This is a genomic window from Pseudomonas baetica (genome assembly GCF_051216495.1).
Classification (GTDB): Bacteria; Pseudomonadota; Gammaproteobacteria; order Pseudomonadales; family Pseudomonadaceae; genus Aquipseudomonas; species Aquipseudomonas baetica_B.
Genome location: NZ_JBPKAM010000041.1, coordinates 1 through 54,804 on the forward strand (window position 1 = coordinate 1; position 54,804 = coordinate 54,804).

Consider the following 54,804-nt stretch of genomic DNA (forward strand, 5'->3'; position numbering starts at 1 on the left):
AATTTTTTGTGCTGGCCAAAATCATCGAAGAGCATGAAACCCCACGCACCTGGTTGACCGCCACCCCCCCCCACCACCCCCCCCCCCCCCCCCCCCCCCCCCCCCCCCCCACCCCCCTCCCCCCCCCCCCCCCCCCCCCCCCCCCCCCCCCCAAAGGCGCCGGAATTAACGGCGAAAACCCCTTGGTCAGTCGTTGATCAACTTACCCACTCGAATCGGCTCACGCCCCGCCACCTTGGCCTGCCATGTCCCCGGCTGCGTGTAACGTCCGCGATCGATGGCAAACAGCACGCCACTGGTCCCGGCACGCACGGTGGTGACCTTATCGTTCAACGGATCGACCACTTCAAACAGCGCATCGCCTTTCTCCACCCACTCACCGGCCTCGCGCAGGAAACTGACGACGCCGTGATGCGGTGCGAACAGGTATTGGGTGCCTTCGAACGGCATGCCTTCGCAGCATTCGTCCGGCGCCGCCGGCCAGCTGCCTTTGATGAACCCCTGCTCGGCGAGAAAGCCCAGAATGGCCTCGCAATTGGCTTGCGCCTGATCAACCCGGGTGTCGCCCATGCTGCCCAGCTCCAGGGTTGTCGCCAGGTTGGCCGGTGGAATCGCGGCGTCGGGGAACGCCCTGGCCAAGCGCAGCCACGGCGAGGAACAGGACTCGTCGAACGAGCTGCCACCGGAGTCTTCACACAGCAACGCCACGCCAGCTTTTAAACGCGCCGCCAGGGATTGCCACTGCGGCCAGTGTTGCGGCAAGGCATAAATGTGGATTGCCGCTTCGAAATCGCAATGCAGATCGAGGGTGATATCAGCGTCGCAGGCGTGGCGCAGCAACAAGCGATGCATCGCCTCCAGCTGTGACGCCGCAGCCGGCAAGCCGTCGAGTACCTGACCCATGGTCTGTCGGATCAACGCGATGTTGGCGTCGGCATCGGTCCCCAGACGATCACCGATCAACTGCGCCACCGGAGCGCTGAGTTCGACGAACGCGCGGTTGAAGTTCTTGCCGCTGCCCAATTCGAAACGACCCATGTGGCTGCTTTGCAAGTGCTGATCGAGCCCGATGGGGTTGGCCACCGGCACCAGCTCGATTACGCCTTGCAGGTGTCCCTGGTTCTCCAGCTCGGTGAGTCGCTGCTTCAGTTCCCAGGCAGTGCGCATGCCCGGCAGCTCATCGGCATGCAGGCTGGCCTGGATATAGACCTTGCGAGTGCCTGTGCCATAGCGGAATACGCTTAGGGTGCGCTCGGTCCCGAGGTGGCTCCAGGGCAATGGATGGTCGATGCGTTGCATGGGGAAACTCCTGATATCTGAACGGCGAGATCACCTGTGGGAGCGAGCAGGCTCGCTCCCACAGGGTTCTCTCATGTAATAGAGAGCATAAAAAAAGTGGCAGCCGCGTCAACGGCTGCCACTTTTTATCGGTGCGATTATTGCTCGCCGTAAACGTCAAACTTGAAGTACTTGTCCTGCACTTGCTTGTACTTGCCGTTGGCGCGAATTTCGGTGATGGCCTTGTTGAATTGCTCGGCCAGGGCGGTATCGCCCTTGCGCACGGCAATACCGGCACCACCGCCGAAGTATTTCGGATCGTTGTACTCAGGGCCTACGAAAGCGAAACCTTTACCGGCGTCGGTCTTCAGGAAACCGTCATCCAGGTTGACCGAGTCGGCCAGCAGCGCATCGACACGACCGGAGACCATGTCCAGGTTGGCTTCCTGCTGGGAGCCGTAACGCACCAGCTCGATCCCGGCCGGCACCAGCACTTCGGTGGCGAAACGGTCGTGGGTACTGGCGCGCAGCACACCGACTTTCTTGCCCTTGAGTTCGGTCAGCGGGTCCTTGATGTCGGTGCCAGCCTTCATCACGAAGCGCGCCGGCGTGTGGTAGTACTTGATGGTGAAATCGACATTCTTCTTGCGGTCGTCGGTGATGGTCATGGACGACAGGATGGCGTCGATTTTCTTGACCTTCAGCGCCGGGATCAGGCCGTCGAATTCTTGCTCGACCCAGGTGCACTTCGCTTTCATCTGCTCGCACAGTGCGTCGCCGATATCGACGTCGAAACCGGTGAGCTTGCCGTCCGGGGTTTTCATCGAGAATGGTGGGTAACCAGCCTCGATACCGATGCGGATCGGCTTGGCGTCTTCGGCCACGGCGGTCAGGGACAACATCGACAGTGCCAGGGCACCGAACATCACTAGCTTCTTCATTTATTACTCCTGTGTGCGGAGGCTTTTATTGGCAGCTTTCGGTCGTTTGCTTGTGGCAGATAGGGACCGAAGTGGCCGGCAGTCTAGAATGGGTTCGTGCTGGCGACCAGCCCTTTTTTGCGGCACATTGACTGCCAATCTGCCCACTCAAGAGAAGCCCGATGCCTGAGTTGAACCTGATCCAGCACCACCCCGCCGAGGGACCTGGCGCCATTGCCCTGTGGGCGGCTTCCCGTGGGGTGACGCTGAATGTGTTCCGCGCCGACTTGGGTCACTTGCCTGCGGCAAGCGCCGCGCCGGCGATCCTGCTGGGCGGACCTTATGAGTCCAACGCCGGGCCTGCATGGCTGGAGGCTGAGCGCCAATGGTTGGCGGGCAGTCTGGATCAAGGTGCGGCGGTGTTTGCCATCTGTCTCGGTGCGCAATTGCTGGCGTTGAGCCTGGGCGGCAATGTGCGACGCATGGACCGAACTGAAACCGGATGGACCGACGTGACATTCACAGATGGTCAAGTGCTGAAGGTACTGGAGTGGCACGAAGACGCCATTGACCTGCCGCCACAAGCCCGGTTGCTGGCCAGCAGCGAGCAGTGCAAACAGCAGATGTACCGCGTCGGACCGACGCGGGTGGGAGTGCAGTTTCATCCGGAGTGGGACGCTGAAACGGTGGCAGTGCTCAATCAGCATTTTGCCGAAGAGTCGCCGTTGCCTCGGGGGCCGCAGGACAGTGCCGCCTATGCCGCCGTATTTGACTGGCTACAGGCGACACTGGATCAGTGGTTGGCCGGCTCCTACAATGATGATTTCAGCATTCGCAACCGACCGCCGCGCTAACCGGCCGCTGCACCACCCCACTCAACTCAAACCCTTCATCCAGCCACCCGGTCACACCGCCGATCATCTCCTTGACCGGGTAGCCCAGCGCCGCCAGTTTCACCGCGGCCTTGTTCGCGCCGTTGCAGTGCGGGCCGGCGCAATAGACCACGAACAAGCTGGTTTTCGGGTAACCCGCCAGCGTTTCGGCATTGAGCAGTCGCCCCGGAATATTGATCGCACCGGGTACATGCCCGCGCTCGAACGCCAGCGGGCCACGCACGTCCACCAAGACAAAATCGATTTCGCCAGCCTGTTGGCTGCCGTAGACATCGGAACAATCGGTTTCGAAAGTCAGACGATTGCTGAAGTGCATCAGGGCGATGGCCGATGGGGCGGCGGGAATGTCGCGGACCAGACTGGTCATGGGCAGTGCTCCAGGGTGTCAGTGGGTGTGAACAGACTTTATCCAACGGCCACTTGCCGCTACAGTGGCGCACAAGACACTCACCGGGAACTTTCCGCCAAATGCAGCCTACCCCTGGATTGGTCGCGATTCTGGCCTACGACGGCCTCTGTACTTTCGAATTCGGTATCGCCGTGGAGATCTTCGGCCTCGCGCGACCGGAGTTCGATTTCCCGTGGTACGAACACCGGATCGTCGCCGTCGACCAAGGGCCGATGCGCGCCATGGGTGGCATCCAGGTATTGGCCGATGGCGGGCTGGAACTGCTCGAACAGGCGCGGACGATCATTATTCCCGGCTGGCGCGACCGCAATGCCGCGGTGCCCGAGGCACTTCTCGGAGCCCTGCGCCGGGCTCATGCCCGAGGCACGCGGTTGTTGTCGATCTGCTCGGGCGTGTTCGTGCTGGCCGCCACCGGGCTGCTCAATGGTCACGGCGCCACCACACACTGGCGTTACACCACGGAGCTGGCCGAACGCTTTCCCGAGATACTGGTGGCCCCGGATGTGTTGTATGTCGACTCAGGCCAGTTGATCACTTCGGCCGGCAGTGCCGCCGGCATCGATGCCTGCCTGCATCTGGTGGCACGGGATTTCGGCACGCAAGTGGCCAATTCGGTGGCGCGTCGGCTGGTGATGTCGCCGCAGCGCACCGGTGGCCAGGCTCAGTTCATTCCAACCCCGGTCAGCCCTACGCCACGCAGCGATCTTTCCCGCGTTATGCAGTGGGCACGCGAGCGTCTGCACCAGCCCCTGGAAGTCCGCGATCTGGCCAGCGAAGCGGCCATGAGCGAGCGCACTTTCCTGCGGCGTTTCAGCGAAGCCAGCGGCCTATCGCCCAAGACCTGGCTGCAACACGAACGCTTGGGCCGCGCCCGCGAACTGCTGGAAAGCACGCATCAAAACACCGAGCAGATTGCCGGGCAGTGCGGTTATCGGTCGGTGGAAAGTTTTCGGGTGGCGTTTCGAACGGTGGTCGGGGTGCCGCCGTCGGTGTATCGGGAGCGGTTTGGGCGTGGGGTCAAAACCATTTCTTGAATTGCCCCTGAAGTCCCCTTCGCGAGCAGGCTCGCTCCCACAGGGAAATGCATTTCAAATGTGAGAGCGAACCTGCTCGCGAAGGCGGCGGACCAGACGCCCCCATGTCTCAAGACCTGCGCAACAGATAGGTATCCATGACCCAGCCATTGGCCAACCGCGCCGCCTTGCGCACCCGCTCGATCTCGTCCGCCACATCCCCGAGCTTGCCGCTGATCAGGACTTCATCCGGCGTCCCCAGATAAGCCCCCCAGTAAATCTCGATGTCCCGGTCCGCCACCTGCTGGTAGGCATCCCGCGCATCGAGCATCACTACCAGACTGTCGGCATCACTCACCTGCCCCGCCGCCAGGCGTCGGCCGGTGGTGATCTCGACCGAGCGACCAATCTGATTGAGAGGCACCTTGTGCTGCGCCGCCAGTGCCTGGACGCTGGTGATACCGGGAATCACCTCGAACTCGAAAGCACAGGCACCTGACGCAAGAATCGCGTGCAGGATGCGCAGGGTGCTGTCGTATAACACCGGGTCGCCCCACACCAGGAACCCACCGCACTGATCGTCGGACAATTGCTCGTTGATCAGCCGCTCGAAGGTACGCTGCTTGGCCCGGTTCAAATCCTCGACACTGACGGTGTAGTCCACATCGCCACGCTCGCGCTCCGGACTTTGCGCCTCGACAAAGCGGTAGTCACGGTCGGTAATGTAGCGCTCGCAGATTTCCCGGCGCAGATCGATCAGTTTGTCCTTGCCCTGCCCCTTGTCCATGAGGAAAAACACGTCGACCCGATTCAACGCCTTCACCGCCTGCATCGTGATGAAGTCTGGGTTACCGGCGCCGATACCGATGATCAGAAGTTTTTTCATCAAGGCACTCCTTCGGGTTCGATGCCCGGCAAGCGCAGCCGCCAGCAACCATTGAACCTCAGTTCGAGGGTCGACAACGGCTCGACATCAATCAGGTTGAACGCCCGACTTTGCAGCACGCTCGTCAGGACGGCGCGGATGATAAACGGATGGGTCACGGCTACGACGTGCCCGGGTGCCGCCTCCAATGTCGCCAGCCACGCAGCCACCCGCTCAACGACTTGCGACACTGATTCACCACCGTGGGGCGCCGAAGCCGGATCGGCGAGCCAGTTGTCGAGCCTTTCGGGTTCGGTTTTTTGCAGGTCGTTTATGCGTGCCCCGCGCCAACGACCGAAATCGCAATCCCGGAGTGCCTCCACGACCTCCACGGAGCTGCCGAACAGTTCCGCGGTTTGCCGGGTCCGCAGTTCCGGAGCGCACATCAGCCTGGGTGAACCCTTGAATTGCGCACTGCGCGAACCCCTCGCCGATTGCCAATCCATTTCCAATGGCTCATTCGTAGGAAAACGCGCCAATTTCTGTGCGACGGTTCGAGCGTGGCAGATCAGAGTCAAACGGGTTGCCTGCACGAAAAATCTCTCTGTTGATAGACAGGAAAAACGGCGTCTCGCCGCCGAATACGACTTAATTGTGCCGTAAGTCGACTGATCGGGGGGGGCCGTATGAGCCTATGATACGGACGTGCTCAGGTGTTTCATCGGGCTATAGAGGCCATTTCCGACATCTCTATAGGCCATGCCCTACAAGGTCAATCGACATCGACGTAGCCTTCGACGCCAGCGCAATCACCCGCTGGCCGAGCACCCGGAACGCCGCGAAAATTAACTAGACATGTCATGCGCGTTAACTAAATACTGGTTTCAACGGATTACCAACACTTCATCCAGCAGGAGCCCGGATGCCCTCATTCAAAGACCCGATTTTCGATCCTGATCCGGACCCTGCACCGTCCGAACGCAAAGCCATACGCACCTCGAATACCTTGCGCCAATTGCACGGCCGGGGCCGGGTATCACGTGTGGTCATTTAACAATAACGACTGAAAATAAAGAGCGGAGCCTGACTAGGCCGCCGCCGCTTCAACGCGTGGAAACCGACAGTGATAGTCAGATCCGTTGCCAGCCACCGGACCGTTGATACAGGAGTGCATCCCATGCTGGTCTTGCGTCCAGTGCAGTTATCAGACCTCCCTCAATTGCAGCGACTCGCCCGCGAAAGCATGGTGGGCGTGACGTCCTTACCGGACGACAGCGAACGCCTGCGCGACAAAATTCTCGATTCCTGCACCTCGTTCGAGCAAAACGTGCAAAGCCCCGGCCCGGAGAACTACTTCTTCGTGCTGGAGGACCTGGCGACCCAACGCCTGGCGGGATGCTCGGAAATCCTCGCCACCGCCGGTTTCAGCGAACCCTTCTACAGCCTGCGCAACCGCCATTTCAACAGTGCTTCGCGGGAGCTGAACATCGAGCACGACGTGCCGGCACTGTCGGTGTGCCAGGACCTCAGCGGCCACACCTTGCTGCGGGGGTTTCACATCGACGCCGCGCTGGAACGCACAGCATTCTCGGAATTGCTGTCACGGGCACGGCTGCTATTCATTGCCGCCCATGCCCGGCGCTTTTCCGATGCGGTGATCACCGAGATCGTCGGTTACAGCAGCGAAGAGGGCCAATCGCCGTTCTGGGATGCGGTGGGTAAACACTTCTTCGACCTGCCCTATGCCGAGGCTGAACGGCTTTGCGGCCTGGAAAGCCGGACCTTTCTCGCCGAATTGATGCCGCAATATCCGATCTATGTGCCGATGCTGCCCCAGGTCGCTCAAGATTGCATCGGCCGTATCCACCCCGATGGCCAGGAAGCCTTCGATATCCTTGAACGCGAGGGATTCGAAACCAACAGCTATGTCGACCTGTTCGATGGCGGCCCGACGCTGTTTGCCCGCACGGGCGCCATCCGTTCAATTACCCAAAGCCAAAGCGCCTTGGCCAGACCAGGTTCATCCATCGACGCCCGCGGCCGCTACCTCGTGAGCAATGACTCGCTGGAAAATTATCGCGCCATCGTCGCCGATCTGGACTACATCGCCGGGCAACCGGTGACCCTGGACGCCGGCATGTGCGCAGCATTGAAGGTGAACGATGGCTGCCCCATCCGGATCATTGCCTTGTGAGCATCAAAAAGCCCAGTGCCCAACGACCACGCGCGAGCTGGCGCGTTAAGGGAGCAGCAGCATGATTGTCCGTCCGGTTCAGGTTACCGACCTGCCCGCCCTGCTCGCTCTGGCCCGGCTGGCGGGCCGTGGATTGACCAACCTGCCAGCCAACGAAGAGCGCCTGACCCACCGTCTGCGCTGGGCACAGCGGACGTTTGCCGAACAGGTCGAGCGTGCCGATGCCGACTACCTGTTCGTGCTCGAAGACGATGATCAGCAAGTGATCGGCGTCTGTGGCCTGACCGGGGCCGTCGGCCTGCGCGAGCCCTGGTACAACTACCGGCTCGGGCTGACGGTCAGCGCATCGGCGGATCTGGGCATCCGGCGGCACATCCCGACCTTGTTCCTGAACAATGAAATGACCGGTCAATCGGAACTCTGTTCGTTGTTTCTGCGCCCCGATCAACGCCAGACAGGGCACGGTCGTTTACTGTCCCTGAGTCGCCTGTTGTTTGTCGCAGAGTTCCCGCACCTGTTCGGCGACAAGCTTATCGCCGAACTGCGCGGCAGCGCCGATGAGCAAGGCTGTTCGCCCTTCTGGGACAGTGTGGGCCGACACTTTTTCAAAATGGATTTCAGCCACGCCGATCACTTGTCCTGGCTGGGCAACAAAGCGTTCATCGCCGAACTGATGCCAAGGCAGCCGTTGTATACCTGCCTGCTCACTGAACAGGCCCAAGCCGTGATCGGCAAGCCTCACACCAACAGCAAACCGGCGCTGAAAATCCTCACCTCCGAGGGTTTTGCCCATCAGGGTTATATCGACATCTTCGACGCCGGCCCGGTCATCGAAGCGCCGGTGCCGAGCATCCGTACCGTACGCGACAGTCAGTTGCTGGAGCTGGCGATCGGCACCCCGGACGATCAAGCGCCGATGTGGCTGATCCACAACCGTCGCCTGGAAAACTGCCGCATTACTACCGCCCCTGCACGACAGGTGGGTCATTGCCTGATGATCGACCGGCTCACCGCCAAACGCCTGCAACTGCAACCGGGTGATTCAGTGCGTTGCGTGCGGTTGCTTCATCAACAGCACCAGGCCGTGGCGGCTTGATCGTCGGGAGCGTTCTGCGCCCAGGCACCGCTGCGATGAGCGATCACTCGAACCCAATGGCAGCAATCACGCTAAATTCGTCATCATTTCCCACCTGTACCCGTGATAGCCTCTAACACTTTCGGCGTTGACACTTTTGCTCAAGCCCTTCCATTCCATTGGTGGAACTCATATGTCCAGGCTGTCTCATCAAGATTTGCGCCGCAATTTCCGTCAACTGCTCGCGTCCAATACCTGCTTTCACACGGCATCGGTCTTTGACCCGATGTCGGCCCGCATCGCTGCCGACCTGGGGTTTGAAGTGGGGATTCTCGGCGGCTCGGTGGCTTCGCTGCAGGTATTGGCGGCCCCTGACTTTGCCTTGATCACCCTCAGTGAGTTCGCCGAACAGGCCACCCGCATCGGCCGTGTCGCCCAGTTGCCGGTGATTGCCGACGCCGACCATGGCTACGGCAACGCGCTGAACGTCATGCGCACCATTGTCGAACTCGAGCGCGCCGGCGTGGCGGCCCTGACCATCGAAGACACCCTGCTGCCGGCACAATTCGGCCGCAAATCCACCGACCTGATCACCGTCGCCGAAGGCGTCGGCAAAATCCGCGCGGCACTGGAAGCCCGGTGCGACTCGGAAATGGCGATCATCGCCCGCACCCACGCGGGCATTCTGCCGGTCCAGGAAATCATCAGCCGCACCCGCCAATATCAAGCCGCCGGCGCGGACGGCATCTGCATGGTGGGGGTGAAGGATTTCGATCATCTGGAACAGATCGCCGAGCACCTGACCGTACCGCTGATGCTGGTAACCTACGGCAACCCGCTATTGCGCGACGACAAACGCCTGGCCGAACTGGGCGTACGCATCGTGATCGACGGCCACGGCGCCTACTTCGCCGCGATCAAGGCGACCTACGACAGCCTGCGCGAACAACGGCAGATCTTCACCCAGGCCTCGGACCTGAGTGCCACCGAACTGACGCATACCTACACCCAACCGGAGGAGTACATCCGTTGGGCGGAGGAGTTCATGAGCGTGAAGGAGTGATGGGCAGCCGGGATGACTTCGTCGCCTGAAATATTGCCTTCGCGAGCAGGCTCGCTCCCACATTGATTTGCGGTGAACACATTATTTGTATTCATCATCGATCAAATGTGGGAGCGAGCCTGCTCGCGAAAGTGTCAGATCAAGCACCGCTAAACCGAAGCCTTGAACCCCTCCTCCCGCGGCAACGCCCTCGCCTGAATCACATCCAGCACCGCACAGCCTTCGCCCTGATGAAAAATCAGAGCGAATTCCAACCAAATCTAAGGCTGCAGGATTTACCTGCAACATAGAATCTCCCACAAGGGATTGAGTACATCCGCAAAAGCATCCGAGAAACGGCTATACATGAAGGTAGGTCGGATCAATAACCCACAGGAACCCCATGCAAACCTTCCAAGTGCTGATCATCGGCAGCGGCTTTGGCGGTCAGTGTGCCGCGGTCAACTTGCTCAAGGCCGGCATCACCGATTTTCGTCTGCTGGAGCGGCGGGATTTCTTGGGTGGCACCTGGTGCCAGAACACCTATCCCGGTGCGGCCGTCGACGTGCCCTCGCCGCTCTACTCCCTGTCCTTCGCCCCTTACCGCTGGACACAGATGTTCGCCGAACAAGCCGAACTGCATCGCTACACCCGCTACGTGGTGGAGCACTTTGGCCTGCGTGACCGGGTGGAACTGCAGGCCAATGTCGTGCGTGTGGAATGGGACGATGCCGGCAAACGCTGGGCCGTGCACACCGCCAAGGACACGTTTTATGCGCAGTTCCTGATCAATGCCACCGGCCCCTTGAGTCAACCCGTGGTGCCGCACTTCAACGGCCAGGAACGCTTTCAGGGCAAGACCTTTCACACCAACAACTGGGATCATTCCTACGACTACCGGCAAAAACGCGTGGCCATTGTCGGCAGCGGTGCCAGCGCGGCCCAGGTGATTCCGGCGATTGCCCCGGATGTCGCGCACCTGCATGTGTTCCAGCGCACCCCGCATTGGGTCCTGCCCCGGGCGGATCGTACATTCGGTCGCTTCCAGCGTTGGCTGCTCGGGTTCAAGCCGGCCTACAAACTGCTGCGCTGGATGATCTACTGGCAATTTGAAACCCGGGTGATTGCATTCAAGTACTCGAAGCCGGCGGTGCGCATGGTCCAGCATCAGGCCCTGCGCTTTCTCAAGCGCCAGGTACCGGACGATGAACTACGGCGAAAACTGACGCCGGACTACACCATCGGCTGCAAACGGGTGATTCTGTCCAGCACCCTCTATCCGGCACTGGCCCGAAACAACGTGACCCTGCACAGCCGCGAACAAGGCATTGCCGAGATCGACGAAACCGGCATCCGGATGCAGGACGGCCAGCACATCGACCTGGACCTGATTGTCTGGTCCACCGGCTATGACGCCACCGACGGGGTGATTTCCTACCCGGTCGCAGGAAGAAATGGCACGGAACTGCGAAACGTCTGGGCCGAGTATCCCCGCGCCTACCTCGGCACCAGCCTGCCGGACTTTCCCAATCTGTTCATCGTTACAGGTCCGAACACCGGCATCGGCCACACGTCGGCGCTGTTCATCATCGAATCGCAGATGAACTACATCCTCGACTGCATTCGCACGCTAAAAGCACAGGGTTTGCGCAGCATTGAAGTTCGCCATGAGGCAGAACGTACCTACACTGAAATGATCCATAGAGAAATGGAACGCACGGTGTGGAAGTCTGGAGGCTGCCACAGTTGGTACCAAAGCAAGAGCGGTCATGTGATTGCCATGTTTCCGGGGTTCAGTTTCAGTTTTCACCGTTTGACCCGAGCCCTGAAACCCGCCGATCACATATTGTCCTGAATCGTTGGAAGGAAGACGCCTGATGCTCTTACTGGTTGTCGCTATCGCGGTTTTCGTGGCCTGGAGCTGGTTGAGCTACCCGGCCATCGGGTACTGGCTGTACGACTTGAGCGTGGCCGCCGAGGCCAGGTTGTACAAGCTGCACAAGATTGTGGTGCCCATCAGCGAAATGACCGTCTCGACCTGGCAAGGCGGGCCGTACGAAGCATCGAGCAATGTATTGATGCTTCACGGCTTCAGCGCCGACAAAAATATCTGGCTGCGCTTTGCCCGGTACTTTGTCGGTAATTACCGGGTGATCATCCCCGACATCGCCGGCCATGGTGAAACCGGCTTCAAGGCCGGTGGCGGTTATGACATCGCGCTGCAAGCCAAGCGCACGATCCAGTTGCTGGATGTCTGCGGGGTCGAGAAAGTCCATGTAATCGGTAACTCGATGGGCGGCTACATCGCGGCGTGGTTGGCGGCCCACTACCCGGAACGCATCGCCTCGGTCGCCCTGATTGACCCGGCGGGCGTGGCGTCCCCCGAGCCCAGCGATCTGGAACGTCATTTGTCCCACGGCCACAACCCGTTCCTGATCGACACGCGGGAAGAGTTCAAGCACTTCTACGCCATGACCATGGCCGATCCGCCGTGGGTACCGAGGGTGGTGCTGGATGCCATTGCCCATCGCTACATACAGTCGCGCGACGAACTCGAGGAAATCTTCCGCGATTTTCGCGCCAGCCCGCCGATGGAGCCGAAACTCCCGTCCATCAAGTCTCCGGCGCTGCTGTTGTGGGGGCGCAAGGATCGCTTGATCGATGTCAGCAGCGTCGCCATCTGGAGCAAGGGCATTGCCGATCTGCGGGTGGAGATCTGGGAAGGCATCGGCCACATGCCCATGGTCGAAGCGCCTGCGGGCTCGGCACGCCTGTATCGGGAGTTTTTGGCATCGCTGCGCTCGGAAAGCCCTCAGGATCAAAGGCTGCACTAAAAACTGTAGGAGCTGTCGAGCGCAGCGAGGCTGCGATCGACGGCAAAGCCGTCGTGAAATCAGTTAATGCGGTGTGTCAGGAAAAAAATGCATACCGGGTTTACGACTGCTACGCAGCCGATCGCAGCCTCGTTTCACTCGACAGTGCCTACAGGGATCCCAGGCTCGACAGTTCCTACAAGATGCAGTCCTTTGCAGAATGAAGTTCGTCAGAAACTTCGTTTGCCGGCGCCGCTGAAGGCTGCGATCTTTTCTCCCATCCTTCACGTCACCGCGCCAGGAACCCCGTTCATGACTCACCCGAACTTCGTCAGCCCCGACCTGATCCGTCAACGCTTCTCCAAAGCGATGTCCGACATGTACCGCGAAGAGGTGCCGCTGTACGGCGCGCTGATGGAGTTGGTGGAACAGACCAACCGCCACGTGCTCGACAGCGATCCGCAGGTGGCCCGGCAGTTGACCAGCACCGGCGAAATCGAACGCCTGGACCTGGAGCGCCATGGCGCGATCCGGGTTGGCACGGCCGCTGAACTGGCGACCCTCGCCCGTTTGTTCGCGGTGATGGGCATGCAGCCGGTGGGTTACTACGACCTGACCCCAGCCGGTGTGCCAGTGCATTCCACGGCGTTTCGGGCGGTACATGAAGCCTCGTTGCAGGTCAGCCCGTTCCGCGTGTTCACCTCGCTGTTGCGCCTGGAACTGATCGAAGACCAGGAACTGCGGGCGTTTGCCCAGTCGGTGCTGGACCAGCGTTCGATTTTCACCCCGACGGCGCTGACCCTCATCGATCGCGCCGAAACCCAGGGCGGTCTCACCGAGCAAGAGGCTGCAGAGTTCGTCAAACAGGCGCTGGAAACCTTCCGCTGGCACCACAGCGCCACCGTCACCGCCGAGCAATATCAAAAACTCAGTGCCCAACACCGTTTGATTGCCGACGTGGTGGCATTCAAAGGCCCGCACATCAATCACCTGACGCCTCGCACCCTGGACATCGACATCGTCCAGGCGCAAATGCCAGTGCATGGCATCACCCCTAAAGCCGTGATCGAAGGCCCGCCTCGCCGCCAGTGCCCGATCCTGCTGCGCCAGACCAGCTTCAAGGCGCTCGACGAACCGGTTGCGTTCACCGATCAAGCCGACGCCCGTGGCAGCCACAGCGCCCGTTTTGGCGAGATCGAACAACGCGGCGCCGCCCTCACCCCCAAAGGCCGGGCACTGTACGACCGCCTGCTCAATGCCGCCAGGGACGAACTCAAGGACTTCCCCAACGAAGCCAACGCTGCCCGTTACAACACGTTGATGGCGCAGCACTTCAGCGAATTTCCCGACACCTACGAAGGCATGCGCCAGCAGGAACTGGCGTACTTTCGCTACTTCGTGACGGAAAAAGGCCGGGCGGCGGCCGAGCTGAAAACCCTGCCCCTGGAAGAATTGGTCAGCGGCGGCTATCTGCGGGTCGAACCCTTGGTGTACGAAGATTTCCTGCCCGTCAGCGCGGCGGGGATTTTCCAGTCAAACCTGGGGGACGCAGCGCAAACCCACTATGGCGTGCACTCCAATCAGCAGGCGTTCGAAAAGGCGTTGGGGCGTTCGACCATTGATGAACTGGCGTTGTATGCCGAGACGCAGCGGCGTTCGATCGAGCAGTGTTTTACTGCATTGGCCAACTAACATGCGTTTCGTTAGAGGGGTTGAACGTTGCTTGCGCCCTGCTCGATAGTCACCCGTTGTGCCGGTGTTTCGGGCGTTACAGCCATGACGAAGTGACGCCGAAAGTGTCGCGCAGTTGTTGGGCTGTGACTGTTCGATGCTTCACATCGAAAGCCAGCGCTGATCGCAAGGCTGGCCAGTAGCGTTTCGGCAAGAGCCTGGGCGCGTGCAGCTCGCGCTCCAGCCGACTGTCACGAGCCTGGGTGGAGGACAAGTGGCGAAACGGGTGTTTGCCGTCCGCCAACTCATAGATCACGCAAGCCACCCCGAATACATCGGCGCTGGCGGACAAGGCCTGGCCTTCCAGCAGTTCCGGTGCGGCGTAGCCAGGGGTCCAGGCGTTGAAGCGGTTGCGGCTCAGGTGTGGCAGACCGGCCATTACGCCCCCCTGTGCCTGACCGAGGCCAAAGTCGAACAACCGTACGCCCTCTTCGCTGACCATCACGTTGCTGGGCTTCATGTCGCCATGCAGCACGCCGCGAGCGTGGCTGTAGGCCAATGCGTCGAGCAGCGGCAGTGCGATATCGCGCAACTCTTTCCACGGCATGCCCAGGGGCCGCTCACAGAGCAGCCTGTCCAGGGTCAGCCCACGCATGAGTTCCATGGTGATGAAGGCGCGCTGGCAATCGGTGTCCACTTCGAAGGTGTGCAACCGCACCACATTGTCGTGGCGCAGTCGCCGGGTCAGGGCGAACTCACTGTAAAGCAGGACACCGGCGTCCGGGGATTCGGCAAATTCTTCGCTGAGGATTTTCAGCGCGATGTAAGGATCGGGTTCGCCGAATTGTTCGCCCAGCAAATCCCTTGCCCGGTATACCCTGCCCATGCCGCCCGCACCGAGCAGGCGCTCGATACGGTAACGGCCTGCCAGCACGTCCGGCATTGCGCCAAAACTGACCTTGTTTGGTGCCAGCGCGGGAGCTGCGCCATGGGATTTGGCGAATGCAAAGTAGGTCAGATTGCCGGTCTGTGCCTCACTCGCCAGCAGGTCGTCAAACGGTGGCATGAGTTTACTCATTGGCGGATCACCACGGCAGTCAGGTTGTCCTGCGCCGCACCGCGGAGCGCGCCGTCGAACAAGCGCTCCAGCACCGCATGCGGCGCGCTCAGGCTGAGTGCATTGCCGAGGGCATCGCTGCTCAATCCTTGGTACAAGCCATCGCTGCACAACAAAAATGCATCGCCCGGATACACTTCGAGCTCCAATACCTCCAGGGTCAGTTGCTCGGCAGCCCCGACCGCACGGGTCAGGGCATGCGCGGCCGGGTGGGCCTTGGCCTGTTCGACGCTCATCCGTTGCTCGTCGATTAATTGTTGTTGCAGCGAATGATCCCTGGATAGCTGGTACAACCGCTGGCCGCGCCACAAGTAACAGCGGCTGTCGCCGGCCCAGACACAGGCCGCGCGATTGCCCTCCAGCAACAGTGCCACCACGGTGCTGCCGATGATGCCATCATGGTGTCCGGCGGTGACGGTCAACTCCTGACCCAAGCGGCGGTTGAGCCAGTGAAGGCACCGGTGGATGTCCTTGAGGCGTTCGTCGAAATCCTCTTTCGCCGGCAATTCGGCCAGGCTGGCAACGATCAACTGGCTGGCGATATCTCCCCCGTGGTGACCGCCCATCCCGTCCGCAACCACCCAAAATCCGTTTTGAGGGCGATCGAGGAACGCATCTTCGTTGCGCACCCGAACCTTGCCGGTATCGGTGCGCCCAGCACTGCGCCAGGGGCTTGCTACCCACATCAGAGCTGCAACGGCATGCGGAAGGCACGCAATACGCTAACATCGAACGGGTTTGGCGCGCGTTGGCTGGTCAGCAGGTAGTTGGCGCGCAGGCCGCCCACGTCAGCCTTCAGCACCAGCACATCGCGGCCGGTCAGGTATTCGGTCTGCATCAAATCGAACAGACGGAACAGTGACCAAGGACCTGTGTTCTTCTCAATCCCGACCGGACGTCCAACCATTTTGTCGACGACCAGGCTGGTGCGACCGTCGCCCACATCGGTTGGCCATTTGAATGACACCGGCACAATCGGTCCATGACGATACTCAAGGGTCCTGTCGCCAAACTTGAATTCGGAACGGCTCACCGCTGGGTCAAGGGTGTAAGGTTCCAGCTTGAACTGCACCTGCGGCTGTGCCGGGTTGTCGGCAAAAAAGCTCTGCCGGATGACCTGCACGGTGCTCATTTGATCAAGGTAGACCTTGGACACCGGTAGCCTGAGGCCGTCGACACTGCGCAAACGGTAGCTGCCCGGATCGCCACTGACGAACGCACGCAAGTAGCTGTCGAAGAAGCGATCAGCGATGCCCTGTGCCTTGAAAAACTCGCGGAAGTCACTGATTGCCACGTCGCTGGGGCTGTGGGCGTAGAACGGATAACGCTTGTTGATCGCCTTGCCGTAGAAATCGTAAAGCTCGGCCTGGTAGCGATGGTTCAGGTATTGGTAAGCATCGCCAAGCACCAGGCGCCAGGTGTCCTCTGCCAGTACGCTGAACCATGCGCTCATCGGACGCGGCAAGCGGGCAGACGCATTGCGCAAATGACTCAGCGCATCGCGCTGGCCGCCCATACGGGCCTTGGCCGTTTCAAAGGCGGCCTGTTCCGGTGCGCTGGCTCGAGCCAGGCTGGACACTTGCAGTTGCAGGTCGTTGAGCGCAATCAGGGCCGGCGTCAGTTCAGCGGACGGACCAGTATTCTCTACGAGCAAGCGATGCAGCGGTTCAAACCGTCGTTGCAGGGATTTTTTAGCCGTGTCCGGCAGTTTTTTCGCCAGTGCCGCAGTGGCTTGGTCCGCCGCCAGAGTCGCCAGTTTGCCGAGCTTGCCGCCCTTCTCCGCCTGTTCCCCTGCGACATCGGCAACGTCGTCGGTACTGTCGGCGCCCCCGGCAAAGCGGGTGTTCTCACGTACTTCAACCAGCAATTGCAGGACCGGTGAGTGGGCTGACGTCAGGCCCGCGAGTTGCTCGGCCCCCTCAGAGAAGTCGCTGATTGCCGACAGCGCAACCTGCCCCACCGCTTCGCTCCAGTGGTTGGCGTAGTCGCGAAAGTACAGTTGCTCCAGTTCCACCAGCAGGCGGCGCAAGTCCATGCCACTGATGCCCAAGCCCTCACCCAATACCCAGTTGTCCTTCAGGATTTCGGTGACCAGCATGGAGCCCTGGACCGAAAAATACTGCTGATAACCCTTTTGAGTGTAGAACCCCGGAATCACGTAATCGGTGCCGACAAACAGCGCCCCCTGCGGGCCAAGGTGTTGGCTCAGGCGGTATTCCGGCAGAGTCCGGGCCTGCTCACGCAGCATCCGGTAAACCACATTGGTCAGGGATTCACTGCGTAAAACCTGACGTGCCTGAGCGACCAACTGATCGTTCAGTGGGTAGCTGAATGGCTGTTTGAGCAAACGCTCGAAGTGACCATTCAAGCCATTCTGCACCGCCGTGTTGCCGGTGTAGCGCTGGGACCACTCGGTGGCTACCCAGTCCTTGAGCCAGGGTGTGTCGAGATGCCCTTTCATATTCAGCATCAGGTAGGCACGCAAGCTATTAAGCAGACGCTCGCGATCCTTCATGCCCGCTCGGACCTGTCCTTCGAGCAGGGTCGCCACCCTCGGCAGCAGCTGTTCCTCCAGGTCACGCTCATAGGCGGCGTTGACCACCGGATTGACGTCTTCGCCCTGGTACAGGCCACCGCGTTCGCGATAACCCACGTCGCCCTTTTTCGGGAACGCCTGAGTCGCCACATAACGGGTGTCGAGGCTTTTGAGCAGCGCCATGGCATCATCACGTGGCGACAGGACAGAGCGCTGTTGCGTCCATTCCTGCGCCAGATTGCGCAGGTTTTCCAGGCGCTGGTAGTTGGCCGAGTAACCGCCGGCCCATAACAGACCGAACAATACCAGCGCTGCAAGTGCACCGATGTACATCGCGCGCTGCCCCCAATGAATACGGCGCCGCTCACGCTTGTCCAGAACGGCTAGATCGGCCTCGGGGAAAATCACCCGGCTGAGCATGTGGTGGATGAACCGCGACCGGCCACTGCGCAGGGTCGGCAGTACGCCGGAGTCGATGCCCAGATTGGCGCCGATATTGGCGGTGGTCGAATCCAGTTCCCGGGTCAGATGCGGAGCGCTGATCAGGTAAAAGCCACGCAACACGCTGGCCTTCTCGTAGCGGTTGCCTGTGAAGGCCAGTTCGACGAACAGGCACAGGCGATGTCCGACCTGCCCCAGCTGATGCGGAAAATCGAGGATGCGGCCACGGCGCTGAGTGTCTCGCTCCTGATGCATGCGTGTGATCACCTGACTATTGAGGCGAAGCAGCAATGACTCGAATTCGGCGCGAACCATCATCGCATCCGCGCCGACCTGATCCTCGCGGAACGTGGTGCCCAGCACCTGATCGCTTTCCTCACGGGTCAGTTGATCGAAGAACTCGTCGAAGCCGAGAAGCTTGTCGGCCTTGCTCAGCACCAGATACACCGGCACATCAACGTGCAATTTCTGATACACCTCTTGCAGACGCGCGCGCACCTGTTCGGCCAGGAGTTCGACGTCCTCCTCACTGCCATCGGTCAGGCTCTCCACCGCTATGGCTACCAGCACACCGTTCAACGGGCGGCCGCGACGACGCTTGCGCAGCAATTCGAGCAAGGTGCTCCAGGCACTGCCGTCGACATGCGCATCCGGCTGAGTCAGGTAGCGTCCAGCGGTATCGATCAGTACGCCGTGATCGGCGAAGTACCAGTCACAATGACGAGTACCCCGGGTATTGCGGGTCAGTTTGCGGCCGAGCTTGTTGATCGGGAACTCCAGACCGGAGAAATCCAGCAGGCTGGTCTTGCCGCTGGCCTGCGGACCGATCAGCAAGTACCACGGCAAATCGTCGCGCCAATGTTCGCTACGTCCGCGATACAGGCTTGAGGTCTTCAGCGTTTTCAATGCGTCCTTGAAGCGCGTCGTCAACTCCTTCTGCTCTTCGTCGATCTGCGCTTCGCGGCGGATGCGGTCCTGGCTGGCTTCGGATGCTTCGACGGCTTTCTTTTTCATACCGGCGCGCCAGTTCACGAAGACCATGGTCAATCCCCACATCAGAAACAGCACGCTGATGGTCAGGAGCCGGGAGGTGGAACGCTCCCAGAACTTGTAATCATCCACTGCCAGCAACGGCCCGACGAACCACACAAGCAGTGCCACGAACAGCACCAGCAACAGGCTCCAGACCCAGGTCCGGCGCAGGAAGGCGCCGATCTCCTTGAGAAACTTTTTCATCACGCGTCCCTGTTTACGGCTGCGACTGCGGTTGGACCGCCGTCGGATCAAGCGGCTGATATGGTTGCAGAACTGTGCCTCGCTGCTCTCCCAAGACCCAGGCGAAACAGGTATACATCACCACCAGGCATACGCTGGTGAACAGCATCACCATCCACGCCGGCACGATGCGTACAAGGCTGTCGCGCTGGTCGTTCAAACCCTCCCAGTGCGGCGACAACTCACGCGGTACATCGCCACGCGACTGGCGAATCTGCCGATACAAGGCGTCGCGGATACCTTCAAGCTCCAGCATGCCACGTGCCTGCACCCGGTACTTGCCCTCGAAACCGAGAGACAGGCACAGGTACATCAGCTCCAGCATGGGCAGGTGCCTGATCGGGTTTTTCGACAGTTGATCCAGCAGATGGAAGAACTTCTCACCGCCAAAGGTTTCGTTGTGCATGCTGCTGAGCAGACTCATTTTCGACCACTCGCTTTCGCTACCCCAAGTCGTGGTCACGACCGCTTCGTCCATCACGGTGCAAAGCAAATAACGCGCAGTCATCACCTCACTGCTCTCGATGCCGTTGTGTGAGGCCTGCGCCTCAAACTGCTTGAGCGCTTCGGTCAGACGCACATTGAGCGCGTGAAGGTCCTCGCGGGTTTCGCTGCGCTTGAGGCGTACCACTTCCGACAGTAGTCCGGACGAAGCGGCCACCAGCGAATTGAGACTGATGTTGAATGCCTTTGCCGGGTGCAGATGCGCGGCGTAGATCATCCGCTCCTCCAGCTGTTCGAAACGCGGTGGAGCCGCGAAATCGGTCAGCGGGCCCGACACCGGGCCATGGCCCTGACGGTCCAGCAAGACGGTCTTGTCATCCTGGTTGTATTCCATGTCCTTGGTCATATCGGTCAGTTCCTGATGGCCCAGAACTTCAGTTCGAGTTCGGCGAATTCACCGGACACATGGAATGCGAAGCCACCGGAGCGTTCGAGTTGCGCCAGGTCTTCTGAACTGAGTTCAAGAATGAAATAGGTTTTGTTGGAGTGAAAAGCGATCTGCCGCGGAGCCACTGGCAATGGTTTGACCTTGATCCCCGGCAGGTGCAGGTTGACTAGTTGGCGGATGTGTTCCACAGGGCCAACCTTGAGATGCGCCGGCAGACGATGACGCAGCTCTTCGGGATCGCAATTGGCGCTGGCCGCCAGCACGAATGACGCCGAGCCGAGCAGTTTGTGATCCTGCAACGGCGACACGATGATGCCGTACTGTCGCGTTTGCAGGGCCAGCTCGATGGCATGCTGTTCCAGCACCATCGACAGCACCTGCCGGATCGACTCCATCAGTTTGCGAAAGCTTGCGCCTTGGTCGCTGTGTTGGTAGCGGCTGTCCAGCTGCGGACGTTTGCTATCGCTGGAGAAGGTCGCCAGGTCGCCGAGCATGGTCAGCAATGTGCGGTACAACTCTTCCGGGTGCACTTGGTCCAGACCCAGGTAGTGCCGTAGCAGAAGTTCGGTGCGGTTGATCAGTTGCAGCATCATGAAGTCGCCGACTTCGGCGCCACCGACCTTGCCGTTGGAACGGATGCGTTCGGCGATGGTGTCGCCCCGGTGGCCCAGCATGCTAATGACTTCTTTCAGGCACGACAGCAGGTAGCTGGAGGCATGCACTTGAATGTAAGTCGGTACGAAGTCAGGGGCGAGGCTGATAACTCCATCCGGGGTAGTGCTGAGCACTTCGCAGACCTTTAGCTTCACGTGGGCCTGGTCGCTCTGCTGCTCGCCGAGCAACAGTTTGAAGTCCGGGCGACCGCAACTGACCTGGCTGGCAGAATTGTCGCCGGCGTTTGAGTCGGCCACTTCGGTGTCGTACACGGTGTAACGCGCCAGCACGTCGGACTGCTCCGGGCGGCGAGCTTCGATGTGGTTGCCCGTCACCAGCGGCAGCGCCAGGTAGATCGGCGTATTACCGGTGTTCGGTGGCACATCCAGCGCCAGCAGCTGGGTGTTTCCTCCCAGTTTGAACAGGCTTCCATCCGGAAGTATCCCAGAGGCCTGGCTGATCACTAACTGCCCCATGTTGAGGAACTGCAAGTCAATGTCCAGGTTGAGGAAACCCCAGGCGTAACTGCCAAGCAACTGCGTGCGGGTCTTCAACTGGTGCTCGTAGTAACGATCGTTGTGCTGGAAGTGCTGTGGTCGCAGCAGCATACCTTCCTGCCAAATCACTTTATGGATATTCATGGTCAATCATCCACGTTGGCGAGCACTACCTGGGTTTTTCGAATACCCGTCTGATCGAGGGTCAGATCGATTTCGGTGACTTCCCGCGCAGTGATCTGGATCGTGTGGCGCCACTGGGTTTTCGGCAGGTCGCGGTAGGCAGCGAGGATGCCGACGTAGCGGCTACCCTCCTCTACCCTGAGCTTCATTTCCACGATTTCGCCCGGCCGCAGTTCAAGCTCTTCGCTGGTCAACAGATCCGGAGCCAGGGACTCCCTGGCGCGCTCGTAAAGACTGAAAAAATCCGCGTTTTCGAAGGTCACCGGATGTTTGAGCTCGAACAACCGCACCACGATCGGCGACGGTCGACCATTGAGATCCGGGTTCAGTTGATCGCTGCCGGTCAGTTTCAGGTTGAGCTTGGTCACGGAGGAGTACGGTGACAGGGACGAACAACCGGCCAGCAGCACCAGCGTGACGCAAGCCGTCAGCGTTTTGATAAAAGCGATCGAGTGACGGGGCATGCGCATCATCCTTGGTGGTCGGTGTTAAAGGTGGAGATCAGGCGGATCTGTTCTTCGTAGGCCTGAGCGAAGTCACGGGCCAACAAGCGCTCGCTCCAGTCGTCGTCCTGACGCAGTGCCCGGTGGTAACGGCCAAAGGCTTTCCAGCGACTGCTGGCGGTGGCGAGCAACGGCTTGTTGTCACGCTCGAAACGCAGGATCAGCTGCTCTGGCGAAAAATGCTCCAGGGTGCCGCGCACCGTTGCGCGGCTGGCGGCCAACAACGCCACCTGATGCGCCTGCAAATCACGGAACGCAAGGGCCACGACTCGCTCGGCCGGCAGGTTCCCCGACTTGTGCGGCTGCAACAGCATCTCCAGCGCTTCACCGGCATCCGCAGTGAACTTCAGTGTTTTTTTGTGGGTGTCTTGCACAAGGGTTTGGGCCAAACGCAGTTCACGCTTCAACTCCGATCGGGTCCGCAGGCTTTGTTGCAAACCGCCAATGCTTTGCTTGAGCAGGCGCGCTGCGTTCAGCGCCAGGCCTTCCCGGGCATCCTGGTCAAGACCCTTTAGATCCACGCCCAGCGCAGCGCCGAACTGTTCCCAGAAATCTTCACCTTGACGCTCGATCGTTTTCGATGCCGGAATCGGCTCGGGTTCAACCGAAGCGGCAATCAGTTCCGGCACCAACAGGCTTTCCAAATCGATACGCGCGTAGTCGGCACGCTGATGGGGCACCTCGGCTTTGTTATTTGGCGCAAGCAGTTCGTCGAAAACCGAGTGACCGCGCTCTTGCTGCTCGAGAGCCTTCAAGGGATCAAGATCGAGAAACGCATCGTCCGGTATCACGCTGCCGGCGGCGCAGGGACGGCCGACTTCACCGTCGAAGATCGCCGGGTCACGCACCAACCGTGCGCGGATCTCGAACTCACCGAGCACGAAAACACTTCCGTGCTCGATGCGCACCGGCTCGCCCTTGTGCAGCCGCGCGCCGCTCTGCCCATGCCGAATCCCGTTGCTGCTGGTGTCGGTCAAAAAGAAAGCGCCCTCGCGATAGCTGACAATGGCATGGTGGTTGGACAGGTGCCGCTTGTTGTCCTGAATGATCCAGTCGCAATCCTCACCTCGCCCGATAGCGCCGCCGGCCTGTTTGAAAGTCTTCTGGCACTGCCCGGTCGGCAGGAACTGCTTGGTGCTCAGAATTTCGAAAACCAGTTCCATGGTGATACTCCTTACGGTCACTTGCCGCGATTGACCGCCTGCGGATCACCCAAGGGGCGATAGGAAGTGTCGTTGAATTTGTAATTGCCACTGCAACCACCAAGGCCGCTTAGAACGACGAGGGTCAGCAGGACGGTTTGCCAGTGACGAACAGGCATCAGAGGGTCTCCAGGGGCCAGCACAAAGCGCCGCCACTTTCAGCTGGCGCGGTTAAAAAGGGAGGCGGTAAAATCAGCATCTCTGGCCTACCCATCGACATTTCCCACATTGATGTTCAGGCGCCCGAGACGGCAAAGAAACGTGGGTTGTGGCAGGCCGACGACATACACCAACAGCGCTTCGGCATAGAGCAGTGGCTGCGACAATTGAGTGAACATTGCTCCCACCTCAGGCAAACGCACAGGTAACGCTAGCGCTGCCTGTGAGCGTGGCGTGAACGTGCGTGAGATGTTCACCATTGGCCATGGCGTCAAGCAATCGATCGGCCACCAGGGGCAGAACGTGCCGATCAAGCAAATGGTCAATCAGGCGAGCGCCGCTCTCGTTCTGGGTGCAACGCTCGTACAGGTGATCGACAAGGTGTTGGCACCAGGTGAAACCCAGCTGACGACGATTCAGGCGCTCGCCAAAATGCCCGAGCTTGATCTCGATCAGCTCGCGCAGTACCGGGCCGCTGACAGGGTAGTACGGCACCACGCGCATACGCGCCAGCAGCGCCGGTTTGAAATGCTTGCTTAGCACCGGACGGATGATTTCTTCCAGCACTTCTGCCGACGGTCGTGCGCCGTTTGCGCAGAGGTCGCTGATACGATCGCTGCCCAGGTTCGACGTCATCAGGATCAGCGTATTGCGAAAATCGATCTCGCGCCCTTCGCCGTCGTTGGCCACGCCCTTGTCGAAGATCTGGTAGAACAGGTTAAGCACGTCCGGGTCGGCCTTCTCGACTTCATCGAGCAGCACGACGGAGTACGGTTTCTGTCGCACCGCCTCGGTGAGCATGCCGCCCTCGCCATAACCGACGTAACCTGGTGGCGAGCCGATCAGACGCGACACGGTATGCTTCTCCTGGAACTCGGACATGTTGAGGGTGGTGATGAAACGATCACCGCCATACAACAAGTCAGTGAGTGCCAGGGCGGTTTCGGTTTTGCCGACACCGCTCGGGCCGACCAGCAGGAATACACCCACCGGTGCGTCAGGTTTGTTCAGGCCGGCGGCGGTAGCGCGCATCGAACAGGCCAGCGCGTATACGGCCTGTTCCTGACCACAAATGCGCGCACGCAAATCGGTGGCGATGCTGGCAACCTTGGCGTTGTGCTCACGGGCCAGTTGCGTCAGTGGTACGCCGGTCCAGGCACTGATGACTTCGGAGACCAGGCGCGGACAGACTTCGAAGCTGACCAGGCGCTCTTTGGCCTGGGCGGCGATCAGGGCATTGTGAGTCTGGTTGAGATCAGCTTCCAGCGCCGCGACACGTGGCACTTTATCAACCTCATCGGCGAGGGTTTCGATCAACGCCCCCTCGACCTCTTCTTCAACGCTGATGATCGACTTGACCGCGCTGGTTGCACGGGCCTTGGCCAACTGTTGACGTAGCTCCAGCAGGCGCTCGGCCAGTAACTTCTGCTCCTTCCAGAGCATCTCCAGCGCCATTCTTTCGTCTTCGGCTACGTCCAGACGCGCTTCCAGGGCCTCCAACGCTTCGTGATCAATCGCCAATCCGGCTTCGGCATCACGGCGCAGAGCATCGCGCTGTCGACCACCTTCAGCCAATTCACCGCGCAGGCTTTCCATCTTTTCCGGGGCAGCAGCGAGGCTGATACGTACCCGGGCACAGGCGGTATCCAGCACATCGACGGCTTTGTCCGGCAACTGGCGCCCCGCCAAGTATCGAGCCGATAACTCGGCGGCAGCGACCACTGCGTCATCGCGCAAATAGATACCGTGGCTCTTTTCATAGACCTGCGCCAGACCACGGAGGATGGTCACTGCCTCGCTGACCGTCGGCTCGTGCAGTTGCACTGGCTGGAAGCGACGGGCCAGGGCCGGGTCTTTTTCGAAGTACTTCTTGTATTCCGCCCATGTAGTGGCGGCGATGGTACGTAACTCACCACGGGCCAGTGCCGGTTTGAGCAAGTTGGCGGCATCCGGACCGCCGGCATTTCCCCCAGCACCGATCAGCGTGTGAGCTTCGTCGATGAACAGGATGACCGGTTTCGGCGAGGCCTTGACCTCGTCAATCACACCCTTGAGACGGCGCTCGAATTCCCCTTTAACGCTGGCACCTGCCTGCAGCAGACCCATGTCCAGGGACAGCAATTCGACGCCTTTCAATACTTGCGGCACCTCACCGGCGGCCATGCGCGACGCCAGGCCCTCGACGACGGCAGTCTTGCCGACCCCGGCCTCCCCCACCACTATCGGATTGTTCTTGCGGCGCCGGGCAAGGATGTCGACCATCTGCCGGATCGCGCCGTCGCGGCACAACACCGGATCAAGTTTGCCGTCCCGGGCTTGTTGGGTCATGTTGTGAGTGAAGCGTTCCAGCAAGGACTCGCCCGGTACGGCCGGTTTGCCATTAGCAGGACTCTCCAGTTGTGACAGGGCGAATGCCTTGAGGCGATCGATGTTCAATCTGGCCAGCAATGGCAGATAGCGACTACCGGCGTAACGCATCGGGTTGCGCAACAGCGCGAGGATCAGCGCGGCCTGTTCGACCTGGGTCTGCCCCAGATCAAGGTTGGCCACCAGTAACGCGTCTTGTAGCCACTGCACCAGCTCCGGGGCGAATACCGGGTTGCGCGAAGCACTGTGCTCAACCCTCGACTGCAACGCGGCGCTCAATTCACCCGCGTCCACTTCGGCATCTTGCAACGCTCGGGCGAGCAAGCCTTGTGGACGCTCCAGTAAGCCCAGAAGCAAGTCCTCAACTAAGATCTTGCTGCCGCCACGGGTGACACAACGCTCAGCCGAACGCTCCAGGTCGCGACGGGTTCCGGCGTCCAGCGCCTGGATCAGTTGTTGCAGGTCTACGTTGCTCATGAGTCTCACGTCCTTAATGAATTTTGCTGCCCAGGGTGACTACACCGTCCGCTCTCTCGCGACCGAGCCAACTGGTCCAGCCGAGGCGGCAGGCGTTCTGCTCACCGATGCGCAGTTCGCGGATTTCTTCCTGGCGCAGCACCAGGCGAATGTCGTAGTCGAGCGGGTCACGCAGAGTGAACCGCACCAGCGCGCATAGCGGCTGGTAGCCGAATCCGATGGGCAAAAACTCGTGAAAACGCTGCCAGTCCAGCTCTCGGATATGGATACGGAACTTGCCACTTCGGTCGCGCACGCTCTCCCCCAACACCGCGTTGTCACCGAGCGAGGTGTTGGCACGCCCCAGGCAATTGCGTTGTTCGCCAAGGATTTCCACGCGACGCTCAATACACTGCTCGATGGTCAGCTCAGCGTGCTTGAAGTAGTAACGCAGCACCGCTTCGATCAACGCTGCCGAATGCGCACGTAAGCTGAGCAGACCGAGGTATGGCAGCAGTCGTTTCCAGTTCAACTCCCGAGCACGGCGGATCTCTTCGCCGCCAAGGCCGATCAGGGCAAAAAGCTGCGAAGAGAACGGATCGATGGCGCCGCTCTCGAAGCTTGCGCGGTAGCGGTATTTTTTCCAGATCGGCAGCAACAATCGCTGCAAGCGATGATGGAACAGGTCAAGGAAGCGGCGAGTCGCGTTACCGTCCTCGCCGTCGCCCAAAGCCTGTTCGCCATAGAACGCTGGCAGAGGCGAGCCGGAACCCACCAGACCGATCAGGTTGAAACGCAATCGTGCGCGCATCTGACCGTGCTCGTGGAAAAACTCGACGCGATCGACATCACTGCCAGGGAAACCCAGACTGGGGTTGGCCTGAAACTCCAGCTGGTCATAAAGCTCGTCATGACTCAGGTGCGGGTGGGCTTGGCGCAACCGGTCAACTACCAGCAGCACGGCCTGAAACAGCGAATATTCGCGTATGCCTCGGGTCAGCCGGTTTAAAGAAGCGGCTGAAGACCCATACGTGGCGTCCATTGATACACCCCCCCCTGTGTGCTGATGACCCGCAGTTCGTGATACGAATTAAGGCTGGCGTAAAGTGCGAAAAACTCGTTGAGAACCGAAGCGAAGACAAACAGATCGCCTTCACCGATATACCCTTGCGGGTCGATGGTCAGTTCGGTGCGCAAGCCGCGTACCGGCAGCCCTCGATGCAGTTGATCGACATGCTGATGCTTGATCGATTTGAGTCCGTCCAACAGGCACTTACTGACTTTCTCTGCCTGCTTGTCGTAAAAGCGCGGCAAGTCGTAGGTCTCGAGGATGACCTTCAGCGCATTGACGTCGGCCAGGGACAGATAGTTGAGCGACATGTTGCTGATCAACTTCCACAGGAAGTCTTGAGTCAGTGGTGGCGCGAAACTCGACGTAACCGGTGTGATATTGCGAAAGCTCAAGAACGCCGGCGTCTTTTCGCTGGCTTTGCAGATTTGTCCCAACTTGAGCTTGCGTGGCAAGTTCTGGTTGGTACATGTCAGCTCGATAGATAAGGTCTCATTGGCTTCGGTCTGACGGATGCCAAAGCTCAGGTACGTGTCTAGCCCCTCATGCAGCGTTGAGGATCGCTGGCGGATGCTGTAGTGAGGCCGGCTGGTCGATACGTCGAAACTCGGGTCATGCTCGAAGGATTCGAAAGGCACGTACTCCTGGTAACCGACACCTCCGGGTTTCCAGCCAACGACGTTATCCACGGAAAATACGCCGCAGTTTTCCAGGTTGTACTGGTCGGGTAGCAGCAGGTATTCGTCCTCTTTGCCATCAAGGCGGATCGGCAGCGCGTCGTGCTTGAACAGGTTGACGATGGGCGTGCAGTGCAGCTTCACGTTATCCAGGGTCGGTCGCATATGCAGTGTGCCGCTGTTGCGAATATCGAAACGCAACTCCAGTCCGCGCACCTGCTTGACGGTGTCTTCCGGCAAAGTCTTGAGCACGTCCAGCCCGTTGACATCAATGAACAGGAACTTGTCCTGGAAGGCGAAGTATTCCTGCAGGTAGCGATAGCCACGGAAAGTGTTCAGCGGATATGGAATCAACGCTTCGTCTTCGGCAAAGCCCACCGGCTTGACCCGATCGCCCGGCATCTTGAATGTCATCGGCTGGCCGCTGTCGCCATAGACCGGTTTGCCCTCAACGTCGAGCGGTATCAACTCGATACCTTCGAGGTTGCGTAACAGGCTCAGGTACAGCATTTGGCTGATGTAGCGCTCGCCGGTGAAATGCAGGCGCAGACGACTCAGCTGCAACTCACCCAAATGGCCTTCAGCACTCATTTCCAGACGTAGACTGAGCAGCGAGCAGTCGCCCTTTACCGAGAAATTCAGCGCCATCAAGCTCAGCGGCAGGACTTCGGTCGGATAGCAGGTGCGGAAACGACAACACACGTTATCAATCGGCTCACTTTCTATCGGTGTGTCGCGCTCGACCTTCAACGCCGGTCCAGACTGCTGGAGCGGATCGAACTGCAAAATGCTGAACGCAGGCAGCGGCCGCATGTAGTTGGGCCACAGCAGATGCATAAGGGAATGGCTGAGCTCCGGTAGCTCGTCATCGAGCTTCTGTCGCAACCGACCGGTCAGGAACGCAAAACCCTCCAGCAACCGCTCCACATCCGGATCCCGCCCGGTTTGCCCCAAAAAAGGCGCCAACGCCGGGTTGCGCTCGGCGAAGCGACGGCCTAGCTTGCGCAATGCGCTGAGTTCACTTTGGTAGTAGTGGTTAAAGGACATGAAGAGTTACCTGTTTTCGGATTCACAAAAGCTGCTCGCCGCTGGGTGCTCAAACTGCTGTGTTTTTTTGCTGGTCGATGAGCCAGGCCTTCATCGTTAATTGACCTTCACTTGACCGCTGCCATCCAGACACGCGGCGAAACTGACCTGGCGCTTGAAACCATCCACTTCCAGCAGACCTTCGATGCTGAAGGACAGGCGAAGCTGATCGTTGTCACGCGGCAGGGAAATGACACGCACTTTGCTCAGGCGGGGTTCGTAGGCTTCGATGAAGCGTTCAATGGCCTTGCGCGCCTGACTCAGAGAGTCGTGCAGGCTCAAGCGCATATCATTGAGATCGGGCAACCCGTAGTCGGGCAGCGTTTGCACGCTGCCCGCACGGGTGCTGAGCATCTTGGCCAGATGGGCAGCCACCGATGCCATGGCGGAGTCCTCGCGGCTCCAGCCGACGCGTTTGTCAGCGTCGCCGTTCAGGCGCTCGAAAAGGCTGCCGTATCCGTCCACGGGTCCCTGTTACTCCTTGTCCAGCTTGCCAACCAGCGACAGGGTGAAATCGGCCCCCATGTACTTGAAGTGCGGGCGCACGTTCAGGCTGACGCGGTACCAACCTGGCTCGCCCTCAACATCGCTGACGATGATTTGTGCAGCGCGCAGCGGACGACGACCACGGACTTCGGCGTTCGGGTTTTCCTGGTCGGCAACGTACTGACGGATCCACTTGTTCAATTCCAGTTCGAGGTCGGTACGTTCTTTCCACGAACCGAGTTGCTCGCGCTGCAACACTTTCAGGTAGTGAGCCAAGCGATTGACGATCATCATGTATGGCAGTTGGGTACCGAGCTTGTAGTTCAGCTCTGCTGCCCTGCCCTCTGAGCTGATGCCGAAGAACTTCGCCTTCTGCACTGAACTGGCGGAGAAGAACGCGGCGTTATCGCTGCCCTTGCGCATGGTCAGGGAGATGAAGCCTTCATCGGCCAGTTCGTATTCACGACGGTCGCTTATCAGGACTTCGGTAGGAATCTTGGTTTCGATTTCGCCCATGCTTTCAAAATGGTGCAACGGCAGGTCTTCGACCGCGCCACCGCTTTGCGGGCCGATGATATTCGGGCACCAGCGGAATTTGGCGAAGCTGTCAGTCAACCTGGAGCCGAACGCGTAGGCGGTATTGCCCCACAGGTAGTGTTCGTGGCTGTTGGCAACAGTTTCCTTGTACACGAAGGACTTCACCGGATTTTCTTCCGGGTCGTACGGGTTGCGCAGCAAAAAACGCGGTACGGTCAGGCCAACATATCGGGCGTCTTCCGACTGGCGGAAACTTTGCCATTTGGTGAATTGCGGACCTTCGAAATGATCTTTCAGATCCTTGAGATCCGGCAGACCGGTGAAGCTTTCCAATCCGAAGAATTTCGGACCGGCAGCCGCGATGAACGGCGCGTGGGACATGCAGGCGACACTGGAGACGTACTGCATCAATTTCACGTCCGGAGAGCTCGGAGACATGAAGTAGTTGGCAATGATAGCGCCCACCGGCTCGCCACCAAATTGGCCGTATTCAGCGGTGTAGACGTGCTTGTACAGGCCAGCCTGCATCACTTCCGGTGAATCTTCGAAATCGTCCAGCAGGTCTTCCTTGGAGACGTTGAGGATTTCGATCTTGATGTTTTCCCGGAAGTTCGTGCGGTCGACGAGCAACTGCAGGCCGCGCCACGAGGACTCCATCGACTGAAAGTGAGGATGATGAAGGATCTCGTCCACCTGACGGCTGAGCTTGGCATCGATCTCGGCGATCATGCGGTCGACCATGGCTTTCTTGACCGGCTCACCATTGTTCTGCGGCTTTAGCAGTTCTTCTATGAAAGCCGATACGCCGCGCTTGGCGATGTCGTAGGCTTCGTCATCCGGCGTCAGGCGGGTTTCGGCGATGATACTGTCGAGAATACTGAACTCGCTGCTCTCGGCGCTCTTTTGCTGTGCTGCACTCGTGCTCATGGTTCTGGCTTCCTTGGCTGATAGGGACTCAAACGTCGCGGGCTGCGGCGTTCAAGCCCAGCTCACCCAGTACACGACCACGGGATTCGTCGTCGGCAAGAACACCTTCGATGGCGTTGCGGAACGCAGGTGCGTTACCCAGAGGACCTTTAAGGGCCACCAGTGCATCGCGTAACTCCATCAGTTTTTTTAACTCTGGCACTTGCTCGACCAGGCTGACCGGGTTGAAGTCCTTCATCGAGTTGATGCGCAGTTCCACGGCCAGCTCTTCAGTGTCGCTACCCTCTTGCAGGCGATTCGGTACGCTCAATGTCAGTTGCAGCTCCTGCTTGGCCAGCACTTCGTCAAACGTCATTTTGTCGATGCTGATCGGCTTGCGATCCTCGACGTTTCGCTCGTCCTTGCGATGGGTGTAATCACCGATTGCGAGCAATTTCAGCGGCAGCTCGATTTCTTCCTGAGCACCGCCGGTGGCGGGTTTGAAGGTGACGTTGATGCGTTCCTTGGGGGCTACCGAGCCTTCTTTGGCCATGGCTTTTCTCCTTACGGTTGTGGCCCTGAGGCCTATTCGAGCACCACTTCGAGATCGAGGTGGCACAGCCTGCGATAAATCTCTTCCTTGCATTCGCGCACCGCGTGGTTCTGCGGCAACAGCTCGCAACAGCTATGCAGCAAATGCAGCACTTCCAACGCAAGATCCGGCTCCCAGGCGTGCAGGCCTGAGTCCTGTAATGTTTGGTCGAGGGTTTCGAGTTGGGTCTTGGCCAGTTCGTATTTCTTGGCCATGAAGCACAGCCGGGCCAGTGCGTATTGCCAGAAGAATCGAACACGCCCGCCGTGAGCACTTTGCAGGCCTTGCTTGAGGATCTGTACGGCAGCCTTGAGGCCGTCCTTTCGCAGAATCGGTAAGACTTCTTCCAGGGCCAATTCCCAAGCCGGCTGGGTATCAGCGACTTCGACCTTGCGCGATGCACTGGCACTTTGCAGGTGCGGCATGACGTGGGCGCCAATCCAAGCGCGGGTGGCCGGGTCGGCGAACGGTGCGCCGTCGTGGAAGCGCAACTCGATGATGCCAGGCATGCGCTGAACCAAAAGCGCAAATTGAATCTCCACTTCCCGCATGGCCAACTCGGCGTTCAAGCCTTGCAGGCACTCCCAGACCATTCGCTGGCCATCAAACCAGAACGGTGACTTCGTCAGATTTGCCTCTAGCTCCACCAGCAAATCAGCGTATTTCCCTTGGTCGAAACGGTCCTGATAGGACTTGAGTTTGTCAGCCGGTACGCCACGCAGCACGGTGACCTGCTCGGCATTGCGTTCGGGCAGTGCATCGATGGGCAGCCACAGCAGAGTACGGTTGAGGCGCAAGGCGCGCAGGTCGGTGGCTTTCTGCTTGAGCCACCAGACGCACAACGGCCGGGCACTTTCCTGTTGCGCGCGCAGGGCTTTGTGGGCTTCTTTCTCGTTGTCGATTGGCGCGCCAGGCGTTAACAGTTGGGTGGCGACTTGCTTGACCTGTGCAACGGCCGCTCCTACCACACCGGGTGCCGGCTGGTTATCGGCAGCACGCTGGATCATGTTCTTCAGGCGACGACAAACCGGCAACAATAACGGGGCGTCATCGCCCAAGTGCCCGGTGCATGCAGCATCCAACCCTTCCAGATGTTCGGCCAGGCGGCGGAAGAGTGGCAACTGCTCTTTGATTGCGATGTTTTCGTTCAGCGCCTGATCAAGGCGAGGCACCAACCAACCGATGGCTGCGGACCGAGTGCGAGCCTTGGCCGGATGAATCTCGGTCCAATGGTTCTCGCACAGATGCTGCAAAAGCCCGAGGCCAGCCAACAACCCCTGAAAGGATTCGCGTTGGTAAAGAGCCCAGGTCAGCCAAGCACCTACCCGTAAATCCTTGGATTGACAATGCAGCAGGTTTTCGCTGTTTTCGCGGATCTTCAGCCAGTCGACCTGGCCATTGTCATGCATGGATTGAGCTTTGCCCAACTCACTCTCCAAGGCTTCGTACTCGCTCGAAAAACGAACGTCTTTACCCGCGAACCCCACTTTTGAAACAGGTTGCTTTGCAAGTTCAAGATAGTGAGCGGATAGTTTGCTTGAGTAGAACATCCATGACCTTGAAATCAGAGTTTCTTCATGCAGAAAATTGCAATGATGCCGAATAACATGAAGGAGCGGCGATGCCGCCGCATCCATTTAAAACAGAAACTTACAAACCCGCACACAACTTTTTAATTACATTAATTAAATCACACCCAAAGCAAAGTCGATGAGCGCAGATTGTTGTGCGGGGCGTAGTTATACTGACTGAAGTTAGACTTAGATATAGGAAAGGGACTGACTTATTGTAGGATTTTTTCCTCCCCGCATCGTTTACGAAAACCAAGTCTTGAAAGCGATGCCATTACCATGAACAAATGCACGCACCGCGATAGAAGAACCTACACATCGGACCATAAAAAATATATGTTTCAAGATATACAAAACATTGAGCAATACATTGCGCACGCTAGTGAGCCTACTTGCTAAACAGCGTGGGAAAACTGCTACTAGGAAGGCTACACACCTTATCTATATAAAAATCTCTAAACAGTACATTTTTCACATGAAGTTATCTTTTACTGTCCGGTGTTTGGACAGTGTTTTTATGGTGGCCATGCGCAGGGCTCCTTAGGGGGCGCCGGTTACGATGCCCGGTCTACCAACCTTCGTATGGTCGCCACCCCTCGTTTGGTAGCGAAGCGGTGATGGCTTCATTTAAATAGCATCGGAGTTCCATCCATGTTCAAGGACACGCCCAATCCGCCGGAGACCGATCCGGTATCCTCGAACGAAACCCTCGATTCAAAAAGCCTTCTCGAAGCCGCCGAGCAAGACCTCGACAATCACTTAAAACCAGAGCCCCCCATCATGGACATCCCGCGGACGCCGGGCACCATGTTCATCGTCAACCCAGAGCTCGATACCGAAACCCTGCTGGCCCATGCTTGCGAATCGCTGGCTTCGGCCAATGTCATGACCATGGATTTGGCAGACCATACGGATGGACCCAGGCGCAATTCCCTACTCGGTATCGCGCAAGTCATCATGCTGGGTGAGCTTGCAGTGAATCGCGCGCTGGACCAACTTGATCCGCCTGAGTAGCCCGATCGGCTTTGACTTCGGCTCACTTTCAGAGGCAACGCACCACTGGCGAATAAGATTGCTCCTCGCCAATGGTGCTTTGATGCTCTTCCATCTACTGATTCTGTCCGACTGTTGAAATTTGGTGACTGGGATGGCCCCTTCGCGAGCAGGCTCGCTCCCACAGTAGATCTCCTGTGCATACAACATCTGTGACCAACCGCAATCACCTGTGGGAGCGAGCCTGCTCGCGAAGACGCGATTCCAGACAATCGAGTAGGAGGCGGATTTACATCCGCCGTCCTCTCACACCACCGTACATACGGTTCCGTATACGGCAGTTCAGGTTACGCGGCTAAGCCGGTTTATCGTATCCAGTATTGAGACCAAGCCGAGTCGATCCCAAAGTTTCTTCGGCAACGCCTGATTCATATGTGACGCTCCCGAGTTCCACCAAGGGCCCTGCCCATTGGACGCCGATCTACGAGCGCGTCCTTCGTCGACCCCCAAGCCCATCAGGTTACGCGCCCTCGTTGAAGGCCGCTTCCATTGGCGCCAGAGGATGCAGCGAAGTTTATGACGCACCCAGCCATCCAGCGCTTCAAGGGGTCGCTTGCTCTGACTGAGCTTGAAGTAACCAGCCCAACCACGCAGTACAGGGTTGATCCGCTCGATGACACTCGCCATCTTGCAGCCCTGCGCTCCGCGCAGCAGGCCTCTAAGTCGGTCGCGCAAGCGTCCCAGGCTCATCGTCGCCACTCGCAGTCTCGGCTGCTGATGCCAGCTCATCCCGTAACCCAAGTAATCGCACATCCAAGATCCGGCTACCCGGCTCTTGTCCCGGTTCAGCGTCAATTTAAGGCGCTGATTCAGGAACCGCTCCACGCCGGCCATCACTCGCTCGCCAGCACGATGACTACGCACATAAATGTTAGCGTCGTCGGCATAGCGTACGAAGCGATGACCCCGTCGCTCCAGCTCGCGGTCGAGTTCGTTGAGCAGGATGTTCGACAGCAACGGCGAGAGCGGGCCGCCTTGCGGCGTCCCTTCCTGCCGGCGGCTGACGAGTCCGCCCGACATCGTTCCCGTCTCGAGATAACGACGGATCAGCGTGAGCACTCGCTTGTCTTCGATTTGACGCGCTACATAGGCCATCAATACATCGTGGTTGACCCGATCAAAGAATTTCTCCAGATCGAGTTCCACGCACCAGCGGTGGCCCGCGGCCACGTGGCCGCGAGCGGTTTCGATGGCTTGGTGAGCGCTTCTGCCCGGACGAAAACCGTAGCTGTAGTCCGAGAACAGCGGATCGAAGATCGGCGTGAGCTGTTGCAGCAGGGCTTGTTGGATCAGGCGATCCACGACGCTGGGAATGCCCAGCTGTCTTGTCCCGCCCTTGGGTTTGGGGATGTCGACGGCGCGCACACCTTGCGGGTGATATTCGCCGGCCAGCAGCCGAACCTTGAGGATCGGCCAATACTGTTTCACGTAGTCCGCCAACTGGTCGACCGTCATGCTATCGGCACCCGGTGCGCCCTTGTTGCTGACTACGCGTTGATACGCACGCCTGAGATTGGCCGGTGCAAGCACTCGCTCCATCAGCGTGTCCGGCTCCGCTTTCGTCCACGCCATAGACGCCGTTGATACCTGCGCGCTGTCAGCCGTTATCCGCGGATTCTGTCCGGGACTCGGAGTAACAGTCTTCTCTTGGAGAAATTTCTGCATTTCGGTATTCAACGAGACTTTGACGCCTACTGGCGGCATAACCTGTTCGGCCCTTGGTGACGCGGTTGTCCGTCACTTACTACGGCCTCGGCTGACTTCTGCACGCTCATCCCGCCGCCTCTCGACGCTCGGTAGCACTGTGGCAAACGTGCAGATCTCCCAGGGTAATTCGCGTGACCTTCCTGCTTATGCCTGTCGGATTTACGTCGCAGCGTTCCGTGCAAGTATTGGGCTTTGGCAATTTTGGCTACCTTACCCCGCTACGCCGCCTCATCCGCTTCCTGTTCGTCAGGCCAGCATTTTGCCTCGGGCTTCCTTCAGATTCGCAGTCGCCCGCGACACCCTTGCCTCTGGCTAACACTTCCCCTTGCCGGGTGTGTAGAGGACTTTCACCCCCAAGTCACCAGCAAGGCCACCACAGCCAAGCTGGTTGCGCTTGCGCGCAACGCGCCATGCCTGGCGCACCAAAAGAAAACGGCACCTTGCGGTGCCGTTCGCCTTTCACAGTCCAGCCGTTTACTTACGCGCATCCGCCCATGATTTGAGCAGTTCGTTGTAGCCCACGGTTTCGCCCTTAGGCTTTTCGTTGGCCAGTTTCGGCTTCGGTGCGCCCGGCTGATCGAACCAGTATTGCGCGTCGCGCTCGGGGTTCATTTTCGGGGCGCAGGTGGCTTGGGCCTTCGAACGTTCCAAACGGGTCATGATCGCGTCCTGATCCTTGGCCAGGCCGTCGAGTGCTTCTTGCGGGGTTTTCTCGCCGCTGGCGGCTTCGGCGATGTGGCTCCACCATAGCTGCGCCAGACGTGGGTAGTCCGGCACGTTGGTCCCGGTCGGGGTCCATTGCACACGGGCCGGGCTGCGATAGAACTCGACCAGACCACCGAGTTTCGGCGCCAGGTCGGTCATGGCTTGCGAGTTGATGTCCGATTCACGGATCGGGGTCAGGCCGACGATGGTTTTCTTCAGCGACACGGTTTTCGACGTCACGAACTGCGCGTACAGCCAGGCCGCGAGTTTCTGTTTCTCAGGCGTGGATTTCATGAACGTCCAGGAACCCACATCCTGATAACCCAGCTTCATGCCCTCCTCCCAGTACGGTCCGCGTGGCGAAGGCGCCATGCGCCATTTCGGCGTGCCATCGGCGTTCATCACCGCCAGGCCGGGCTTGGTCATGTCCGCCGTGAACGCGGTGTACCAGAAGATCTGCTGAGCGATGTTGCCCTGGGACGGCACCGGACCGGACTCGGAGAAAGTCATGCCCGCCGCTTCCGGCGGTGCGTACTTCTTCAGCCAGTCGACGTATTTGGTGGTGGCAAACACGGCTGCCGGGCCGTTGGTGTCGCCACCGCGAGTCACGCTGGAACCGACCGGGTGGCAGTCCTCGACGCGAATGCCCCACTCGTCCACCGGCAAGCCGTTGGGAATGCCCTTGTCACCGCCACCGGCCATGGAGAACCAGGCATCGGTGAAGCGCCAGCCCAGGGACGGGTCTTTCTTGCCGTAGTCCATGTGCCCGTAAACGCGCTTGCCGTCGATTTCCTTGACGTCCTCGCTGAAGAACTTGGCGATGTCTTCATAGGCCGACCAGTTCACCGGTACGCCCAATTCGTAACCGTACTTTTCCTTGAACTTGGCTTTCAGGTCCGCGCGCTCGAACCAGTCGGCGCGGAACCAGTACAGGTTGGCGAACTGCTGGTCGGGCAACTGATAGATCTTGCCGTCCGGCGCGGTGGTGAAGGAAATGCCGATGAAGTCCTTGATGTCCAGCGTCGGCGAGGTGAAGTTCTTGCCCTCGTTGGCCATCAGGTCGGTGATCGACTCCGTCTTGCCGTAGCGGAAGTGCGTACCAATCAGGTCCGAGTCGTTGACCCAGCCGTCATAGATGCTCTTGTCCGACTGCATCACGGTCTGCAGTTTTTCCACCACGTCGCCTTCCTGCAGCAGGTCGTGGGTCAGCTCAATCCCGGTGATCTCGGTGAACGCCTTGGCCAGCACCTTGGACTCGTACTCGTGGGTGGCGATGGTTTCCGACACCACTTTGATTTTCATCCCTCGAAACGGCTCTGCCGCCTTGATGAACCACTTCAACTCTTCGAGCTGCTGATCGGCCGTCAGGGTCGACGGCTTGAACTCGCTGCCGATCCATTTCTTTGCCGCATCTTCGTAGGCATCGGCCCAGGCCGAAGCGCTCAAACCGCTGAGTGCCAGCAGGGCTGCCAATGAAATGCTATGTCGCAGCTTATTGTTCTTATCCAACATAGAGACCTCCTTTTAGGGTTTCGGAGCAACATTGCCGAGCGATTCGACTAGCCCCAACGCATCACCACCAACAGCCACACCAGGGACAACGCGAACGCCACCCAGATGCTCCAGTCGGTCACGCCGATTACCAGCAGATGCAGGTAGGCGCTGCCGAGAAGACCGATGAACAACCGATCGCCACGGGTGGTGGCAATCGGCAAGAAACCACGCCGAACAATGCTCGGCGACCGCAACTCCCAAGTGGTCATGACCGCGAGGATCAAGGCGATCACGCTGAAGAATGCCGCCGTGGGGACGGTCCAGCTCATCCATTCCATCATCGATTCCTCATACCCGGCCCAGGGCAAAGCCCTTGGCCACATGGTTGCGAACAAACCAGATCACCAGCATGCCCGGCAGGATGGTCAACACCCCCGCCGCCGCCAGCACGCCCCAGTCGATACCGGACGCGGACACCGTGCGGGTCATGACGGCCGCAATGGGTTTGGCGTTCACCGAGGTGAGGGTTCGCGCCAGCAGCAGTTCGACCCAGGAAAACATGAAGCAGAAAAACGCCGTCACGCCGATGCCGGAGCCAATCAGGGGGATGAAAATCTTCACGAAGAACTTGGGAAAACTGTAGCCATCGATGTAGGCCGTTTCGTCGATTTCCTTCGGCACGCCGGACATGAACCCCTCCAGAATCCACACCGCCAATGGCACGTTGAACAGACAATGGGCCAACGCCACGGCGATGTGGGTGTCGAACAACCCAATCGAGGAGTACAGCTGAAAGAACGGCAGCAGGAACACCGCCGGCGGTGCCATGCGGTTGGTCAGCAGCCAGAAGAACAGATGCTTGTCACCCAGGAAGCGGTAACGCGAGAACGCATAGGCTGCCGGCAACGCCACGGTCAGGGAAATGATCGTATTCAGGGTCACGTAGTAGGCCGAGTTGATGTAACCGGTGTACCAGCTCGGATCGGTGAAGATCACCTTGTAGTTCGCCAGGGTGAAATCCTGCGGGAAAAGCGTCAGGCCGCCGAGGATTTCGGTGTTGCTCTTGAAGGACATGTTCAGCAGCCAGTAGATCGGCACCAGCACAAACAGGATGTACAGCAGCAATGGAATCAGCTTTCTTTTGCTCATGGCGCGGGCCTCAACGGTTGGCGTCAGCGTGAGTCATGGCCGTGTAGAACAGCCAGGACACCAACAGGATGATCAGGAAATACACCAGCGAAAACGCCGCCGCCGGCCCCAGGTCGAACTGCCCCACCGCCATCTGTGTCAGGGTCTGGCTGAGGAAGGTCGTGGCATTGCCCGGCCCGCCCCCGGTCAACACGAACGGTTCGGTGTAGATCATGAAACTGTCCATGAAGCGCAGCATCACCGCGATCAACAACACGCTCTTGAGCTTGGGCAACTGGATGTGCCGGAACACCGCCCAGGCCGAAGCCCGGTCAATGCGTGCGGCCTGGTAGTACACGTCCGGAATCGCCCGCAGGCCGGAGAAACACAACAACGCCACCAACGATGTCCAGTGCCAGACGTCCATCACCAGCACGGTGACCCAGGCGTCCATGGTGTTCGCCGCATAGTTGTAGCTGATACCCATCGCGTTGAGGGCCGAACCGAGCAGGCCGATGTCGGCGCGGCCGAAGATCTGCCAGATAGTGCCGACCACGTTCCATGGGATCAGCAGCGGGATAGCCAGCACGATCAACACCACCGACGACCAACGTCCCTTGGTCGGCATGGTCAGGGCAATCGCGATCCCCAGCGGGATTTCGATCAGCAGTACGCAGGCCGAATAGATGAACTGGCGCAGCAACGAATCGTGCAAACGTGGGTCGAGCAGCACCTGCTTGTACCAGTCGGCACCGACGAAGTAGCGGCTGGATTGATCGAAGATGTCCTGTACCGAGTAGTTGACCACGGTCATCATCGGGATCACCGCACTGAACGCCACCAGCAGGAACACGGGCAACACCAGCCACCACGCCTTGTTGTTCTGCACCTTGTTCATGGCTGCGCCCCTTTGTTGGCCATCTCTTCGCCTAGCGCTTGCGGCTCCAGCAGGAATTCGTCGGCGTAGACCATCAGCCATTGCGACGGGAAACTGATCCAGGCCGTGCCTTCGGGCACTGGCTTGTCTTCGGCCAGGCGTACTTTCAGCGGCACGCCGTCGAGGTTCAGGCTCATGATCTTGTAGGTTCCGAGGTCTTCGACGTGTACGACCTGTGCCCGCAATGCGTCATCAAACGGTTCGTCCCACACATGGACGAACTCCGGTCGAATGCCAACCTTCAGGCTTTGCCAAGTGGACTCGGCGATACGTTTTTGCATCGTTTCGGACAACGGGAGATGGGTCGAGGCAAAACCCACCCCCCCCGGTTGCGGCTGCACGTCGATCAGGTTCATGCCGGGGCTGCCGATGAAGTAGCCAACGAAGGTATGACTCGGCCGCTCGAACAGTTCCCGTGGCGTGCCGAACTGCACGATCTGCCCGCCGTACATCACTGCGATCTTGTCGGCGAAGGTAGAGGCCTCCAGCTGATCGTGAGTGACGTAGACCATGGTGATGTTGAACTGCTCGTGGATCTGCTTGAGCTTGCGCCGCAGCTTCCACTTCAGGTGCGGGTCGATCACCGTTAGCGGTTCGTCGAAGAGGATCGCCGACACGTCATCGCGCACCAGCCCGCGGCCCATGGAGACTTTCTGTTTTTCGTCGGCGGTGAGGTTGCGGGCCTTTTTATTCAGCAGGTTCTGCAAGTCGAGGACTTCGGCAATTTCCTGCACCTTGGTGTGTACTTTCGCCTCGACCATGCCTTGGTTGCGCAGCGGGAAGGCCAAATTGTCGAACACCGTCATGGTGTCGTACACCACCGGAAACTGGAAAACCTGGGCGATGTTGCGTTTTTCCGGGGTCAGGTTGTTGACCGCTTTGCCGTCGAACAACACATGCCCCTGAGACGGGCTGAGCAAGCCGGAAATGATATTGAGCAAGGTCGACTTGCCGCAGCCCGAAGGCCCAAGCAAGGCGTAAGCACCACCCTGCTCCCAGATATGATCCATCTGGCGGATCGCATAGTCCTCAGGACCGCTCGGCGTGCTGGTGTAACTGTGGGCGAGGTTTTGCAAACGGATTTCGGCCATCAGGTAACCCTCGCGACACGCCGGCCCGGCGCTTGGACCAGGCGCCCCTGCGTATCGAACACAAACAGTTTATGGGTCGGGATGTAGATGCGAATCGGCGCATCGACGTCGTATTCGTGAACGCCGGGCAAGTGCAGCACCAGCAGGAAATGCTCGTTGCGCACATGCAGGAAGGTTTCCGAGCCGCTGATTTCGGCGACTTCCACGGTCACCGCCAATTCGAGGTCATCATCATTGCTCGGCACCAGCGAGATATGGCTGGGACGCACGCCGAAGCGAAACTCGCCCTCGCCCACCGGGCGCAAATCGACGTTCAACGGAAAGTGCACGAAGTTGGCAAAGCTCACTTCATTGCCGGCGATGCGCCCCGGCATCAGGTTGATTGGCGGTTCGGAAAACAGCTCGGCCGCCAGCACGGTCTGCGGCTGGTGATAGACCTCGGACGATCTGCCACTCTGGACCACCCGGCCTTCGTGAAGAATGGTCGTGGTGCCCCCCAGCGCCAGTGCTTCGTTGGGCTCGGTGGTGGCGTAGATGGCGATGGTGTGATGCGCCTTGAACAGCTCGCGCATTTCCTGGCGCAGCTCTTCTCGCAACTTGTAGTCAAGGTTGACCAGCGGCTCGTCGAACAGGATCAGCTCGGCGTCCTTGACCAGCGCCCGGGCCATGGCCGTGCGCTGCTGCTGACCGCCCGAGAGCTCCAGGGGATGGCGCTGGAGAAATTTTTCGATGCGCAACATCTTCGCGGTTTCCAGCACCTTGCTCTGGATCAGCTCATTGGACACACCGGCCTGGCGCAAGGGCGAGGCGATGTTCTCGAAGACGGTCATGGTCGGGTAATTGATGAACTGCTGATACACCATCGACACGTTGCGCAAACGCACCGGGCGCTGGGTGACATCGACGCCATTCATCAGGACGCGACCACTGTCAGGCTTGTCCAGCCCGGCCATCAGGCGCATGAGACTGGTTTTGCCGGACAGCGTGCGCCCGAGCAAAACGTTGAAGGATCCGGGTTCGAACTTGAGGCACGCATCGTCAATCCAGGTCTGGCCCTCGACGGTGCGGCTGACATGCTCCAGGGTTAATGACATGGCTCGGCCTTTTTTATTTTTTGGAGTCAAGCGACCGGAGCGATAGAGCGAGATCTGTGCCAGAAATCACAAGTGGTTGATTTGGCTTTAAATCCTTGGAAGTGACTGCTTGGTCGCATTCGTTGCTGAACACAAATGAACAATCGGAAGTGAACAATTGAACAGTTCACCGATTGACAATGAACATTAGTGAACAACACTCTATGGACGCTTTTTGCCTTTTCTGAACAAGGTCAGAATTGCAAAACCTGTGGGAGCGAGCCTGCTCGCGAAGGCGTCGGGACAGACATATTGATGGTGTCTGACACTACGCTTTCGCGAGCAGGCTCGCTCCCACAGGGAACCACCTATAACAACAATAAAAGCGTTAATCAGAGGCTGACTTGAATGGCCGCACCTGCCCCCGCGTTATCCCACGACGCCATCATCCAGGACTCCTGGAACCGCTGCCGCGCCTTCGGCCTCAACCATCAGAGCCCCCCAGCCTTCGATCAACTGCCCGCCGAAGGCATCGCGCAGTTGCTGGAAAGCCAGCATGCATTGGTGCAGACCACCCATCAGGAAGTGCTGCCGTATTACGAGAACATTCTGAGCAACTCCAATTGCCTGATCATGCTCGCCGACAATCAGGGCCAGGTGCTGACGTCCTGGGGCACCCAGCGCTTTATCGAACCGAGCCTGGCCCGAGGCTTCAGTGCCGGCGCCAGCTGGATGGAACGTTGCACCGGCACCAACGCCATCGGCACCGCGCTGGCCTGCGAACAAGCAGTGCACATCGAACACGATGAACACTTTCTCAAGGCCAACCGCTTCATGACGGGTTCCGCCGCACCGATTTTCGATGCCGAACGCAAGGTCATCGCCGTGCTGGACGTGTCCAGCGACAGCTACCTGCCGCCCTCCCATACCCTGGGCATGGTCAAGATGATGAGTCAGACCGTGGAAAACCGGCTGATCCTCAACCTGTTCCACGGGCAGCATTTCCAACTGACCTTCAATACCGGCCTGAACAACCTCGACAGCCAATGGGCCGGGTTGCTGATCTTCGACGAGAGCGGCCAAGTGCTGTCGGCCAACCGCCGTGCCGACAACCTGCTGGGCGTGCGTTTGTCGCGGGTCAGTGTCGAGAGCCTGTTCAAGGTGTCGTTGCTGGAATTGCTCAATCAACCCGAAGGCCTGCCCTTCTCGCTCCAGTCCTGCGGGCGCAGTCGCTTCCAGTGCCTGCTGAAACGGCCGAAGCAGACGCCGGTTCAGGCACGCGTGTTCACAGAACCCGCCGTTGCGGCACCCAACGCTATCAGCCTGAACACCCTGCACTTCGGCGACAGCCGCGTGGAAAAAGCCGTGCGCCAAGCCGAACGCTTGCTGGAAAAAGACATCCCGTTGCTGATCCACGGCGAGACCGGGGTCGGCAAGGAAGTCTTCGTCAAGGCCTTGCATCAAGCCAGCTCACGCAACAAACAAGCGTTCATTGCCGTCAACTGTGCGGCGATCCCCGCCGAATTGGTGGAATCAGAATTATTCGGCTACGAAAAAGGCGCGTTCACTGGCGCCAACCAGAAAGGCAGCATCGGCCTGATCCGCAAGGCCGATAAAGGCACGCTGTTCCTGGATGAAATCGGCGACATGCCCCTGCCGACCCAGGCCCGTCTATTACGCGTTTTGCAGGAGCGTTGCGTGCAACCGGTGGGCAGCAGCGAGCTGTTCCCGGTCGACATCCGCATCATCTCGGCCACCAACCGTTCCCTGCGCGAGCAGGTGCAGTTGGGGCGTTTCCGTGAAGATCTGTATTACCGCATCGGCGGCTTGACCCTGGAGTTGCCACCGTTAAGAGAACGCAGCGACAAGCAAGCCCTGTTCAAGCGTTTGTGGGAGCAGCACCGCGAACCGAGCCAGTGGGCCGGTTTGAGCCGTGAAGTACTGGAATTGTTCGACCGCCATCCGTGGCCGGGGAATTTGCGCCAGGTCAGCAGTGTGATTCAGGTGGCGCTGGCCATGGCCGAGGAACAACCGGTACGACCAGAGCATTTGCCGGATGATTTTTTTGTCGATCTGGAGATGGAGCCGATGGAATCGCCGGAGCCGTTGGCTGTGGATCTGGATGATGCCGATGAATTGAATCGGCAATTGCAGGCGGTTGGGGGGAATATTTCGCACCTGGCGCGGCGGTTGGGGGTTAGCCGCAATACCCTCTACAAACGCCTTCGCCAGGCGGAATGACGAACTGTCCGCACTGGATGTATTTGACTTAAGTCCATCGCGGGCAAGCCCGCTCCCACAGTGATTGAGGTGAATTTCGATTTTGTGAACGACACAAAACCCTGTGGGAGCGGGCTTGCCCGCGATGAGGTCAGCCGGGGCACCGCTGCACTTACGCCTTGAAAAAACAAAAACCCGCACAAGGCGGGTTTTGTTTTGCAGCAAACACAGCAATCAGTCAGCCAGACGCCAGGTCGTGCCGCCCTTGCCGTCTTCCAGCACCACACCCATGGCGGTGAGCTGGTCGCGGATGCGGTCGGATTCGGCCCAGTCTTTCCCGGCACGAGCGGCCAGGCGCGCAGCGATCAGCGCTTCAACTTCGGCTGCGTCCACACGCCCTTCGGCGCCTGCCTGCAGGAAGTCATCGGCTTCGAGCTGCAACACGCCCAGCACATCGGCCAATTCCTTCAAACGCGCCGCCAGACCGGCCGCCGCTTGCAGATCGTTTTCGCGCAGACGGTTGATCTCGCGCACCATCTCGAACAACACCGCGCAGGCTTCCGGGGTACCGAAGTCGTCGTTCATCACCTGGGTGAAGCGCTCGACAAAGGCTTCGCCGCCAGCCGGGGCCACGGTCGGCAGACCTTTCAACGCATGGTAGAAACGCTCCAGGGCACCCTTGGCGTCCTTGAGGTTGTCTTCCGAGTAGTTGATGGCGCTGCGGTAGTGGCTCGACACCAGCAGGTAACGCACGACTTCCGGGTGGTACTTGTCGAGCACGTCGCGGATGGTGAAGAAGTTGTTCAAGGACTTGGACATCTTCTCGCCATTGATGCGGATCATGCCGCAATGCATCCACGCGTTGGCGTAGGTCTTGCCGGTGGCCGCTTCGCTCTGGGCGATTTCGTTTTCGTGGTGCGGGAACTCAAGGTCGCTGCCGCCGCCATGAATGTCGAAGGTCTCGCCCAGGCAGCAGGTGGACATCACCGAGCACTCGATGTGCCAGCCCGGACGCCCGGCGCCCCACGGCGACGGCCAGCTCGGCTCGCCCGGTTTCGCGGCTTTCCACAGCACGAAGTCCAATGGGTCCTGCTTGGACTCGTCGACTTCGATACGGGCGCCGATGCGCAGGTCTTCGATCTTCTTGCGCGACAGCTTGCCGTAGCCCATGAACTTGCCGACGCGGTAGTACACGTCGCCATTGCCCGGGGCGTAGGCGTAGCCCTTGTCGATCAGGGTCTGGATCATCGCGTGCATGCCGGGGATGTGATCCGTGGCACGCGGCTCCATGTCCGGTTTCTTGATGCTCAGGCGCGCTTCGTCTTCGTGCATCGCCGCGATCATGCGCTCGGTCAGGGCTTCGAACGACTCGCCGTTCTCGTTGGCCCGGTTGATGATCTTGTCGTCGATGTCGGTGATGTTGCGCACGTAGGTCAGGTCATAACCGCTGAATCGCAACCAGCGGGTCACCAGGTCGAACGCGACCATGCTTCGGCCGTGGCCCAGGTGGCAGTAGTCGTACACGGTCATGCCGCACACGTACATGCGCACCTTGTTGCCATCGAGCGGCTTGAAGACTTCTTTGCTCTTGGTGAGCGTGTTGTAGATCGTTAGCACGTCAAAAATCCTTGAATCACTGGCCCCACGAATCACGCAGGGTCACGGTACGGTTGAATACCGGCTGGCCTGGTTTCGAGTCCTTGATATCCGCGACGAAGTAACCTTCGCGCTCGAACTGGAAACGGTCTTCCGGCTGTGCGTTGCCCAGCGAAGGCTCGGCACGACAACCGGTGAGCACCTGCAGCGAATCAGGGTTGATGTTGTCCAGGAAGCTGGCGCCGTCTTCGGCCTTCTCCGGGTTCGCGGAGCGGAACAGACGGTCGTACAGGCGCACTTCGCACTCGACGCTGGCGGCGGCCGGCACCCAGTGGATCACGCCCTTGACCTTGCGGCCTTCAGGGTTCTTGCCCAGGGTGTCCGGGTCGTACGAGCAGCGCAGTTCGACGATGTTGCCATCGGCATCCTTGATCGCCTCGTCGGCACGGATCACGTAGCTGCCGCGCAAACGCACTTCACCGGCCGGCTCCAGGCGCTTGTAGCCTTTTGGCGGCTCTTCCATGAAGTCTTCACGGTCGATGTAGATCTCGCGGGCAAACGGCAGCGCGCGCACGCCCATGTCTTCTTTCGGGTGGCATGGCAGTTCGAGGTTCTCGACCTGGCCTTCCGGGTAGTTGGTGATCACGACTTTCAACGGACGCAGGACGCACATGGCACGCGGGGCGCTCTGGTCGAGGTCGTCACGGATGCTGAATTCGAGCATGCCGAAGTCCACCACGCCGTCGGAACGGTTTGTGCCGATCATTTCGCAGAAGTTGCGGATCGATTTCGGCGTGTAGCCACGACGGCGGAAGCCCGACAGCGTGGACATGCGCGGATCGTCCCAGCCGTTGACATGCTTTTCATCGACCAACTGCTTGAGCTTGCGCTTGCTGGTGATGGTGTAGTTCAGGTTCAGGCGGCTGAACTCGTACTGACGCGGCTTGCACGGCACCGACAGGTTGTCGAGGAACCAGTCGTACAGCGGACGGTGGCCTTCGAATTCCAGGGTGCAGATCGAGTGGGTGATGCCTTCGATGGCGTCCGACTGACCGTGGGTGAAGTCGTAGTTCGGGTAGATGCACCACTTGTCACCGGTCTGGTGGTGGTGAGCGTGACGGATGCGGTACAGGATCGGGTCGCGCAGGTTCATGTTCGGCGAGGCCATGTCGATCTTCGCCCGCAGCACACGTGCGCCGTCCGGGAATTCGCCGGCGCGCATGCGGGCGAACCAGTCCAGGTTCTCTTCGACGCTGCGGTCGCGGAACGGGCTGTTCTTGCCCGGCTCGGTCAGGCTGCCACGGTATTCCTTGGCTTGCTCGGGGGTCAGGTCATCGACATAGGCCTTGCCGGCCTTGATCAGCTCGACCGCCCAGGCGTGCAACTGGTCGAAGTACTGCGAGGCATAGCGCACTTCACCGGCCCACTCGAAGCCCAGCCACTTGACGTCGCTTTCGATCGCGTCGATGTATTCCTGGTCTTCCTTGGCCGGGTTGGTGTCGTCGAAACGCAGGTGCGTGACGCCACCGAATTCCTGGGCCAGGCCAAAGTTCACACAGATCGACTTGGCGTGACCGATGTGCAGGTAGCCGTTGGGCTCAGGCGGGAAACGGGTGACGATCTGCGTATGCTTACCCGAGTCCAGGTCTGCCTGGATGATCGGCCGCAGGAAGTTGACCGGCACGGCAGGGCCGGTCTTGGAATTCGAGGTAGGGTCGACAGTGGGCTTGCTCATAGGATCCTTGAACGTACAAGTGCGTGGCCGGGAATAACGGCCTGACAAAACAAAGCCGCTATCATAGCCGATGCCGTCAGGCAGCAGACAGGGCAGGCCCAAAAACCGCTGCATTTAATCGGATGTAAACGAAAAACAGCCTCGAAATTCGCGTCCGTCGCGCTAAACTGCGCTCCTTGGTCGAAACAGGCCAACACGGTTGGGGGCCCTGTAGCCCCGAAACCCACGAATTCCTTGAAAGAGTAGCCAACATGACCCAAGTCAAATTGACCACCAACTTCGGCGACATCGTCCTCGAACTGAACGCTGAAAAGGCACCGATCACCGTTGCCAACTTCGTTGAATACGTCAAAGCCGGTCACTACGAAAACACCGTTTTCCACCGCGTCATCGGTAACTTCATGATCCAGGGCGGCGGTTTCGAGCCAGGCATGAAAGAAAAGAAAGACAAGCGTCCAAGCATCCAGAACGAAGCCGACAACGGTCTTTCCAACGACAAATACACCATCGCCATGGCCCGTACCATGGAGCCGCATTCGGCGTCCGCCCAGTTCTTCATCAACGTGACCGACAACACCTTCCTGAACCACAGCGGCAAGAACGTTCAAGGCTGGGGCTACGCCGTATTCGGTAAAGTCACCGCCGGCACCGACGTTGTCGACAAGATCAAAGGCGTTGCCACCACTTCCAAGGCTGGCCACCAGGACGTTCCAGCAGACGACGTGATCATCGAGAAAGCCGAGATCATTGAGTGATATTGCTGATTTCAGACTTGCATCTGGAAGAGGAGCGCCCGGACATAACCCGGGCGTTTCTGGATTTGCTCGCCGGACGCGCCCGCTCGGCGAGTGCGTTGTACATTCTGGGCGACTTTTTCGAGGCATGGATCGGCGACGACGCCATGACTCCCTTCCAGCGCTCCATCTGCCAGGCCCTGCGCGAATTGAGCGACAGCGGCACGGCCATCTTTCTGATGCACGGCAATCGCGACTTCATGCTCGGCCAGGCTTTCTGCAAACAAGCCGGCTGCACCTTGCTGAAGGATCCAAGTGTCGTGCCGTTCAACGGCGAGCCCGTGCTCTTGATGCACGGCGACAGCCTCTGCACCCGCGACGAAGCCTACATGAAGCTGCGTCGTTACCTGCGCAACCCCATCACCCTGTTCATCCTGCGGCATTTGCCCCTGGGCACGCGGCATAAACTGGCACGCAAGCTACGCAGTGAAAGCCGTGCGCAAACGCGGATGAAGGCCAATGACATCGTCGACGTCACGCCTGAAGAAATCCCGCGGATCATGCAGCAATACGGCGTGAAAACCCTGATCCACGGGCATACCCATCGTCCGGCCATCCACAAGTTGCAGCTGGGCGATCAGGCGGCACGGCGGATTGTGCTGGGGGATTGGGATCGCCAGGGTTGGGCGTTGCAGGTGGATGAGCAAGGGTTTGCCCTGGCGCCGTTCGATTTCGCCCCGCCCCCGCAATTGGCAGCACCCGCCAGCTGACGTCCAAACACAAAACCCTTGTAGGAGCGAGCATGCTCGCGATGAACCTGAGCACGACGCGGGGTATCAGGTACCCAGCGTGATCGTTGACGTCCATCGCGAGTGAACTCGCTCCTACAGGAGTTTTGTGGTGATTAGTGCCCCGCAGAGGCCGCAGGCCCCGCCTTGGCGGTAAACGGCGGCTTGGCCAGCCACACGATCAGAATCAGCCCCATGAACATCCAGCCCAGCAGGGTGAAGTAATCCACCGTGGACATGATGTATGCCTGGCTGATCACCGTCTGCTCCAGCTGCGTATAGGCCTTGGCCCCTGCCCCGCCCAGTTGCGTCAATGCCTCGCGGGTCGCCGGGTCGTACTGGGTGATGCTTTCGGTCAGGTAGGCATGGTGCTGGTCGGCGCGGCGGATCCAGATCCAGGTGGTCAAGGAGGCCGCGAAGCTGCCGCCCAGGGTCCGCAGGAAAGTGGCCAGGCCCGAGCCGTCGGCAATCTGGTGCGGTGGCAAATCCGACAGCAGGATGGTCAGGGTCGGCATGAAGAACAGCGCCACGCCGATGCCCATGAACAGTTGCACCATGGCGATGTGCTGGAAGTCGACTTCATTGGTGAAGCCGGCGCGCATGAAACAGCTCAAGCCAATGGCCAGGAAAGCCAGCCCCGCCAGCACGCGCATGTCGAAGCGCGGCGCGTATTTGCCAACGAAAGGTGACAGCAGCACCGGCAGGATACCCAACGGCGCCACGGCGAAACCCGCCCAGGTCGCGGTGTAGCCCAAACGCGTCTGCAGCCATTGCGGCAGGATCAGGTTGATCCCGAAGAACCCGGCGTAGCCCAGGATCAACACGATGGTGCCGTAGCGGAAGTTGCGATGGGCGAACAGCCGCAGGTTGACCACCGGGTGCTCATCGGTCATTTCCCAGATCACGAAAAACGCCAGGGCAACCACGGAAATCACCGAGCCGATAATGATGAAGCTCGATTCGAACCAGTCGGCGTCGTTGCCTTTGTCGAGGACGATCTGCAAGGCACCGACCCCGATAACCAACGCGATCAGGCCGACGTAATCCATTGGCTGGCGGCTGGTGACCACCGGGCGTTTCTTCATCTGCTGGGTGACCACCCACGCGGCAAACAGTCCGATGGGCACGTTGATAAAGAAGATCCACGGCCAGCTGTAACTGTCGGTGATCCAGCCACCGAGGATCGGCCCGGCAATCGGCGCCACTACCGTCACCATCGCCAGCAGCGCCAGGGCCATCCCCCGCTTCGCCGGAGGGTAGACCGCAATCAACAGTGTCTGGGTCATCGGGTACAACGGTCCCGCCACCACCCCTTGCAGGACCCGAAAGCCCACCAGTTCCGGCATCGAGGTGGACACCCCGCACAGGAACGACGCCAGCACGAACAGCAGCGTCGCCCAGACGAACAGCTTCACTTCACCGAAACGCCGGCTGAGCCAGCCGGTCAGCGGCAAGGCGATGGCGTTGCTCACGGCGAACGAGGTGATCACCCAGGTGCCCTGCTCCGCGCTCACGCCCAGGTTGCCGGAAATCGTCGGCAGCGCCACGTTGGCGATGGTGGTGTCGAGCACCTGCATGAAGGTCGCCAGCGACAGGCCAATGGTGCTGAGCACCAGGCTGGGGGGCGTGAAAGAAGCGTTATTGCTCATCGATAATCCTATGAAACCAGCTGGCGCCGCGCCCGACGTGGGAACACTGAACCCTGTGGGAGCGAGCCTGCTCGCGAAGGCGCCAGTTCAGTCGACATTGATGTTGAATGTCAGTCCGCATTCGCGAGCAGGCTCGCTCCCACAAGGGTTGGTATCAGCGGCTTGCGGTCTTGCTGACCGCCGCGCTGTTGTCGTGAATCAGCTGGGTGATCATGGCGTCAGCCTCGGCCAACTGGCGGTCATAGATGCTGGTGCTGAACGAGGCCTTTTGTGGCGGCTGTTGCGCCAGGACCGGGCCGCTCTGGTCGCGCAAATCGACATCGACCAGGGTCGACAGGCCAACCCGCAACGGGTGTTTGGCCAGCTCTTGTGCATTGACATGAATCCGCACCGGCACCCGCTGCACGATCTTGATCCAGTTACCGGTGGCGTTCTGCGCCGGCAGCAAGGCAAACGCGCTGCCGGTACCGGCGCCGAGGCTGTCGATGGTGCCGCTGTATTTCACGCTGCTGCCGTAGAGGTCGGTTTCGATTTCCACCGGTTGGCCGAGGCGCATGTCGCGCAATTGGGTTTCCTTGAAGTTGGCATCGATCCACAACTGATCCAGCGGGATCACCGCCATCATCGCCGTGCCCGGCTGCACGCGCTGACCGAGTTGCACGGTACGTTTGGCCACGTAACCGGTGACCGGCGCGATCAAGGTGCTGCGGGCATTGTTCAGGTAGGCCTGACGCACTTGCGCGGCGGCGGCCATCACGTCCGGATGCGACGAAACCACGGTATCGTCTACCAACGCGCTGGTGGTTTTCAGCTTCTGCTTGACGTCGGCCAGGGCATTTTGCGCCGAGGTCAGGTCATCGCGGGCATGGGACAGCTCTTCCTGGGAAATCGCCCCGCCGGCGGCGAGATTCTTCCGGCGGTTGTAGTTGTCCTGGGCTTTCTGCACTTCGGCCTGCTGCGCATTGACCTGGGCCTTCATGCCATCGACGTTGCTGTACAAGCCGCGGACCTGGCGCACGGTACGCGCCAGTTGGGCCTGGGCGTTTTGCAGACCGATTTCGGCGTCGTTCGGGTCGAAGTTCACCAGCACCTGACCTTCTTGCACCAGATCGCCGTCGTCGGCGCCGATGCTCACCACGGTACCGGTGACCAGCGGAGTGATTTCCACCACGTTGCCGTTGACGTAGGCGTCGTCGGTGCTTTCGCTCCAGCGCCCGTAGAGCTCGTGGTAAGCCCAAACACCCGCACCGCTCAGCGCAACCACGACGGCAAGGGCCAGCAACATGAACTTGCGCTTGCCCGCTTTTGGATTGACAGGGGGGTTGCCGGGAGCGTTTTCAGAAGATTGAGTTGTATCGGCAGTGGCCATGACAAATACCTTGAATTATTGGGTCAGCGTGGCTGGAGTGGCGTCGACGGAGGCGATGGCCTCAGGCTGATATCCGCCACCCAGCGCCTGCATCAGTTGGATCGACAGGTCGATCTGCTCGGCATTCAGGTTGGCCAGCTGACGCTGGGCCTGAAGCAATTGCTGCTCGATGCTGAGCACGTCCAGATAGTTTCCGATGCCGGAACCGTACCGCTGGACCACGGTGTTATAGGAATCCTGGGCGATATCGGTGGCGTGCTGCTGGGCAACGATCTGCCGACCGATATCACGCAGTTGGTTGATGCTGTCGCTGACATCCCCCAGCGCTTTCACCAGGTTTTTGTTGTACTGCGCCACCGCGAGGTCGTAGTCGGCGTCGCGGGAATCGAGGTCGGCGCGCAGGCGGCCACCGTCGAAAATCGGCACGGAAATCGTGGGAGCGATGTTGAAGAAGCGACTCGCCGAACCGAACATCGCATCGCCCAACAAGGATTCGGCACCGGCCGCGGCGCTGAGGTTCAAGTTGGGATAGAAACGGGTTTTGCCGGCGTCGATGTTCTTGCTCGCGGCCTCGACCCGCCAGCGCGCGGCCACCAGGTCCGGGCGACGACCGAGCAATTCGGCCGGCAGCACCGACGGCAACGCCACGGCGCTGGCCTTGAGGATGTTCGGGCGGGTGATTTCATTGCCGCGATCCGGGCCTTTGCCGAGCAGCACGGCCAGAGCGATTTTCGCGCTGTTCAAGCGCTTTTCGGCGTCGATCAGGTTGGCTTGCGAAGTGGCTTCCAGGCTTTCGGTTTGCTGGAATTGATACTGGCTGTCGATCCCGGCGCTCAATCGGCGTTTGCTCAGGTCGAGCATTTGCCGGGTGCGCTTGAGGTCCTCGGCGGACAGGTCATGGACGATGTGTGCCTGTCCCAAGTCGCTGTAGGCACGGGCCACGTCGGCGGACAGGGTCAGTTGCGCGGCCTGGCGGTCGACTTCGGCGGCACGGGCTTCGCCCAACGCGGCTTCCCAGGCGTCACGCTGACCGCCCCACAGGTCGAAGTTGTAATTGAAGCTGGCGCCGATATTGCGCACGGTGGCGTAGGCGTCACCCTGCCCAAGCGGATCCTGGTCCCGGGCCAGCCGCGAACGGCTGACGCCGGCACTGGCATCGAGGGTCGGCATCCGCTCGGCATCGGCGGCGGACGCCGCAGCGGCGGCCTGATGGGCACGGGCGTCGGCGATCTGCATGTCCGGGCTGTCGTGCAGGGCTTCGCGGATCAGACCGTCGAGTTGCGGGTCGCCAAGGCTTTTCCACCAATCGTTTTTTGGCCAGGCCGCGGGCGACAGCGTCACGCCGCTGAGGGATTGCCCAGCCTTGAGGTTTTTCGCCTCGAGGCTGACGCCTTCGGTGGTCAGCCCGCTGTAACTGGCGCAACCGGCCAGAGTCATGGCCAACAGCACCAGGCTCAAGCCGCTGCGAAAGGTCTTACTGTTCATTGTTGCCACCCAGGCGCAGCACCGTGATCGAGTCACCGGCAGCCAGCAGAATTTTCTTGAGGATGTGCTCCAGGGTTTTCAGTTCTTCCGGCGTCACCGCCCCCGCCAGTTCGTTCATGGCATCGGCGCCGATGTGTGGCAGGCGATCAGCGAGCTTCTGCCCTTCTTCGGTCAGCACCAGCCGCACCTGACGACGGTCCGCTTCGGAGCGTTGGCGGGCAAGGAAACCTTTCTGTTCCAGACGATCGAGCATACGGGTCATCGAGCCGCTGTCCAGGGACAAGTGCCGGCACAGTTCGCCAGGCGAGTCGACGCCGTACTGGGCGATGATGATCAGCACCTTGAACTGCGCGGCAGTGATGCCGTGGGGTTCCATGTGCGTATCAAGGATCCGGTCCTTGAGCAGCGCGGCGCGCCCGAGCAGGAGGCCGAGATGGCAATTGTGGAAGTTGTCCGGGGCGAAATGCTTCATCTGAACACCAATTAACTGCCTAGGCAGGGAATGTATGTCGAGATATTACTGCCTAGGCAGCCAATGTCAACGTAATAGTTAGGTTGCTTGCTAAATAGTTGACCAATGGTGTCGGGATTGATTGCGCCCACACTGACGCCTTCGCGAGCAGGCTCGCTCCCACAGGTACAGCGTGATCCTTGTGGGAGC

At 59.7% G+C, this 54,804-nt stretch carries 47 protein-coding genes; 13 read left to right on the forward strand and 34 right to left on the reverse strand.

Features of this window, described 5'->3' with window-relative positions; translation table 11 throughout:
- Nucleotides 1-186 precede the first annotated feature (186 nt).
- Nucleotides 187-1,299, reverse strand: a complete 1,113-nt coding sequence (locus ACSFE6_RS15970) for a succinylglutamate desuccinylase/aspartoacylase family protein (protein WP_435428516.1) — start codon at nt 1,297-1,299, stop codon at nt 187-189.
- A gap of 137 nt (nt 1,300-1,436) precedes the next feature.
- Nucleotides 1,437-2,219: an ABC transporter substrate-binding protein gene (locus ACSFE6_RS15975; RefSeq protein WP_435428517.1), complete on the reverse strand. Its 783-nt coding sequence runs from the start codon at nt 2,217-2,219 to the stop codon at nt 1,437-1,439.
- Nucleotides 2,220-2,380: 161 nt separating this feature from the next.
- On the opposite strand from ACSFE6_RS15975, the gene ACSFE6_RS15980 reads away from it, so the two are divergent.
- Nucleotides 2,381-3,052, forward strand: a complete 672-nt coding sequence (locus tag ACSFE6_RS15980) for a type 1 glutamine amidotransferase (RefSeq protein WP_435428518.1) — start codon at nt 2,381-2,383, stop codon at nt 3,050-3,052.
- Here ACSFE6_RS15980 and ACSFE6_RS15985 read toward each other — a convergent pair.
- Entirely contained in the window at nt 3,024-3,458 is a 435-nt protein-coding gene (locus ACSFE6_RS15985) for a rhodanese-like domain-containing protein (protein WP_435428519.1), read from the reverse strand. The genes ACSFE6_RS15980 and ACSFE6_RS15985 overlap by 29 nt on opposite strands.
- Nucleotides 3,459-3,559: 101 nt before the next feature.
- On the opposite strand from ACSFE6_RS15985, the gene ftrA reads away from it, so the two are divergent.
- The gene (gene ftrA, locus ACSFE6_RS15990) at nt 3,560-4,534 is read left to right on the forward strand and encodes a transcriptional regulator FtrA (protein ID WP_435428520.1); all 975 of its coding nucleotides are present in this window, start codon (nt 3,560-3,562) and stop codon (nt 4,532-4,534) included.
- Between the two features lie 109 nt (nt 4,535-4,643).
- Here ftrA and cobF read toward each other — a convergent pair whose 3' ends face one another.
- Both cobF and ACSFE6_RS16000 read right to left on the reverse strand, forming a co-directional pair.
- Nucleotides 4,644-5,399, reverse strand: coding sequence for a precorrin-6A synthase (deacetylating) (gene cobF / locus ACSFE6_RS15995; protein ID WP_435428521.1), 756 nt, complete (start codon nt 5,397-5,399; stop codon nt 4,644-4,646).
- Complete coding sequence (locus tag ACSFE6_RS16000) at nt 5,399-5,971, reverse strand: histidine phosphatase family protein (protein ID WP_435428522.1); 573 nt, start codon at nt 5,969-5,971, stop codon at nt 5,399-5,401. Before ACSFE6_RS16000 ends, cobF begins: the two co-directional genes overlap by 1 nt.
- A gap of 329 nt (nt 5,972-6,300) precedes the next feature.
- Here ACSFE6_RS16000 and ACSFE6_RS16005 point away from each other — a divergent pair, with 329 nt between their 5' ends.
- From ACSFE6_RS16005 to hglS, 7 genes are all read left to right on the forward strand, one after another.
- Nucleotides 6,301-6,432 carry a hypothetical protein gene (locus ACSFE6_RS16005; protein ID WP_435428523.1) on the forward strand — a complete coding sequence of 44 codons (132 nt, stop codon included), beginning with the start codon at nt 6,301-6,303 and terminating at the stop codon, nt 6,430-6,432.
- 123 nt (nt 6,433-6,555) lie between these two features.
- The gene (locus tag ACSFE6_RS16010; RefSeq protein ID WP_435428524.1) at nt 6,556-7,572 is read left to right on the forward strand and encodes an arginine N-succinyltransferase; all 1,017 of its coding nucleotides are present in this window, start codon (nt 6,556-6,558) and stop codon (nt 7,570-7,572) included.
- Nucleotides 7,573-7,633: 61 nt separating this feature from the next.
- Entirely contained in the window at nt 7,634-8,668 is a 1,035-nt protein-coding gene (astA, locus tag ACSFE6_RS16015; RefSeq protein ID WP_435428525.1) for an arginine N-succinyltransferase, read from the forward strand.
- 172 nt (nt 8,669-8,840) lie between these two features.
- On the forward strand, nt 8,841-9,710 hold the full coding sequence (locus tag ACSFE6_RS16020) for an isocitrate lyase/PEP mutase family protein (RefSeq protein WP_435428526.1): 870 nt from the start codon (nt 8,841-8,843) through the stop codon (nt 9,708-9,710).
- A gap of 382 nt (nt 9,711-10,092) precedes the next feature.
- Nucleotides 10,093-11,544 (forward strand): flavin-containing monooxygenase, encoded by a 1,452-nt coding sequence (locus ACSFE6_RS16025; RefSeq protein ID WP_435428527.1) that lies wholly within the window; start codon nt 10,093-10,095, stop codon nt 11,542-11,544.
- Nucleotides 11,545-11,566: 22 nt separating this feature from the next.
- Nucleotides 11,567-12,523: an alpha/beta fold hydrolase gene (locus tag ACSFE6_RS16030; protein ID WP_435428528.1), complete on the forward strand. Its 957-nt coding sequence runs from the start codon at nt 11,567-11,569 to the stop codon at nt 12,521-12,523.
- Nucleotides 12,524-12,814: 291 nt separating this feature from the next.
- Nucleotides 12,815-14,194 (forward strand): 2-oxoadipate dioxygenase/decarboxylase HglS, encoded by a 1,380-nt coding sequence (gene hglS, locus ACSFE6_RS16035; protein ID WP_435428529.1) that lies wholly within the window; start codon nt 12,815-12,817, stop codon nt 14,192-14,194.
- 76 nt (nt 14,195-14,270) lie between these two features.
- Here hglS and ACSFE6_RS16040 read toward each other — a convergent pair whose 3' ends face one another.
- The 16 genes from ACSFE6_RS16040 to tssA form a co-directional block, all read right to left on the reverse strand.
- The gene (locus ACSFE6_RS16040; RefSeq protein ID WP_435428530.1) at nt 14,271-15,251 is read right to left on the reverse strand and encodes a serine/threonine-protein kinase; all 981 of its coding nucleotides are present in this window, start codon (nt 15,249-15,251) and stop codon (nt 14,271-14,273) included.
- A complete protein-coding gene (locus ACSFE6_RS16045) occupies nt 15,248-15,976 on the reverse strand; it encodes a PP2C family protein-serine/threonine phosphatase (RefSeq protein WP_435428531.1) in 729 nt (242 codons plus the stop codon). Before ACSFE6_RS16045 ends, ACSFE6_RS16040 begins: the two co-directional genes overlap by 4 nt.
- On the reverse strand, nt 15,976-19,503 hold the full coding sequence (gene tssM, locus ACSFE6_RS16050) for a type VI secretion system membrane subunit TssM (RefSeq protein WP_435428532.1): 3,528 nt from the start codon (nt 19,501-19,503) through the stop codon (nt 15,976-15,978). The genes ACSFE6_RS16045 and tssM overlap by 1 nt, the downstream gene beginning before the upstream one ends.
- A gap of 13 nt (nt 19,504-19,516) precedes the next feature.
- The gene (icmH, locus tag ACSFE6_RS16055; protein WP_435428533.1) at nt 19,517-20,392 is read right to left on the reverse strand and encodes a type IVB secretion system protein IcmH/DotU; all 876 of its coding nucleotides are present in this window, start codon (nt 20,390-20,392) and stop codon (nt 19,517-19,519) included.
- 5 nt (nt 20,393-20,397) lie between these two features.
- A complete protein-coding gene (tssK, locus tag ACSFE6_RS16060; RefSeq protein WP_435428534.1) occupies nt 20,398-21,729 on the reverse strand; it encodes a type VI secretion system baseplate subunit TssK in 1,332 nt (443 codons plus the stop codon).
- A 2-nt stretch (nt 21,730-21,731) separates the two neighbouring features.
- The gene (tssJ, locus tag ACSFE6_RS16065) at nt 21,732-22,232 is read right to left on the reverse strand and encodes a type VI secretion system lipoprotein TssJ (RefSeq protein WP_435428535.1); all 501 of its coding nucleotides are present in this window, start codon (nt 22,230-22,232) and stop codon (nt 21,732-21,734) included.
- 5 nt (nt 22,233-22,237) lie between these two features.
- Nucleotides 22,238-23,434, reverse strand: a complete 1,197-nt coding sequence (tagH, locus tag ACSFE6_RS16070; protein WP_435428536.1) for a type VI secretion system-associated FHA domain protein TagH — start codon at nt 23,432-23,434, stop codon at nt 22,238-22,240.
- 17 nt (nt 23,435-23,451) lie between these two features.
- The gene (locus ACSFE6_RS16075; RefSeq protein ID WP_435428537.1) at nt 23,452-23,592 is read right to left on the reverse strand and encodes a type VI secretion protein; all 141 of its coding nucleotides are present in this window, start codon (nt 23,590-23,592) and stop codon (nt 23,452-23,454) included.
- Between the two features lie 87 nt (nt 23,593-23,679).
- Nucleotides 23,680-23,811 (reverse strand): hypothetical protein, encoded by a 132-nt coding sequence (locus ACSFE6_RS16080; protein WP_435428538.1) that lies wholly within the window; start codon nt 23,809-23,811, stop codon nt 23,680-23,682.
- Nucleotides 23,812-23,821: 10 nt separating this feature from the next.
- Nucleotides 23,822-26,476, reverse strand: a complete 2,655-nt coding sequence (tssH, locus tag ACSFE6_RS16085) for a type VI secretion system ATPase TssH (protein WP_435428539.1) — start codon at nt 26,474-26,476, stop codon at nt 23,822-23,824.
- Between the two features lie 13 nt (nt 26,477-26,489).
- The gene (gene tssG / locus ACSFE6_RS16090) at nt 26,490-27,497 is read right to left on the reverse strand and encodes a type VI secretion system baseplate subunit TssG (protein WP_435428540.1); all 1,008 of its coding nucleotides are present in this window, start codon (nt 27,495-27,497) and stop codon (nt 26,490-26,492) included.
- Nucleotides 27,461-29,248, reverse strand: coding sequence for a type VI secretion system baseplate subunit TssF (gene tssF / locus ACSFE6_RS16095; protein ID WP_435428541.1), 1,788 nt, complete (start codon nt 29,246-29,248; stop codon nt 27,461-27,463). The genes tssG and tssF overlap by 37 nt, the downstream gene beginning before the upstream one ends.
- 96 nt (nt 29,249-29,344) lie before the next feature.
- Entirely contained in the window at nt 29,345-29,752 is a 408-nt protein-coding gene (tssE, locus tag ACSFE6_RS16100; RefSeq protein ID WP_435428542.1) for a type VI secretion system baseplate subunit TssE, read from the reverse strand.
- 9 nt (nt 29,753-29,761) lie between these two features.
- Nucleotides 29,762-31,237 carry a type VI secretion system contractile sheath large subunit gene (gene tssC / locus ACSFE6_RS16105; protein ID WP_435428543.1) on the reverse strand — a complete coding sequence of 492 codons (1,476 nt, stop codon included), beginning with the start codon at nt 31,235-31,237 and terminating at the stop codon, nt 29,762-29,764.
- A gap of 28 nt (nt 31,238-31,265) precedes the next feature.
- On the reverse strand, nt 31,266-31,769 hold the full coding sequence (tssB, locus tag ACSFE6_RS16110; protein ID WP_435428544.1) for a type VI secretion system contractile sheath small subunit: 504 nt from the start codon (nt 31,767-31,769) through the stop codon (nt 31,266-31,268).
- Nucleotides 31,770-31,801: 32 nt separating this feature from the next.
- A complete protein-coding gene (tssA, locus tag ACSFE6_RS16115; protein ID WP_435428545.1) occupies nt 31,802-33,358 on the reverse strand; it encodes a type VI secretion system protein TssA in 1,557 nt (518 codons plus the stop codon).
- Nucleotides 33,359-34,030: 672 nt separating this feature from the next.
- Here tssA and ACSFE6_RS16120 point away from each other — a divergent pair.
- Nucleotides 34,031-34,393 carry a DUF6124 family protein gene (locus ACSFE6_RS16120; RefSeq protein WP_435428546.1) on the forward strand — a complete coding sequence of 121 codons (363 nt, stop codon included), beginning with the start codon at nt 34,031-34,033 and terminating at the stop codon, nt 34,391-34,393.
- Between the two features lie 321 nt (nt 34,394-34,714).
- On the opposite strand, the gene ltrA is transcribed toward ACSFE6_RS16120, so the two are convergent.
- The 7 genes from ltrA to ACSFE6_RS16155 form a co-directional block, all read right to left on the reverse strand.
- Entirely contained in the window at nt 34,715-36,136 is a 1,422-nt protein-coding gene (ltrA, locus tag ACSFE6_RS16125) for a group II intron reverse transcriptase/maturase (protein ID WP_435428547.1), read from the reverse strand.
- A gap of 477 nt (nt 36,137-36,613) precedes the next feature.
- Entirely contained in the window at nt 36,614-38,356 is a 1,743-nt protein-coding gene (locus ACSFE6_RS16130) for an ABC transporter substrate-binding protein (protein ID WP_435428548.1), read from the reverse strand.
- Nucleotides 38,357-38,403: 47 nt separating this feature from the next.
- A complete protein-coding gene (locus tag ACSFE6_RS16135; protein ID WP_435428549.1) occupies nt 38,404-38,676 on the reverse strand; it encodes a DUF2160 domain-containing protein in 273 nt (90 codons plus the stop codon).
- A 10-nt stretch (nt 38,677-38,686) separates the two neighbouring features.
- Nucleotides 38,687-39,487: a carbohydrate ABC transporter permease gene (locus ACSFE6_RS16140; protein WP_175377394.1), complete on the reverse strand. Its 801-nt coding sequence runs from the start codon at nt 39,485-39,487 to the stop codon at nt 38,687-38,689.
- A gap of 10 nt (nt 39,488-39,497) precedes the next feature.
- The gene (locus ACSFE6_RS16145) at nt 39,498-40,364 is read right to left on the reverse strand and encodes a carbohydrate ABC transporter permease (protein WP_435428550.1); all 867 of its coding nucleotides are present in this window, start codon (nt 40,362-40,364) and stop codon (nt 39,498-39,500) included.
- On the reverse strand, nt 40,361-41,494 hold the full coding sequence (locus ACSFE6_RS16150) for an ABC transporter ATP-binding protein (RefSeq protein WP_435428551.1): 1,134 nt from the start codon (nt 41,492-41,494) through the stop codon (nt 40,361-40,363). Before ACSFE6_RS16150 ends, ACSFE6_RS16145 begins: the two co-directional genes overlap by 4 nt.
- On the reverse strand, nt 41,494-42,588 hold the full coding sequence (locus ACSFE6_RS16155; protein ID WP_435428552.1) for an ABC transporter ATP-binding protein: 1,095 nt from the start codon (nt 42,586-42,588) through the stop codon (nt 41,494-41,496). The genes ACSFE6_RS16150 and ACSFE6_RS16155 overlap by 1 nt, the downstream gene beginning before the upstream one ends.
- 387 nt (nt 42,589-42,975) lie before the next feature.
- Here ACSFE6_RS16155 and ACSFE6_RS16160 point away from each other — a divergent pair, with 387 nt between their 5' ends.
- Nucleotides 42,976-44,808 (forward strand): sigma-54-dependent Fis family transcriptional regulator, encoded by a 1,833-nt coding sequence (locus ACSFE6_RS16160; RefSeq protein ID WP_435428553.1) that lies wholly within the window; start codon nt 42,976-42,978, stop codon nt 44,806-44,808.
- A gap of 213 nt (nt 44,809-45,021) precedes the next feature.
- Here the strand turns inward: ACSFE6_RS16160 and cysS are convergent, their stop codons facing one another.
- Together cysS and ACSFE6_RS16170 are read right to left on the reverse strand one after the other, a co-directional pair.
- Nucleotides 45,022-46,404: a cysteine--tRNA ligase gene (gene cysS, locus ACSFE6_RS16165; protein WP_435428554.1), complete on the reverse strand. Its 1,383-nt coding sequence runs from the start codon at nt 46,402-46,404 to the stop codon at nt 45,022-45,024.
- A 16-nt stretch (nt 46,405-46,420) separates the two neighbouring features.
- Nucleotides 46,421-48,118 carry a glutamine--tRNA ligase/YqeY domain fusion protein gene (locus ACSFE6_RS16170; protein ID WP_435428555.1) on the reverse strand — a complete coding sequence of 566 codons (1,698 nt, stop codon included), beginning with the start codon at nt 48,116-48,118 and terminating at the stop codon, nt 46,421-46,423.
- A gap of 251 nt (nt 48,119-48,369) precedes the next feature.
- Between ACSFE6_RS16170 and ACSFE6_RS16175 the strand changes: the two genes are divergently transcribed.
- Entirely contained in the window at nt 48,370-48,873 is a 504-nt protein-coding gene (locus ACSFE6_RS16175; protein ID WP_435428556.1) for a peptidylprolyl isomerase, read from the forward strand.
- On the forward strand, nt 48,870-49,622 hold the full coding sequence (gene lpxH, locus ACSFE6_RS16180) for a UDP-2,3-diacylglucosamine diphosphatase (RefSeq protein WP_435428557.1): 753 nt from the start codon (nt 48,870-48,872) through the stop codon (nt 49,620-49,622). Before ACSFE6_RS16175 ends, lpxH begins: the two co-directional genes overlap by 4 nt.
- A gap of 134 nt (nt 49,623-49,756) precedes the next feature.
- Here the strand turns inward: lpxH and ACSFE6_RS16185 are convergent, their stop codons facing one another.
- From ACSFE6_RS16185 to ACSFE6_RS16200, 4 genes are all read right to left on the reverse strand, one after another.
- Nucleotides 49,757-51,289 carry a DHA2 family efflux MFS transporter permease subunit gene (locus tag ACSFE6_RS16185; RefSeq protein ID WP_435428558.1) on the reverse strand — a complete coding sequence of 511 codons (1,533 nt, stop codon included), beginning with the start codon at nt 51,287-51,289 and terminating at the stop codon, nt 49,757-49,759.
- Nucleotides 51,290-51,443: 154 nt separating this feature from the next.
- A complete protein-coding gene (locus ACSFE6_RS16190; RefSeq protein ID WP_435428559.1) occupies nt 51,444-52,658 on the reverse strand; it encodes an HlyD family secretion protein in 1,215 nt (404 codons plus the stop codon).
- Nucleotides 52,659-52,673: 15 nt separating this feature from the next.
- Nucleotides 52,674-54,143 carry an efflux transporter outer membrane subunit gene (locus ACSFE6_RS16195; protein WP_435428560.1) on the reverse strand — a complete coding sequence of 490 codons (1,470 nt, stop codon included), beginning with the start codon at nt 54,141-54,143 and terminating at the stop codon, nt 52,674-52,676.
- Complete coding sequence (locus tag ACSFE6_RS16200) at nt 54,133-54,615, reverse strand: MarR family winged helix-turn-helix transcriptional regulator (protein ID WP_435428561.1); 483 nt, start codon at nt 54,613-54,615, stop codon at nt 54,133-54,135. Before ACSFE6_RS16200 ends, ACSFE6_RS16195 begins: the two co-directional genes overlap by 11 nt.
- Between the last annotated feature and the right edge of the window lie 189 nt (nt 54,616-54,804).

Bases quoted from the DNA above. Each gene is read 5' to 3' on its own strand.
- tssG (WP_435428540.1), bottom strand. From the start codon at position 27,497: ATGGACGCCACGTATGGGTCTTCAGCCGCTTCTTTAAACCGGCTGACC.
- tagH (WP_435428536.1), bottom strand. From the start codon at position 23,434: ATGGAACTGGTTTTCGAAATTCTGAGCACCAAGCAGTTCCTGCCGACC.
- ACSFE6_RS16030 (WP_435428528.1), top strand. From the start codon at position 11,567: ATGCTCTTACTGGTTGTCGCTATCGCGGTTTTCGTGGCCTGGAGCTGG.
- ACSFE6_RS16135 (WP_435428549.1), bottom strand. From the start codon at position 38,676: ATGGAATGGATGAGCTGGACCGTCCCCACGGCGGCATTCTTCAGCGTG.
- tssJ (WP_435428535.1), bottom strand. From the start codon at position 22,232: ATGCCCCGTCACTCGATCGCTTTTATCAAAACGCTGACGGCTTGCGTC.
- ACSFE6_RS15975 (WP_435428517.1), bottom strand. From the start codon at position 2,219: ATGAAGAAGCTAGTGATGTTCGGTGCCCTGGCACTGTCGATGTTGTCC.
- ACSFE6_RS16185 (WP_435428558.1), bottom strand. From the start codon at position 51,289: ATGAGCAATAACGCTTCTTTCACGCCCCCCAGCCTGGTGCTCAGCACC.
- ACSFE6_RS16080 (WP_435428538.1), bottom strand. From the start codon at position 23,811: ATGTTCACTCAATTGTCGCAGCCACTGCTCTATGCCGAAGCGCTGTTG.
- cobF (WP_435428521.1), bottom strand. From the start codon at position 5,399: ATGAAAAAACTTCTGATCATCGGTATCGGCGCCGGTAACCCAGACTTC.
- tssK (WP_435428534.1), bottom strand. From the start codon at position 21,729: ATGAATATCCATAAAGTGATTTGGCAGGAAGGTATGCTGCTGCGACCA.
- tssF (WP_435428541.1), bottom strand. From the start codon at position 29,248: ATGTCCTTTAACCACTACTACCAAAGTGAACTCAGCGCATTGCGCAAG.
- ACSFE6_RS16195 (WP_435428560.1), bottom strand. From the start codon at position 54,143: ATGAACAGTAAGACCTTTCGCAGCGGCTTGAGCCTGGTGCTGTTGGCC.
- ACSFE6_RS16010 (WP_435428524.1), top strand. From the start codon at position 6,556: ATGCTGGTCTTGCGTCCAGTGCAGTTATCAGACCTCCCTCAATTGCAG.
- ACSFE6_RS15985 (WP_435428519.1), bottom strand. From the start codon at position 3,458: ATGACCAGTCTGGTCCGCGACATTCCCGCCGCCCCATCGGCCATCGCC.
- astA (WP_435428525.1), top strand. From the start codon at position 7,634: ATGATTGTCCGTCCGGTTCAGGTTACCGACCTGCCCGCCCTGCTCGCT.
- ftrA (WP_435428520.1), top strand. From the start codon at position 3,560: ATGCAGCCTACCCCTGGATTGGTCGCGATTCTGGCCTACGACGGCCTC.
- ACSFE6_RS16140 (WP_175377394.1), bottom strand. From the start codon at position 39,487: ATGAGCAAAAGAAAGCTGATTCCATTGCTGCTGTACATCCTGTTTGTG.
- ACSFE6_RS16130 (WP_435428548.1), bottom strand. From the start codon at position 38,356: ATGTTGGATAAGAACAATAAGCTGCGACATAGCATTTCATTGGCAGCC.
- tssC (WP_435428543.1), bottom strand. From the start codon at position 31,237: ATGAGCACGAGTGCAGCACAGCAAAAGAGCGCCGAGAGCAGCGAGTTC.
- ACSFE6_RS16155 (WP_435428552.1), bottom strand. From the start codon at position 42,588: ATGTCATTAACCCTGGAGCATGTCAGCCGCACCGTCGAGGGCCAGACC.
- ltrA (WP_435428547.1), bottom strand. From the start codon at position 36,136: ATGCCGCCAGTAGGCGTCAAAGTCTCGTTGAATACCGAAATGCAGAAA.
- hglS (WP_435428529.1), top strand. From the start codon at position 12,815: ATGACTCACCCGAACTTCGTCAGCCCCGACCTGATCCGTCAACGCTTC.
- ACSFE6_RS16200 (WP_435428561.1), bottom strand. From the start codon at position 54,615: ATGAAGCATTTCGCCCCGGACAACTTCCACAATTGCCATCTCGGCCTC.
- tssH (WP_435428539.1), bottom strand. From the start codon at position 26,476: ATGAGCAACGTAGACCTGCAACAACTGATCCAGGCGCTGGACGCCGGA.
- ACSFE6_RS16160 (WP_435428553.1), top strand. From the start codon at position 42,976: ATGGCCGCACCTGCCCCCGCGTTATCCCACGACGCCATCATCCAGGAC.
- tssA (WP_435428545.1), bottom strand. From the start codon at position 33,358: ATGTTCTACTCAAGCAAACTATCCGCTCACTATCTTGAACTTGCAAAG.
- ACSFE6_RS15970 (WP_435428516.1), bottom strand. From the start codon at position 1,299: ATGCAACGCATCGACCATCCATTGCCCTGGAGCCACCTCGGGACCGAG.
- ACSFE6_RS16150 (WP_435428551.1), bottom strand. From the start codon at position 41,494: ATGGCCGAAATCCGTTTGCAAAACCTCGCCCACAGTTACACCAGCACG.
- ACSFE6_RS16170 (WP_435428555.1), bottom strand. From the start codon at position 48,118: ATGAGCAAGCCCACTGTCGACCCTACCTCGAATTCCAAGACCGGCCCT.
- ACSFE6_RS16020 (WP_435428526.1), top strand. From the start codon at position 8,841: ATGTCCAGGCTGTCTCATCAAGATTTGCGCCGCAATTTCCGTCAACTG.
- ACSFE6_RS15980 (WP_435428518.1), top strand. From the start codon at position 2,381: ATGCCTGAGTTGAACCTGATCCAGCACCACCCCGCCGAGGGACCTGGC.
- ACSFE6_RS16120 (WP_435428546.1), top strand. From the start codon at position 34,031: ATGTTCAAGGACACGCCCAATCCGCCGGAGACCGATCCGGTATCCTCG.
- ACSFE6_RS16045 (WP_435428531.1), bottom strand. From the start codon at position 15,976: ATGTGGGTAGCAAGCCCCTGGCGCAGTGCTGGGCGCACCGATACCGGC.
- ACSFE6_RS16190 (WP_435428559.1), bottom strand. From the start codon at position 52,658: ATGGCCACTGCCGATACAACTCAATCTTCTGAAAACGCTCCCGGCAAC.
- tssB (WP_435428544.1), bottom strand. From the start codon at position 31,769: ATGGCCAAAGAAGGCTCGGTAGCCCCCAAGGAACGCATCAACGTCACC.
- ACSFE6_RS16145 (WP_435428550.1), bottom strand. From the start codon at position 40,364: ATGAACAAGGTGCAGAACAACAAGGCGTGGTGGCTGGTGTTGCCCGTG.
- ACSFE6_RS16040 (WP_435428530.1), bottom strand. From the start codon at position 15,251: ATGAGTAAACTCATGCCACCGTTTGACGACCTGCTGGCGAGTGAGGCA.
- ACSFE6_RS16025 (WP_435428527.1), top strand. From the start codon at position 10,093: ATGCAAACCTTCCAAGTGCTGATCATCGGCAGCGGCTTTGGCGGTCAG.
- icmH (WP_435428533.1), bottom strand. From the start codon at position 20,392: ATGACCAAGGACATGGAATACAACCAGGATGACAAGACCGTCTTGCTG.
- tssM (WP_435428532.1), bottom strand. From the start codon at position 19,503: ATGAAAAAGTTTCTCAAGGAGATCGGCGCCTTCCTGCGCCGGACCTGG.
- ACSFE6_RS16175 (WP_435428556.1), top strand. From the start codon at position 48,370: ATGACCCAAGTCAAATTGACCACCAACTTCGGCGACATCGTCCTCGAA.
- ACSFE6_RS16005 (WP_435428523.1), top strand. From the start codon at position 6,301: ATGCCCTCATTCAAAGACCCGATTTTCGATCCTGATCCGGACCCTGCA.
- ACSFE6_RS16075 (WP_435428537.1), bottom strand. From the start codon at position 23,592: ATGCCTGTTCGTCACTGGCAAACCGTCCTGCTGACCCTCGTCGTTCTA.